Source organism: Pseudomonas sp. Pseusp11 (genome assembly GCF_047304405.1).
In the GTDB taxonomy this organism is placed as follows: domain Bacteria; phylum Pseudomonadota; class Gammaproteobacteria; order Pseudomonadales; family Pseudomonadaceae; genus Aquipseudomonas.
Window position 1 is genome coordinate 1 of the sequence record NZ_JBGLZF010000013.1, and the last position, 57671, is coordinate 57671.

Annotated in this window: 39 protein-coding genes and 2 pseudogenes (1 of these 41 running past the window's edge); 27 read left to right on the plus strand and 14 right to left on the minus strand. The window is 60.3% G+C overall.

Annotation, left to right across the window (positions count from 1 at the left end; genetic code table 11):
• Positions 1 to 400: 400 nt before the first annotated feature.
• Positions 401 to 3340, minus strand: a complete 2940-nt coding sequence (gene glnE, locus ACCC96_RS12740; RefSeq protein ID WP_413696015.1) for a bifunctional [glutamate--ammonia ligase]-adenylyl-L-tyrosine phosphorylase/[glutamate--ammonia-ligase] adenylyltransferase — start codon at positions 3338 to 3340, stop codon at positions 401 to 403.
• A gap of 383 nt (positions 3341 to 3723) precedes the next feature.
• Between glnE and aceE the strand changes: the two genes are divergently transcribed.
• From aceE to msrA, 5 genes are all read left to right on the plus strand, one after another.
• A complete protein-coding gene (gene aceE, locus ACCC96_RS12745) occupies positions 3724 to 6369 on the plus strand; it encodes a pyruvate dehydrogenase (acetyl-transferring), homodimeric type (protein WP_019650741.1) in 2646 nt (881 codons plus the stop codon).
• Between the two features lie 11 nt (positions 6370 to 6380).
• Positions 6381 to 8333 carry a dihydrolipoyllysine-residue acetyltransferase gene (aceF, locus tag ACCC96_RS12750; RefSeq protein ID WP_413696016.1) on the plus strand — a complete coding sequence of 651 codons (1953 nt, stop codon included), beginning with the start codon at positions 6381 to 6383 and terminating at the stop codon, positions 8331 to 8333.
• Between the two features lie 282 nt (positions 8334 to 8615).
• A complete protein-coding gene (locus ACCC96_RS12755; RefSeq protein WP_413696017.1) occupies positions 8616 to 10010 on the plus strand; it encodes an alkaline phosphatase D family protein in 1395 nt (464 codons plus the stop codon).
• Positions 10011 to 10246: 236 nt separating this feature from the next.
• Complete coding sequence (locus ACCC96_RS12760; RefSeq protein WP_019650744.1) at positions 10247 to 12940, plus strand: putative bifunctional diguanylate cyclase/phosphodiesterase; 2694 nt, start codon at positions 10247 to 10249, stop codon at positions 12938 to 12940.
• A 68-nt stretch (positions 12941 to 13008) separates the two neighbouring features.
• Entirely contained in the window at positions 13009 to 13656 is a 648-nt protein-coding gene (gene msrA / locus ACCC96_RS12765; protein WP_018928566.1) for a peptide-methionine (S)-S-oxide reductase MsrA, read from the plus strand.
• 125 nt (positions 13657 to 13781) lie between these two features.
• On the opposite strand, the gene ACCC96_RS12770 is transcribed toward msrA, so the two are convergent.
• The 8 genes from ACCC96_RS12770 to putP all read right to left on the minus strand — a co-directional run bounded on the left by ACCC96_RS12770 (position 13782) and on the right by putP (position 25892).
• Positions 13782 to 14618, minus strand: a complete 837-nt coding sequence (locus ACCC96_RS12770; RefSeq protein WP_204123919.1) for a 23S rRNA (adenine(2030)-N(6))-methyltransferase RlmJ — start codon at positions 14616 to 14618, stop codon at positions 13782 to 13784.
• A 323-nt stretch (positions 14619 to 14941) separates the two neighbouring features.
• The gene (locus tag ACCC96_RS12775) at positions 14942 to 15274 is read right to left on the minus strand and encodes a hypothetical protein (protein ID WP_413696018.1); all 333 of its coding nucleotides are present in this window, start codon (positions 15272 to 15274) and stop codon (positions 14942 to 14944) included.
• A 364-nt stretch (positions 15275 to 15638) separates the two neighbouring features.
• Positions 15639 to 16061: a hypothetical protein gene (locus ACCC96_RS12780; RefSeq protein ID WP_204123920.1), complete on the minus strand. Its 423-nt coding sequence runs from the start codon at positions 16059 to 16061 to the stop codon at positions 15639 to 15641.
• A gap of 126 nt (positions 16062 to 16187) precedes the next feature.
• The gene (locus ACCC96_RS12785) at positions 16188 to 16607 is read right to left on the minus strand and encodes a hypothetical protein (RefSeq protein WP_413696019.1); all 420 of its coding nucleotides are present in this window, start codon (positions 16605 to 16607) and stop codon (positions 16188 to 16190) included.
• Positions 16604 to 21409 (minus strand): RHS repeat-associated core domain-containing protein, encoded by a 4806-nt coding sequence (locus ACCC96_RS12790; RefSeq protein WP_413696020.1) that lies wholly within the window; start codon positions 21407 to 21409, stop codon positions 16604 to 16606. The genes ACCC96_RS12785 and ACCC96_RS12790 overlap by 4 nt, the downstream gene beginning before the upstream one ends.
• Complete coding sequence (locus ACCC96_RS12795; RefSeq protein ID WP_413696021.1) at positions 21409 to 22146, minus strand: DUF4123 domain-containing protein; 738 nt, start codon at positions 22144 to 22146, stop codon at positions 21409 to 21411. The genes ACCC96_RS12790 and ACCC96_RS12795 overlap by 1 nt, the downstream gene beginning before the upstream one ends.
• Entirely contained in the window at positions 22136 to 24154 is a 2019-nt protein-coding gene (locus tag ACCC96_RS12800; protein WP_413696022.1) for a type VI secretion system tip protein VgrG, read from the minus strand. The genes ACCC96_RS12795 and ACCC96_RS12800 overlap by 11 nt, the downstream gene beginning before the upstream one ends.
• A 253-nt stretch (positions 24155 to 24407) precedes the next feature.
• On the minus strand, positions 24408 to 25892 hold the full coding sequence (gene putP, locus ACCC96_RS12805) for a sodium/proline symporter PutP (RefSeq protein WP_258672127.1): 1485 nt from the start codon (positions 25890 to 25892) through the stop codon (positions 24408 to 24410).
• A 461-nt stretch (positions 25893 to 26353) separates the two neighbouring features.
• On the opposite strand from putP, the gene putA reads away from it, so the two are divergent.
• Together putA and ACCC96_RS12815 are read left to right on the plus strand one after the other, a co-directional pair.
• Positions 26354 to 30307, plus strand: a complete 3954-nt coding sequence (gene putA, locus ACCC96_RS12810) for a trifunctional transcriptional regulator/proline dehydrogenase/L-glutamate gamma-semialdehyde dehydrogenase (protein ID WP_413696023.1) — start codon at positions 26354 to 26356, stop codon at positions 30305 to 30307.
• A 144-nt stretch (positions 30308 to 30451) separates the two neighbouring features.
• Positions 30452 to 32254 carry an acyl-CoA dehydrogenase gene (locus ACCC96_RS12815; protein WP_413696024.1) on the plus strand — a complete coding sequence of 601 codons (1803 nt, stop codon included), beginning with the start codon at positions 30452 to 30454 and terminating at the stop codon, positions 32252 to 32254.
• Between the two features lie 143 nt (positions 32255 to 32397).
• Here ACCC96_RS12815 and ACCC96_RS12820 read toward each other — a convergent pair whose 3' ends face one another.
• From ACCC96_RS12820 to ACCC96_RS12835, 4 genes and pseudogenes are all read right to left on the minus strand, one after another.
• Complete coding sequence (locus ACCC96_RS12820) at positions 32398 to 33243, minus strand: methyl-accepting chemotaxis protein (RefSeq protein ID WP_413696060.1); 846 nt, start codon at positions 33241 to 33243, stop codon at positions 32398 to 32400.
• Between the two features lie 18 nt (positions 33244 to 33261).
• Positions 33262 to 34380: pseudogene (locus tag ACCC96_RS12825) on the minus strand (cache domain-containing protein); the annotation flags it as partial.
• Positions 34381 to 34435: 55 nt separating this feature from the next.
• Entirely contained in the window at positions 34436 to 34738 is a 303-nt protein-coding gene (locus tag ACCC96_RS12830; RefSeq protein WP_007936757.1) for a cell division protein ZapA, read from the minus strand.
• A complete protein-coding gene (locus tag ACCC96_RS12835; RefSeq protein WP_253417099.1) occupies positions 34735 to 34965 on the minus strand; it encodes a hypothetical protein in 231 nt (76 codons plus the stop codon). Before ACCC96_RS12835 ends, ACCC96_RS12830 begins: the two co-directional genes overlap by 4 nt.
• 290 nt (positions 34966 to 35255) lie before the next feature.
• On the opposite strand from ACCC96_RS12835, the pseudogene ACCC96_RS12840 reads away from it, so the two are divergent.
• The 6 genes and pseudogenes from ACCC96_RS12840 to trxC form a co-directional block, all read left to right on the plus strand.
• Positions 35256 to 36011, plus strand: a pseudogene (locus ACCC96_RS12840) (MCP four helix bundle domain-containing protein); the annotation flags it as partial.
• Entirely contained in the window at positions 36003 to 36866 is an 864-nt protein-coding gene (locus tag ACCC96_RS12845; RefSeq protein ID WP_370741086.1) for a methyl-accepting chemotaxis protein, read from the plus strand. The pseudogene ACCC96_RS12840 and the gene ACCC96_RS12845, both read left to right, overlap by 9 nt.
• Before the next feature lie 298 nt (positions 36867 to 37164).
• A complete protein-coding gene (locus tag ACCC96_RS12850) occupies positions 37165 to 38907 on the plus strand; it encodes a potassium/proton antiporter (protein WP_007936754.1) in 1743 nt (580 codons plus the stop codon).
• A gap of 34 nt (positions 38908 to 38941) precedes the next feature.
• Positions 38942 to 42292 (plus strand): mechanosensitive channel MscK, encoded by a 3351-nt coding sequence (gene mscK / locus ACCC96_RS12855; RefSeq protein WP_413696025.1) that lies wholly within the window; start codon positions 38942 to 38944, stop codon positions 42290 to 42292.
• Positions 42293 to 42340: 48 nt separating this feature from the next.
• The gene (gene selO, locus ACCC96_RS12860) at positions 42341 to 43804 is read left to right on the plus strand and encodes a protein adenylyltransferase SelO (RefSeq protein ID WP_413696026.1); all 1464 of its coding nucleotides are present in this window, start codon (positions 42341 to 42343) and stop codon (positions 43802 to 43804) included.
• Between the two features lie 174 nt (positions 43805 to 43978).
• A complete protein-coding gene (gene trxC / locus ACCC96_RS12865; RefSeq protein WP_413696027.1) occupies positions 43979 to 44413 on the plus strand; it encodes a thioredoxin TrxC in 435 nt (144 codons plus the stop codon).
• Positions 44414 to 44420: 7 nt separating this feature from the next.
• Here the strand turns inward: trxC and ACCC96_RS12870 are convergent, their stop codons facing one another.
• Positions 44421 to 45191: a ParA family protein gene (locus ACCC96_RS12870; protein ID WP_018928585.1), complete on the minus strand. Its 771-nt coding sequence runs from the start codon at positions 45189 to 45191 to the stop codon at positions 44421 to 44423.
• Between the two features lie 356 nt (positions 45192 to 45547).
• On the opposite strand from ACCC96_RS12870, the gene ACCC96_RS12875 reads away from it, so the two are divergent.
• The 14 genes from ACCC96_RS12875 to ACCC96_RS12940 all read left to right on the plus strand — a co-directional run.
• The gene (locus ACCC96_RS12875; protein WP_413696028.1) at positions 45548 to 46273 is read left to right on the plus strand and encodes a beta-ketoacyl synthase chain length factor; all 726 of its coding nucleotides are present in this window, start codon (positions 45548 to 45550) and stop codon (positions 46271 to 46273) included.
• Complete coding sequence (locus tag ACCC96_RS12880; protein WP_413696029.1) at positions 46249 to 47061, plus strand: lysophospholipid acyltransferase family protein; 813 nt, start codon at positions 46249 to 46251, stop codon at positions 47059 to 47061. Before ACCC96_RS12875 ends, ACCC96_RS12880 begins: the two co-directional genes overlap by 25 nt.
• A complete protein-coding gene (locus tag ACCC96_RS12885) occupies positions 47039 to 47314 on the plus strand; it encodes a phosphopantetheine-binding protein (RefSeq protein WP_018928588.1) in 276 nt (91 codons plus the stop codon). The genes ACCC96_RS12880 and ACCC96_RS12885 overlap by 23 nt, the downstream gene beginning before the upstream one ends.
• 9 nt (positions 47315 to 47323) lie before the next feature.
• Positions 47324 to 47578 (plus strand): acyl carrier protein, encoded by a 255-nt coding sequence (locus tag ACCC96_RS12890; protein ID WP_111453912.1) that lies wholly within the window; start codon positions 47324 to 47326, stop codon positions 47576 to 47578.
• A complete protein-coding gene (locus ACCC96_RS12895) occupies positions 47575 to 48120 on the plus strand; it encodes a hypothetical protein (RefSeq protein ID WP_258672115.1) in 546 nt (181 codons plus the stop codon). Before ACCC96_RS12890 ends, ACCC96_RS12895 begins: the two co-directional genes overlap by 4 nt.
• Entirely contained in the window at positions 48117 to 49799 is a 1683-nt protein-coding gene (locus tag ACCC96_RS12900) for an AMP-binding protein (protein ID WP_413696030.1), read from the plus strand. Before ACCC96_RS12895 ends, ACCC96_RS12900 begins: the two co-directional genes overlap by 4 nt.
• Before the next feature lie 152 nt (positions 49800 to 49951).
• Positions 49952 to 50686: a glycosyltransferase family 2 protein gene (locus tag ACCC96_RS12905; RefSeq protein WP_019650765.1), complete on the plus strand. Its 735-nt coding sequence runs from the start codon at positions 49952 to 49954 to the stop codon at positions 50684 to 50686.
• Positions 50683 to 51630: a glycosyl transferase gene (locus ACCC96_RS12910; RefSeq protein WP_019650766.1), complete on the plus strand. Its 948-nt coding sequence runs from the start codon at positions 50683 to 50685 to the stop codon at positions 51628 to 51630. Before ACCC96_RS12905 ends, ACCC96_RS12910 begins: the two co-directional genes overlap by 4 nt.
• Positions 51611 to 53155, plus strand: coding sequence for an HAL/PAL/TAL family ammonia-lyase (locus ACCC96_RS12915; RefSeq protein WP_019650767.1), 1545 nt, complete (start codon positions 51611 to 51613; stop codon positions 53153 to 53155). The genes ACCC96_RS12910 and ACCC96_RS12915 overlap by 20 nt, the downstream gene beginning before the upstream one ends.
• Complete coding sequence (locus ACCC96_RS12920; protein WP_413696031.1) at positions 53148 to 53573, plus strand: acyl-CoA thioesterase; 426 nt, start codon at positions 53148 to 53150, stop codon at positions 53571 to 53573. Before ACCC96_RS12915 ends, ACCC96_RS12920 begins: the two co-directional genes overlap by 8 nt.
• Positions 53570 to 54172, plus strand: a complete 603-nt coding sequence (locus ACCC96_RS12925; RefSeq protein ID WP_413696032.1) for an outer membrane lipoprotein carrier protein LolA — start codon at positions 53570 to 53572, stop codon at positions 54170 to 54172. The genes ACCC96_RS12920 and ACCC96_RS12925 overlap by 4 nt, the downstream gene beginning before the upstream one ends.
• On the plus strand, positions 54156 to 56495 hold the full coding sequence (locus ACCC96_RS12930) for an MMPL family transporter (RefSeq protein WP_413696033.1): 2340 nt from the start codon (positions 54156 to 54158) through the stop codon (positions 56493 to 56495). Before ACCC96_RS12925 ends, ACCC96_RS12930 begins: the two co-directional genes overlap by 17 nt.
• Positions 56495 to 57652 (plus strand): sodium:proton antiporter, encoded by a 1158-nt coding sequence (locus tag ACCC96_RS12935; protein ID WP_413696034.1) that lies wholly within the window; start codon positions 56495 to 56497, stop codon positions 57650 to 57652. Before ACCC96_RS12930 ends, ACCC96_RS12935 begins: the two co-directional genes overlap by 1 nt.
• Positions 57639 to 57671, plus strand: partial view of an NAD(P)/FAD-dependent oxidoreductase gene (locus ACCC96_RS12940; protein WP_413696035.1) — the 5' end (the start) only. The gene runs 1215 nt beyond the window's last position; the window shows 33 of its 1248 coding nt (coding positions 1-33); it begins with the start codon at positions 57639 to 57641; its stop codon lies beyond the right edge, outside the window. Before ACCC96_RS12935 ends, ACCC96_RS12940 begins: the two co-directional genes overlap by 14 nt.

Here is a 57671-nt window from a genome sequence, read left to right on the forward strand (position 1 = left end):
AACTGTGTCGCCCCCACCCCCTTGACCCCCCCCCACGGGCCCCCACCTATCAAATTTTTTTTGTGTTTACAAAAACCCACCGGGGCCGCCACCCCCCCCCCCGCCTCGAGAATCCAGCACCTGCGGGGTAAGCCGCCAGGTCATTTGGACGAGCCTGTACAGGCTCGTCAGATCAATTTTTGCACATCCAGTGCGTGCAGCTTAGCCAGTAAATCTCTTGGGCTGACTTGTTAATGTGGCGAGGGGGCTTGCCCCCGCTGGAGTGCGGAGCACTCCCAAAATCTTCAACCACTTACACATATTATCGAGTGTAACGCTTTGCGACTGCTGCGCAGTCGAACGGGGGCAAGCCCCCTCGCCACAGCAAGCTCCCTCGCCACAAAAGCCTGCCGCACTCATGTCAGCTTAACCCCAGCTCACGCCAGATCCGCATGACCTGCCGTCGCTCATCCGCGAACTGGTCGCCCGGTATCACACCGGCATCCTTCTGCAAGGCCTCCCGGTGAGCGGCGGAGCGGTAGGCTTTATAAGCCTCACGCAACAGGCTGGCGTCTTCGGCGGGTATCAACCCTTCCTCCTCCAGCCCTTCCAGAATGCGGATATTGTCGGTATAGCGCAGCAATGACGGATGTGTTTCAGACCACGCCAGAGCCGCGTATTGCACCATAAATTCAATATCGACGATACCTCCAGCGTCCTGCTTGAGATCGAACGGCGCCGTGGCCTCGAAGGCATTTGCCGCCGTGCCCGCCGCAGTGCTCTTGCTGCCGAGATTATCGCGCATCTTGGCGCGCATCTCGCTGACCTCCTGGCGCAAGGTCGACAGGTCCCGCGATTTGGCCAATACCGTCGCGCGAACCTTCTCGAATGCCTGGCCGACATCCTGACTGCCCACCAGCACCCGCGCCCGCACCAGCGCCTGGTGCTCCCAAGTCCAGGCCTCGTTTTCCTGATACCGGGCAAACGCCCCCAATGAACTCACCAGCAAACCGGAAGCACCGGACGGTCGCAGGCGCATGTCCACTTCATACAACTGACCGGAGTTGGTCTGAGCCGTCAGCAAGTGAATGATCCGCTGCCCGAGCCGGGTAAAGAACTGCGCGCCGTCGATGGGTTTCGGGCCATCGGTTTCCGCTTGCGGATCCGCGTCATGGATGAACACCAGGTCCAGGTCCGAACTGTGCCCCAATTCCAGACCGCCGACTTTCCCGTAACCGACAATGATGAATCCAGGGTCGCACACGCTGCCGTCGGTGCGCAGCGGTGTACCGTACTTGGCCACCGTCTGGCGCCAGGCCAGGGCCAGCACTTGTTCGAGGATCGCTTCGGCAAGCCAGGTCAGGTAATCGCTGACTTTCATCAACGGCAGGCTACCGGCAATTTCCGAAGCAGCGACACGCAAGCGGTGCGCCAGTTTGAAATGCCGCAGGGCTTCCATTTGTTGTTCGAGGTCGTCTTCGGGAATCCGCGTCAGACGCTCGCGCAACTCGGCCGCCAGTTCCGGCGCCAGCGGCGGCTTAAATAGCCGGCCTTCGTTGAGCAATTCGTCGAGCAACAACGGGAAGCGCGTGATCTGTTCAGCAATCCACGGACTCGCCGCGCACAGTGTCAGCAGACGGCGCAGCGCACCGGGGTTTTCGGTCAGCAGCACCAGATAGGCGGAACGCCGCGCCACCGCTTCAACCAGTGGCAGCACGCGCTCCAGCACCAGATCGGGATTGGCGTGCTCCACGGCCTGGGCCAGCAAGCGCGGAATAAACGCATCGAGACGCTCCCGCCCCAGACGCTGCATGGCACGCAATTGCGGACTGCTGCGCAGACTGGCCAATGCTTTCAGCGCCTTGCCGGCATCGGCGAAACCGCCCTCTTCGAGTTGGCGGCACGCGGCTTCTTCGTCCTGGGCTTCTTCCCACAACGGCAGCCATTCCCCGCCGACCACCACTTCGCTCTCGGTGCCTTGCTCTTCATCGGGATCGGCAATCACCTGACCAAAGTGCCAGGCCACCCGGCCACGCCAGTACATCAGTTGTTCGTGGAATGCCGTCCAGTTGGCAAACCCAAGCATGAAGGCAATGCGCGCCTGATCCTGTGCACCGTCCGGCAACATCTGGGTCTGGCGGTCGGCAATCGCCTGAATCGCGTGCTCGGTGTAACGCAGGAATTCGTAGCCTTCGCGCAGTTCGCCGACCACCGCCGGCGGCAGATAGCCCTGCCCCTCCAGGGTGCTCAGTACTTTTAATAGAGGACGTTGTTGCAGGCTCAGGTCGCGACCACCGTGAATCAGCTGGAAGGCCTGGGCGATAAACTCGACTTCACGGATGCCGCCAGAACCGAGCTTGATGTTGTCGGCCATGCCCTTGCGCCGGACTTCCTGCTGGATCAACTGCTTCATGGTGCGCAGCGCTTCGATGGCCGAGAAGTCCAGGTAACGCCGGTAAACGAACGGCCGCAGCATCTCGAGCAACTGGGCGCCAGCCACTTGATCGCCAGCCACCACCCGCGCCTTGATCATCGCGTAGCGCTCCCAGTCACGGCCCTGATCCTGGTAATACTGTTCCAGCGCATTGAAGCTCAGCACCAGAGCGCCGGACGAACCGTAAGGCCGCAAGCGCATGTCGACGCGGAACACGAAACCGTCGACAGTCATCGGGTCCAGCGCCTTGATCAGACGCTGGCCGAGGCGAATGAAAAATTCCTGGTTATCCAGCGAGCGTTTAACGCCGACGGTTTCGCCACCCTCGGGGTAGGCAAAGATCAGGTCGATGTCCGACGACAGGTTCAGCTCCACCGCGCCGAGCTTGCCCATGCCGAGGATGACCATCTGCTGCGGCTCGCCGCTGCGCCGCCCGGTGGGCACACCGAACTGCTGGCAATGCCGCGAGTACAACCACTGATAGGCCTGATCGATACTGGCATCGGCCATGTCCGAGAGGTCGCGACAGGTCTGCACCAGATCGGCCTGGCGAGTCAGGTCGCGCCAGATGATCCGCACCTGATGACGATTACGCTGGCGGCGCAGGGCACGGCCTAGCTGGTCGTCGGTTTCGGCGGCGCTCACCGCCGTGGCGATCTGTGCGCACAACTCGCCCGGCGCCAAGGCACGGTCCAGTTCGCCGGACTGCACCAGTTCCAGCAACATCAAAGGGTCACGCAGACTCTGTTCAATCACAAAGTCGCTGGCAGCGGCGACGCGAGCAAATTGCGCCCAGCGCTCAGGCGTCCAGGCAGACAGGCCATGGTCATCGGGAAGAACCCCGACCGTCGTACGAAACGACTGCTCGGCGCGGGTGACAAACGACAGGAGCCCATCGGGCAGTTCGGCAAGCGAAGGGAGGCTCATGGTCTATCCTTGATCGGCGTGTGAAGGGCTGCATGTAGTGATTCGTGAAAACACGCTACGTGACTGACTGTCGAACAAAGGTTAGAAATAGCTGAAATTTCTTTATTTTTGGCAGCGATCATCAAGCTTCCACCTTTTTCGATTGGCAAAAGACCAACCTTAACGATTATTCTCACAACGCAGCCGGAGGCCACAAGCCAATCATCTGTAGTTTTACTACTCGTCTATACATTCGAAAGGCTGAAATGCCCGAAGATTTGTAGTAAAACTACACGCCGCCGGAACAACCTATCGGCAATCCAAGAATTTATATCGTCTGCCCACAAGGCCAGTCGCAAACTCAGGCAACCGATTCTGGAAGCCTTTCCGCCCTGGAGCAAGCCATGCAAGACCTCGATCCCGTCGAAACCCAGGAATGGCTGGACGCCCTGGAATCGGTTCTCGACAAAGAAGGCGAAGACCGTGCTCACTATCTGATGACCCGTATGGGCGAACTCGCAACCCGTAGCGGTTCGCAATTGCCTTACGCCATCACCACGCCATACCGCAACACCATTCCCGTTACCCACGAAGCACGCATGCCTGGCGACCTGTTCATGGAACGCCGCATTCGCTCGCTGGTACGCTGGAACGCGATGGCCATGGTGATGCGCACGAACCTGAAAGATTCTGACCTGGGCGGTCACATCTCCAGCTTCGCCTCCAGCGCAACCCTGTACGACATCGGCTTCAACTATTTCTTCCAGGCCCCGACCGACGAACACGGCGGCGACCTGATCTACTTCCAGGGCCACACCTCGCCAGGCGTTTACGCCCGTGCATTCATGGAAGGCCGCATCACCGAAGACCAGATGAACAACTTCCGCCAGGAAGTCGACGGTCAGGGCCTGTCGTCCTACCCTCACCCATGGCTGATGCCTGACTTCTGGCAGTTCCCGACCGTATCCATGGGTCTGGGTCCGATCCAGGCGATCTACCAGGCACGCTTCATGAAGTACCTGGAACACCGTGGTTTCATCCAGCCAGGCAAACAGAAAGTCTGGTGCTTCCTGGGCGACGGCGAGTGCGACGAGCCGGAATCCCTGGGCGCCATCTCCCTGGCCGGCCGCGAAAAGCTGGACAACCTGATCTTCGTCATCAACTGCAACCTGCAGCGCCTCGACGGCCCGGTTCGCGGCAACGGCAAGATCATCCAGGAACTCGAAGGCGTGTTCCGCGGTGCTCAGTGGAACGTGACCAAAGTCATCTGGGGCCGTTTCTGGGACCCACTGCTGGCCAAGGACGTCGACGGCATCCTGCAACGCCGTATGGACGAAGTCATCGACGGCGAGTACCAGAACTACAAAGCCAAAGACGGCGCGTTCGTGCGTGAACACTTCTTCAACACGCCAGAACTCAAGGCGATGGTTGCCGATCTGTCCGACGACGAGATCTGGAAACTCAACCGTGGCGGCCACGACCCGTACAAGGTCTACGCGGCGTACCACGAAGCGGTCAACCACAAGGAACAACCGACTGTCATCCTGGCCAAGACCATCAAAGGTTATGGCACCGGTGCCGGCGAAGCGAAAAACACTGCGCACAACACCAAGAAAGTCGATGTCGACAGCCTGAAGTTGTTCCGCGATCGTTTCGACATTCCGGTCAAGGACGAAGAACTGGAGAACCTGCCGTTCTTCAAACCGGAAGAAGGCAGCGCCGAAGCCCGTTACCTGGCCGAGCGCCGTACCGCACTAGGCGGTTTCGTACCACAGCGTCGCGCCAAGAGCTTCAACATCCCGACTCCTCCACTGGACACCCTCAAGGCGATCCTGGACGGCTCGGGCGACCGTGAAATTTCCACCACCATGGCTTTCGTGCGGATCCTCGCGCAACTGGTCAAGGACAAGGAAATCGGCCCGCGCATCGTACCGATCATCCCGGACGAAGCCCGTACCTTCGGTATGGAAGGCATGTTCCGTCAGTTGGGCATCTACTCCTCCGTCGGCCAGCTCTACGAGCCAGTCGATAAAGACCAGGTGATGTTCTACAAGGAAGACCAGAAGGGCCAGATCCTCGAAGAAGGCATCAACGAAGCGGGCGCCATGAGCTCCTTCATCGCTGCCGGTACTTCGTACTCCAGCCACAACCAGCCGATGCTGCCGTTCTACATCTTCTACTCGATGTTCGGCTTCCAGCGTATCGGTGACCTGGCCTGGGCCGCTGGCGACAGCCGTACCCGTGGCTTCCTGATCGGCGGCACCGCCGGCCGTACCACCCTGAACGGTGAAGGCCTGCAACACGAAGACGGTCACAGCCACCTGCTGGCTGCCACCATCCCGAACTGCCGCACCTACGATCCAACCTACGGCTACGAGCTGGCGGTGATCATTCAGGACGGCATGAAGAAGATGACCGAAGAGCAACAGGACGTCTTCTACTACATCACCGTAATGAACGAGTCCTACCAGCAGCCAGCCATGCCGGCCGGTGCCGAAGAAGGCATCAAGAAAGGCATGTACCTGCTCGAGGAAGACACCCGCGAAGCGGCGCACCACGTTCAGCTGATGGGCTCCGGCACCATCCTGCGTGAAGTCCGTGAAGCGGCGAAGATCCTGCGTGAAGAGTTCAACGTCGGCGCCGACGTATGGAGCGTTACCAGCTTCAACGAACTGCGTCGCGATGGCCTGGCCGTTGAACGCACTAACCGTCTGCACCCTGGCCAGAAGCCTAAGCTGAGCTATGTGGAAGAGTGCCTGAACGGCCGTAAAGGTCCGGTCATTGCCTCTACCGACTACATGAAGCTGTTCGCTGAACAAATTCGTCAGTGGGTCCCGTCCAAGGAATTCAAAGTCCTGGGCACCGATGGTTTCGGCCGCAGTGACAGCCGCAAGAAGCTGCGTCACTTCTTCGAAGTAGACCGTCATTTCGTGGTGTTGGCAGCCCTGGAAGCCTTGGCTGACCGTGGTGACATCGAACCTAAAGTGGTGGCTGAAGCCATCGCCAAGTTCGGCATCAACCCGGAAAAACGCAACCCACTGGACTGCTGAGGAGACACTCTGTGAGCGAACTCATTCGCGTACCTGACATCGGCAGCGGTGAAGGTGAAGTAATTGAACTGTTTGTGAAGGTCGGCGACCGTATCGAAGCCGATCAGAGCATCCTGACGCTGGAATCGGACAAGGCGAGCATGGAAGTGCCTGCGCCTAAGGCCGGCATCATCAAGAGCCTGAAAGTGAAGCTGGGCGATCGCCTGAAAGAAGGCGACGAACTGCTGGAACTGGAAGTCGAAGGTGCCGCTGCGCCAGCCCCTGCGGCTGCCGCTGCGCCAGCTGCCAAAGCTGAAGCCAAACCGGCTGCCGCACCTGCGCCGGCGGCGCCTGCTGCCGCGCCGGCTGCAGCCAGCATTCAGCAAGTGCACGTGCCGGACATCGGTTCGTCGGGCAAGGCCCAGATCATCGAGATCCAGGTCAAGGTCGGCGACACCGTCGAGGCTGATCAGTCGCTGATCACCCTGGAATCCGACAAGGCCAGCATGGAAATCCCTTCGCCCGCCGCTGGCGTGGTCAAGGCCATCAGCGTCAAGCTCAACGACGAAGTCGGCACGGGTGATCTGATTCTGGATCTGGAAGTGGCGGGTGCTGCGGCCCCTGCTGCTGCCGCTCCCGCCCAGGCTGCTGCGCCTGCTGCCGCTGCTCCGGCGCCAGCCGCCTCGGCTCCGGCTGCACCGGTTGCCGACAGCGTTCAGGACATTCACGTCCCGGACATCGGTTCGGCTGGCAAGGCCAAGATCATCGAAGTACTGGTCAAGGCTGGCGACACTGTTGCCGCCGACCAGTCGCTGATCACCCTGGAATCCGACAAGGCGAGCATGGAAATCCCATCGCCTGCCGCTGGCGTGGTGGAAAGCGTTTCCATCAAGCTGGATGACGAAGTCGGTACCGGCGACCTGATCCTGAAGCTGAAAGTCAAAGGCGCGGCACCTGCTGCAGCTCCGGCTGCCGCTGCTGCGCCGAGTGCTCCAGCGCCTGCCGCTGCTGCTCCGGCTGCCGCCGCTCCTGCTGCCCCGGCTGCTGCTCCTGCCAAGCCTGGCGCGAAAGTTCACGCCGGCCCTGCCGTACGTCAACTGGCCCGCGAGTTCGGCGTCGAGCTGAGCGCTGTCGGCGCCAGCGGTCCGCACGGTCGCATCCTGAAGGAAGACGTTCAGGTTTACGTCAAGGCCATGATGCAGAAGGCCAAGGAAGCTCCGGCCGCTGCAGCTGGTGCAACCGGCGGCGCGGGCATCCCGCCGATTCCGGTCGTCGACTTCAGCCGCTTCGGCGAAATCGAAGAAGTGCCGATGACCCGCCTGATGCAGGTCGGCGCTGCCAACCTGCACCGCAGCTGGTTGAACGTGCCGCACGTGACGCAATTCGACTCGGCGGATATCACCGAGCTGGAAGCGTTCCGTAACGCCCAGAAAGCCGTTGCAGAGAAGGCCGGCGTCAAGCTGACCATCCTGCCGCTGCTGCTCAAGTCCTGCGCACACCTGCTCAAGGAACTGCCGGATTTCAACAGCTCGCTGGCACCAAGCGGCAAAGCGATCATCCGCAAGAAATACGTGAACATCGGCTTCGCCGTCGACACCCCGGATGGCCTGCTGGTACCGGTCATCAAGAACGTCGACCAGAAGAGCCTCCTGCAACTGGCCGCCGAAGCTGCTTCCCTGGCTGAAAAAGCCCGGACCAAGAAGCTTTCGTCGGACGAGATGCAAGGCGCCTGCTTCACCATTTCCAGCCTCGGCCACATTGGCGGCACCGGCTTCACGCCGATCGTCAACGCGCCGGAAGTGGCGATCCTCGGTGTTTCCAAGGCAACCATCCAGCCAGTCTGGGACGGCAAAGCCTTCCAGCCGAAACTGATGCTGCCGCTGTCGCTGTCCTACGATCACCGCGTGATCAACGGCGCCGCTGCTGCACGCTTCACCAAGCGTCTGAGCGACCTGCTGGCGGACATCCGCACCATCCTGCTGTAACACCGACTGGCCCTCCCCTGGCGGAGGGCCAATCGCGTTCCACGTTTTCCGAGCGCCACGCTCGTACCTCAACCCCGTCGATTTGGCGGGGCTTTTTTTTGCCTGAAAAAAGCCCCCATTCGCACTTTATTCCTACATTCACGGCTTACGCCACCTACAACCCCAGTCCACTTCCGCCCGATATTTTTTTCCAGCCAATAACTAGGCTTAGTTGGGAGATTTCTTATAGAAACCTCGACGACTTAATCTGCTTAGTTAGCATTACCTCGAATGGATTCGAACATGTTCAAACCAACTGTCGGCCCAATTATCGGCCACACCACAACTAACCATGCGCGTATTTTCTTGCGCGGTGATCTACAGAACGATGCCTTGGTATTTGCGGGCATCCGTTATCGACGCACCGGTGAGCAATATTGGTCCAAAGGCGTATTTGCAAAACTGACCGTCTTGCGCGACATGTCCGATGTGATTGCACTCAACGATCTGGCCACCGACACCGACTATGAGTACCAGGCAGGCTGGTTCAGCCCCATGAGCCCGGTGCATACCGTGGAGACGGTTCAGGAACTGCCGCTGCAATGGCCACGGGAGATTTACCGCTTTCGCACGCAGTCCAGCAAAACCACCCAGCCCCGGGCCTATATCGTCGGTTCGTGTCGTTACCTGCGAATGACCGCCGGCATTGCGTCAGCCCCACAGTTGGGCGACCGGATTTTTGCCTCGATCAACAGCCTGGCGGACAGCGCCGAACCGCCCATCAGCGCCATGCTGATGACTGGCGACCAGATTTACGTCGACGACTTGAACGTCGTGGCCCCCGACCGGGAATACCAGGACATTCTCAAAAAATACCGCACAGCCTTTTCCCAGCCTCATATTTCCAAGTTAATGTCGGGCATGCCGACTTATATGATCCTCGACGACCATGAAATAGAAGACAACTGGCCCGCCAATAAAAGTAACGCCGATGATTACTTATACAAAAATGCCATTGCAGCATATGAGTTATATCAAGCCAGTCACAGCCCCACGCATGAACTGCTGGCCAATGGGCAAGTAAGCAAAAGACTGGAGCAGTATTGGTATCAGTTCTCCGAGGGTGATATCGGGTGGTTTGTCACCGATAGCCGGACGCGACGCAATCTGTCGGCCAACGACCGGCGTATCCTTGACGAAGAACAGGAACAGGCGCTGCTCAAATGGCTGATCAATAGCCCGGCCCGGGTCAAATTCGTGGTCACCAGCGTCATGTTCTATCCCGACCGCAAACTAAACGGCGATGACGCCTGGAAAGCCTTCCCGGAGCAACGCCTACGGCTGCTGGAGACGATTCGTACACGCGGTATCAAGAACGTCCTGTTCATTTCCGGCGATGTCCACGGCTCCCTCACCAGTCGCCTGATCCACAGCGAGAACCCGGATTTCGAAGTCCACACCATCGTGTCTTCACCGCTGTGCAACAGCAAGCTGCTGCCGTATGCCAAGGCATCGACTTTCATCCTCGATCAAGCCCTGGCCCGAACAGCGGCGGGCGACTATCGGCATGAACTGACCAGCGAGGTGATCAGCCAGGACAATTTTGCCCATCTGGTCGTCGAGGCCGAACAGGTTCGCGTCAATTATCACGATCGGGATGGCAAGCCATTGCAGTCGATCAGCATCAAATTGCGTTGACCCTTGGAAAAGATCGCAGCCTTGCAGGAGCCGCCGAAGGCTGCGATCTCTTGATTCACAGCATTACTTTTCGGCGCCTCGTTGAAGAATTCTCCACGTCTGCCGACATATTCTTATAGCACTTGGCCTTCATGTCTCTTGTCAGTCGGTGTCGCAATGATGCAACCTTGCCGCAGGCAACAGTAAAGAGGGCGAGAGCCCGGCGCGATCAGCATATTCGAAGCGAGTTTCCCTCAATGAAAAGCCAACCCGATGCCGCCAGCCGTATGGTGGCCGAGGTAGTGACGCAGTTGCCTGTGCCCTCGCGGCTCGGCATGCTGCGTTTCGAACGGCTGAATGAACCAAGCTGGGCGCTGCTGTTTCTCGATCCCAATTGCGAACGACAGTTCGGCCTGCCGGCGGTGGAGCTTTGTGCTCTGGTCGGCTCGCCCTACGCCAGCCTGATGGAACCCGAAGCGCGCTATCAACTGCATGACACGATCCAGCAGCAACTCACCGAAAGCCCGCATTACCTGATCCGCTACACCTTGCACACCGCCGCAGGCGTTCTGAGCCTGCTGGAACTGGGCGAAGCCTACAAACAACACAATCGACACCTGTTGCGCGGCTACCTGATGGTGGTGGACGGCCTGTTCGACGGCGAACCGTTGCTGCCGGCGCTGGATCTGGAAACCCAGAACTCACGCCTGCAAATCGCCCTGGAACTCAATCAACGTGCCCAGCAGGAACAACTGCAGCACCTGGACCGAGTGCGCGCCCAGCAAGACCTGATCCTGCTGCTGACCCGCCAGCGCTACAGCACCAACAATTCCTTGCAAGAAGCTGCCGAACTGATCACCCGTAGCGCCTGCGACATCTACGAAATCGACTGCGCCAGCCTGTGGAACCTCGATGGCTCGCTACTGACGCCGATCTCGGCCTATCACCGCGCCACCCGGGGTCGCCAACTACCGGCGCCGATCGACGCCAGTGGTTTTCCCGATTACCTCGACGCCTTGCACACTGGCCGCGCCATCGACGCCCACAACGCCATGCGCGACCCACGCACCCGGGAAATCGCCGAGCACCTGCGCCCGCGCGACGTCAACGCCATGCTCGACGCCAGCATCCGCGTCGATGGCCAGGTGGTCGGCGTGCTCTGCCTGGAACAGATCGGGGCGACCCGCGCCTGGCAGTCGGATGAAATAGCCTTTGCCGGCGAACTGGCGGATCAATTCGCCCAAGTCATCAACAACCACAACCGCCGCACCGCCACCAGCGCCCTGCACCTGTTCCAGCGTGCAGTGGAGCAAAGCGCCAACGCCTTTCTGCTGGTCAACTGCGACGGCGTGGTGGAGTACGTCAACCCAAGCTTTACCGCGATCACCCAGTACACAACCGAGGAAGTCCACGGCCAGCGGCTGTCGGAACTGCCGGCGCTGGAAAACCTCAGCGAGCTGCTGTTCGACGCTCCGTCGGCGCTGGCCAAGAGCAACAGCTGGCAGGGCGAGTTCAAGAGCCGGCGTAAAAACCTCGAACCCTACTGGGGCCAGTTGTCGATTTCCAAGGTCTACGGCGACAACCGCGAACTGACCCATTACATCGGCATCTACGAAGACATCACCCATACCAAGCTCGCCCAGCAACGAATCGAGCGCCTGGCTTACACCGATAACCTGACCAACCTCGGCAACCGTCCGGCATTCATCCGCAACCTCGACGAGCGCTTCGCCCGAGACAGCGATACGCCAATCAGCCTGCTGCTGGTGGACATCGACAACTTCAAGCGGATCAACGACAGCCTCGGCCACCAGACCGGCGACAAACTGCTGATCAGCCTGGCCCGGCGCCTGCGCAACAGCCTGAGTTCGAGCGGCAGTCTGGCGCGTTTTGCCAGTAACGAATTCGCGGTACTGCTGGACGACACTGACCTCTCGGCGGGCCAGCAGGTTGCCAATCAATTGCTGGCAACCCTCGACAAACCGATGTTCGTCGACAACCAGTTGATCAGCGTCACCGGCTCCGTGGGCCTGGCCTGCGCGCCGCTGCACGGCCGCGACCCACAGACGCTGATGCGCAACGCCGGCCTGGCGCTGCACAAGGCCAAGGCCAACGGTAAACACCAGGTGCAAGTGTTCACCGAAGCGCTGAATGCCGAGGCCAGCTACAAACTGTTCGTCGAAAACAACCTGCGCCGCGCCCTGACCCAGAACGAGCTGGACGTGTTCTACCAGCCCAAGCTGTGCCTGCGCAGCGGTCGCTTGCTGGGCATGGAAGCGCTGCTGCGCTGGAACCATCCGGAAAAAGGCATGATCCGCCCGGACCAATTCATCAGCGTGGCCGAAGAAACCGGCCTGATCATCCCGATCGGCAAATGGATCGCCCGCCAGGCCTGCCGCATGAGCAAAGACCTGACCGCCGCTGGCCTGGGCAACCTGCAAGTGGCGATCAACCTGTCGCCCAAGCAGTTCTCCGACCCGGACCTGGTGGCGTCCATCGCCAACATCCTCAAGGAAGAAGCGCTGCCGGCGAACCTGCTGGAGCTGGAGCTGACCGAAGGCCTGCTGCTGGAAGCCACCGAAGACACGCACTTGCAGCTCGATCAGCTCAAGCGTCTGGGCCTGACCCTGGCGATGGACGACTTCGGCACCGGTTACTCGTCGCTCAGCTACTTGAAAAAATTCCCGATCGACATCATCAAGATCGATCGAAGCTTCATCCACGAAATCCCGGACAACCAGGACGACATGGAAATCACCTCCGCCGTGATCGCCATGGCCCACAACCTGAAACTCAAGGTCGTGGCTGAAGGCATCGAGACTGCCGAGCAACTGGCCTTCCTGCGCCGCCACCGCTGCGACGTCGGCCAGGGCTACCTGTTCGACCGACCGATCCCGGGCTCCGAGCTGATCGAAAAGCTCAAACGCTACCCACGCGGCCCAATCGCCTGACAGCGACGTAACACTCGGGCAAACTGGCAGTCTGTATTTACATCTCAACCTGACTGAGAGGACTGATCATGGTTCTGCGCTCGGAAATTCTGGTGAACAAAAACGTGCTCCCGACTAAAGAACAAGCTCTGCCTGGCCGCGAAACCCCGATCAAGGTTCCGGAGAAACACTTCGTCAACGGCAACCCGCTGCTGGGTCCGTTTCCGGGCAACGTAGAATTCGCAATCTTCGGCCTGGGTTGCTTCTGGGGCGCGGAACGCAAATTCTGGCAGCGCGAAGGCGTGTTCAGCACCTCGGTCGGTTACGCCGGCGGCTTCACGCCGAACCCGACCTACGAAGAAGTCTGCTCGGGCCTGACCGGGCACACCGAAGTGGTGCTCGTGGTGTATGAGCCGGAAAAAGTCAGCTATGAACAGCTGCTGAAAATGTTCTGGGAACTGCACAACCCGACCCAGGGCATGCGCCAGGGCAACGACATCGGCACCCAGTACCGCTCGGTGATCTACTGCACCAAACCGGAACAACTGGAAGCGGCGAAGAACAGCGCGAAAGTGTTCCAGGCAGAATTGACCAAGGCTGGCAAAGGCATCATCACCACCGAAATCGACGAAGCCCCGACGTTCTACTACGCCGAGGCGTATCACCAGCAGTACCTGGCCAAGAATCCTGAGGGGTATTGCGGGATTGGCGGTACTGGCGTGACGTGCCCGATCTAAACCCCAAAAAGCAAAAGATCGCAGCCTCGTTTCACTCGACAGCTCCTACAGAGAAATGCATTCCGTTGTAGGAGCTGTCGAGTGAAACGAGGCTGCGATCTTTTGATCTTGCTTGTCGATTGACCCTATTCGGCAATCAACCAATCCATCTGCCAGCCACCCTGGGTCTGCCCCAACTTCTTGGACAACCACGGCAGCAACTCACGCAATTCCTCTTCCAGCCCCCACGGCGGATTGGCAATCGCCAACCCCGAACCGTTCAGGCTGTTCGGCGTATCCAGCGGATGCACCAGCAACTCCACCCGCAACAACTTAGGCGCACCCGTGCCGGCCAAGTCCTGATAGAAGCGCCGCAACGCCCGCTGATCCTTCACCGGATACCAGATCGCCGCCACCGTCTGGCGCATCCGGCCAATCGCCTCCTTCAACGACGCGGCACAACGCTGCATCTCATCAAGCTGTTCGAACGGCGGATCGATCAACATCACCGCCCGCTTCTCCGGCACCGGCAACAGCGCACGCGGCACATGCCAGCCTTCGCCCAGGTGAACCTTCACCCGACGATCGCCCTTCATGTTGTCCTTGAGCAACACACCGTCTTCCGGGTGCTTCTCATTGAGCAACACGCGATCCTGCGGCCGGGTCAAACGCCGCGCCAACTCCGGCGACCCCGGGTAATAGCGCAACTGGCCATCCGGGTTCATCTCGTGCAACACCTTCATGTAATCGGCGGTCAGCGCCGGCAAATCCGGCTGATCCCACAACCGCGCGATGCCTTCCAGGTACTCACCGGTACGACTGGCCTGATCGCCCTGAAGGTCATACAGACCGATGCCGGCGTGAGTGTCGAGATAAGCAAACGGCTGCTCCTTGCGCGACATCAAGGCGATGAGGCGAGTCAAAGTCAGGTGTTTGAACACATCGGCGTGATTGCCGGCATGGAAGGCGTGACGATAATTCATGGCTGCTCCTGCGAAGGCCGGGAAGTTTACCCTGTACGGCGCAGGACGTCAGGGGTTCGCGGCTGAGCGGGCAAGTACAACCCCAATACCGCGCCAATCCATAAACCCTGTGGCGAGGGGGCTTGCCCCCGTTGGGCTGCAAAGCAGCCCCAAAATATCCAGACCACCCCATAACCTGTGGCGAGGGAGCTTGCTCCCGCTCGACTGCGAAGCAGTCGCCAAACCAAACCACTCGGTACAGCTGACAAAACGGGATTGCAGGTTTTGGGGCTGCTACGCAGCCCAACGGGAGCAAGCTCCCTCGCCACAAAAGCCACTCGACGTTATTCCGAAGGCCGCGCCCGCAACCGCCGCCCCACCACATCCAGCACATCCAGCACATCACACCCATCACGCAATGAAATGGCACAGAGCAAAGCAAAATCACTAAGAATGAAGGATTCGCACTCGACCGAACCTCGCATGGACATGTTCTCAAGCACCTGAGTAACTGCGCGAATTCGATAGCTGGCAGTGTCGGTCAAGATATCGAGCGGCGCGTGGGTATCGACGAACAGGGTGGGCATGTCGGTGCAGTTGCCGGTTAGGGCCATGAAGCGGCTTTTTGGGTGGGGGATTGGTTTTTCGTAGGGTGGATCGGGTGTAAATGTTTTCATTTGAATTGCTCCAAGGAAGAAATGGAGCTGCCTTAGGCCTTCCTACAGGCTAGGGTGGCAGCTATGCACGGGGTAGGAATATCGAGACCCTTAGAGCAAAACTCGACCACGCCGAAGCGTGCCCGCGCATAGCCGCCGCAACTGATCTTACGGACGCACGTTAACGGCCGCAAACCAAGCATCGACGCCAATGTAGCTCTAACGGTTTCGAAGGGTTCCTACACCCTGCCACTGAATTTTCAGTGACCACCAGAGACTATCGATGGAGCTCATTTCACACCAGTTCATGGAAACCGCTAGGACTTGAAGGAAACTTCCGACGACCTTGCCCAGAAATTTCGCAGGATGTACGACGTCCATGCAATTAACCAACAGCCGTCCAAGTGGATTGATCTTCGAGACTGGCTTTTTGAAGGTCGTCTTTCCACTCAACAGTTGCCAAGCGAAAAATGTCTTCAAAAAATGCCCTGGTATCTTTCATCTCATCCCACCCATCAGGAAATGATGAATACGCCTCAGGGTCATACTTCAGCAGTGATTGGAAATCATAATTTTTGTCCTGAAGAGCTTCCTCCAGACATTTGTAAAGTAAAAATCTCTGCCTATATGATCGCTTTCTAGGGAGGCAGTATTTGAGAATTAGCTCCTCCCTGTCCGTCGGATCATTAGGATCGAACCTCTCTAACTCCTCACCAAGAGTCTCTTCACGATCATAAATATCAAAACACCCCAAAAAATATGAAGGTGTCGGTATATATGGCTGCTGAGTATCAGGATCAATAAACATAATCTCCCTCACTTGATCGGGTATAACGTAAATGGAACGCCTAGACCATAAAGGGGACGGATTTATTTATTACTCTTGAGAATGCCGACACCTGGGACTCCAGACTGACAGACACCACCTTTTCCATCACCAACTGGCCCGATCTTCAAGACTCGCTAAAAGAAGATCTTCCTTCCAGGTCTCCTGAGCCAAAAAATAGATATCTTGAAAAAATCCACGGGGATCTTCCAATGCATACCACTCACCACGCGGCCAACTGCCTGCATCTTTTTCATCTATATCAAACAAACTCCGAAAATCATAAGACGCATCGCTTAGCTTTTCCGCTAGAAAATCCAGCAGCACGAACTTATGTCGATAGGACAGATAACCTAGATTCAAGCTGTATCTTTTGATCAGCTCCGCTCTATCAAAGCGATCATTAGGATTAAATACTTCCAGTTCCGCACCCCGAGTTTCCTCGCGATCATAAACATCAAAGACGCCAATAAACCACATCAAATCGGGTTGAAATTCTTCATTTAAAAACGGATCTCGCAACATCATTTTCTCTCCGAAGGAAAAGCAGTAAAAGGCCGCAGCACATTATCTTTATCGAATTTAACTTCAAACCAATTCAGATCTTCATTTAGTGTTGGGTTACGAGCATCTTTCTTGTTCGGTTTATAACCACGCCCGGCCCCAGGAAGTTCCATCCTTACGATCGGATTTTTATTCTGGTCCTTCCCTGTATGCGGGCTCAAACCTAACACTTCCCTTGTCATAGCTTTATTCAATGCCCCCAAATGCATACGCCAGTTTCTGAATTGAGAGCTCAAGTTCCCTCTGGCGCCTTTCGGAACCTCACCGGTATGAGGATCGGCCCCATTAACTGCTCGTTGATTGAGCGCTTGGTCAGATATTTCTGAGCTGTGTTTTTTGACTGTGTGCATATCATATTTTGCTTCCATTTCTTCAACACGCCGCTTCGCATTCGCCTCAGTCAGCTCATCAATCCGCGCCCGCCGCTGCTCACCCGTCAGCTTCGGAAGTTGCGGCTCCCCCTCATCAACCCTAACGCCAGTCGTATCATCCGGCGCCCCACACCCAGGCTTATTCGGCGGCGGGCAATTCCCGCTTAACCCCAACGGATCAACCCAGCCCGTCGGGTTCGGCGTGTACTGGTACTGGTTCAGCCCACCCGCCAACTTGATCGGATCCGGCGTCAGATACCGACCAATTTCCGGATCATAGTACCGATGCCGGTTGTAGTGCAGACCACTCTCGGCGTCGAAATACTGCCCCTGGAAACGCAGTGGTTGCTCGAGCTGCTCGCCTCCACCGAGTGCCTGATGCGTGAGCTTGCCGTAGGCGTTGTACTTCGCCGACCAGACAATCTCGCCACCGAAATCCGTCAGTTCCTGCGGTGTGCCCAGGTGATCGAGCTGGTAGTAGAACGGGCAGGCCTTTGTCGGGCCTTTGCCGTCGAGCATGGCCAGCGGGCGGAAGCTGCCCGGCTCGTAGACGTAGCTGCGGTAGTGCTCTTTGCTGCTTTCAGCGACCACTTGGTCGCCCTGCCAGAAGAACTCGGTGGTATTGCCGTCGACGGTTTTGGCGATGCGACGGCCAAAAGCGTCGTAGCGATAACTCGCGCAACTTCCATCCGGCAACGTGACGCCGACCAGCCGATGCTGGCAGTCATAGCGGTACTCGGTGACCAGTTTCTGCCCGGTGCCGCGACGCTCGCGGACCAGGTTGCCAAAGGCGTCATAGTCGTAATGACGGTCGCCTTGCATCAACAGGCGATTACCCAGCACCTTCGCGAGGCCGGGGCGGTCCTGCATCAGCAAGTTGCCCGCCGGGTCATGAGCAAAACTTTCCGGCGGCTCGTCGCGGGTGTGGCGAACGCGGGTCAGGCGGTTGAGTGCGTCGTAGTAATAGCTGCGCTGGCCGTGACGGCTGTCGGCGATGGTCGCCAGGTTGCCGTTCACCGCGTAGCTGTAGTGGCGCAGGTACAGCGGTTTGGTTGGCTGGTTGATTGCGTGGGCTTGCAACCGGCCTTGTTCGTCGTAGTGGTACTGGCTGGTGAGCTGACCTTGTTGGCGTTGTTGTTCGCGGCCGAAGACGAATTGGTGGCTGGTGAGGCGTGCGCCGTTGAGGTCGATGGCCGTCAGCGCACCGCCCTTGGCGTGGTGGTAGTCGAGTTTGCTGCCGTCCGGCAGACGCAGGCGGTTGAGCTGGCCGCAGGCGTCATAGCCATAACGCAGGGTGCCCCAACCCTGATGCTCGGTGATCAGGCGGTCCTGCTGGTCGTACTCGAACTCCAGCGGGTGATCGTGGCCGTCATCGACACCGAGCAGCCGGCCCAGCGAGTCGTAGCGGTATTTAACCTGGATGCCGTCGGGCAAGGTTTTGACCAGCAAGCGCCCGGCCGAATCCCGCTCGTAAGCCGTCACCCGCTGCGAGCCGTCATCACCGAACTCGGTTTTCTCCAGCAGGTGCCCATTGAGATCGTAGGCGTACGCGGTGCGGCGACCGTCGAAGCCGGTTTCCTGGCGGATCAATCCGCTGGGCGTGTAGTCCAGCTGATATTTTTCGCCGGATTCGTTCTCGATTTCCGTCAGCAGCAGCTGCGCATTGTCATAGCGGTACTTGATCTGGGTGCCGTCGGGATTGATCCGGCGGCTGACCAGATGCAGGTCGTCGGCGTACTCGTAACGGGTGATGCGGCCCAGCTCATCGCGTTCGGCGATGATCTTGCCGTAGGCGTTGTAGCTGAACCCGCGCACGGCTCCAGTGGGCAGCGTCGTCTGAATCAGTCGGCCGACCGCATCCCATTGGTACTGGGTGAGCGCACCGTGTTCGTCCTGACGGGTAATCTGCCGCCCCAGCGCATCGTAGGAAAACCGCCGCTGACCACCGTCCGACAAGGTCTCTTCGAGCAGCTGTCCCAAGGCATTCCAGACGAACACATGCCGGCTGGTGTCCGGATAGCGGATCGACAGCAGCCGACCCTGAGGGTCGTAGTGGTAATGGGTGACCTGCCCGTCGGGATCGGTCGCCTCGGTGACATCGCCCTGAGGATTGCGCTGGTATTTCCACACCGCCTGACCGCGACAGCGCGCATGCAGGAAACCGTTGCGATACTCATAGGACGTCGGTTCGTCTTGCGGCGGAATCAGCGCCACCAACCGTCCGACTTCGTCATAACGGTATTCGGTGACAGCTCCCTGCGGATCCTGCTCGGCGATCAACCGGCCCTGCTTGTCGTAGGCCTTGAGCTGTTCGCCGCCATCCAGCCCGACCCGGCGCACCAGCCGCGCCCGGTCGTCGTGGACGTAAACCTCTTCACTGCCGTCGATGTTCAGGACCGTGACGCTGCCCGCATCATCCCAGACGTAGCGCGCATCCATCTGCGCAAACGACGCCCAGTGCCGGACGCAGCGGGCCGCCTTACCGGACCGTTCCCACTCCCAGAAGAAACTCGCGCCACCGGCCAGTTGCCGCTGCAAAATGACGTGGTTGTCGTCGTAGTCGTAACGCTCGCTTTCGCCGGCGGCGTTGCTCGCTTCGATCAGTTGGTCGCGTTCGTCGTAGTGATAACTGACCAAGGTTTGTTCGGTGTGCCACGCCTCGGCCAGGGTCTGGGCCGGGCGAAAACTTTGGTAGTCGACAGCGATCAGGTGGGCGCGGTCATAACGCAACAGCAAGGCACGACCGGCACCGTTGTCGAGGCGCTGGATGCGTTCCTGACGGTCGCGGGTGATGCGCAGGCGGTTATCGTAGGCGTCGCTGATCGCTGTCAGCCGACCGAGGTGAAAGTGGTAGAACCGCGTGTCGTCGCCGGCCTGGGCGAGGATCAGTTCCTCGGGGTCATCACCGAGATAAATCGCCGCACGCGACAGGCTGTTGTGGATCGCCGGGCGTTCGCTGCTCGGCAGCGGGAACGTGGTGCGGCGGTTTTCGTGGTCGATCCACATGACCTGGTCGCCGTCGATTTCCAGCCGATGGGTGAGCGAATGACTCCAGCCAAAACCGAGGCCGACATCGATCTCGGCGGCGCTGGTGCGATAGAGCCGGGTGAAGTCGAACGGCAGGATGCCGTCCAGCGCACCGTCGGTGAGGGTCAGCAGTTCTTCGCCGGTGACCATCGACACCGGGCATTTGTTGGTCGCGGTTTTGTCGACTGAGTCGGCGCTGTCGCCGTTGGGGTTTTTCGCCTGATCCGGGGAGTCGTCGTGGTGTCCGTTTTGCTTGAGCGTGGTGTTGCGTTTGGCATCCCAGCGCAGTTGCATCCGGCCTTTTTTCAGCCCCGCCGCAACACCGCGTGCGGCGACCGCTTTGTACTGGTCGACGTACTTCATGAAGGTGCTGAGGATATTGAATGTCGCCTCAACGAAGCGCATCGCGAGACTGGCCAGCCCCATCCCGTATTTGAGCCCGCGAGCCGTTAAATAGGCTTTGGCAGCGGGTATGCCGACACCTGTGAAAGCCAGTACCGAGGCAATCAGAATATCGATCAGCACCGAGACAATGACTTGGCTGGCCGCCTCTGCTGCGTTGCCAGCGATCTCGCTGGGCGGGAGCATTTCCAGCCAGAGACTCGCAGTACGCAACAATAAACACAGCGCCGCTTCGTCACTGGCCAGCAGCTGGATTTTTTGCATCACTTGCGGTGATTTTTCCGCCAGCTCACGCAGTTGATCGGCACCGCTGCCCAACCGCTCCGCGAACCGGCCGGGGTCCTTGAGGATGTCCGAGAGCAGGCCGAGGCTGTCCCACACGCCCATGACCGCCGCCCAACTGCCCGCCAGCATGCCGTTACCCGCGGCCGCAAAAGTCGATTGCGACCACTGCGGTTTGAAACCTTCCCACTCACTGCGTAGCCAGCCCTCCAAGTCGCTGGTCAGGCCTTTGTAAGAATCAAAAAGATCGTTGATTTTCGAGGGTGCAACTTCACCCTGGACATGAACGCGATAGAACTTGCCGGGTGTGCCTGTGAACTGCCCTTTACCATGTTCATCGAGCGTGACTGGCGTGCTTTCGCCGCCATCAACGGCAATCACATCGACCTGAATGTTCCCCAACGGAATGTCATAAACCGATTCGAACTTGCTCTCGATCTGCAGAATTCCACTAGCCGGACACTGCGCAAGACCCGAGATAAAATCATCGTCGCCACTGCTCACTGCAGTCATGGTGTCGCCGAGTTTTATCAGCCGCTCCATGTCCAACAGCGAAGGCATGTCCATCGCCCGGCTGACCCTGTCCGCATTCCGGCTCAAGAAGCCGCCAAGTTGCTGGCGATACAAACTCAAGGTGTCTTTAAAACCGTCGAGCTCCTGCTCGATCCGTACGATCTGATCCATCAGTCCAGCTCCGTCATCAGGTAATCCACCAAGGCTGATTTCGGCGCTTGAGGCAGGTCTGGCATCTCAAGAAAGCTCGCGACTTTGTGCCGCAACACGCTTTCGGAGAACGCCTCATAAAGATCAGGGCGGTCTTCGCTCAACCACTTCAGCAGGTTGTTGATATGCGTTGTCGCGGACTCGGTGGCGAGGTGGTTGAGCAGCAACTCGGAAACCTCCCACCACGGAAAAACCCTGGCGGTTTTCAGCGCACTCCCACCGACGTCCAACGCTTGGCCATTGATCAGGCAGCGCCCGATCACCGGCATCAGTTGCGCGGCGTTGACCTCGGCAGACTGCAGAATCGGCAGCAAATAGCGCCCATCCCAATAGCGGAAAAACACCGCGTTGCCGTTGGGCATCAGAACTTGTGTAAGGCTGCGCAAATGCTCGACCAACGACTCTTGAGTGGCAGAAGAAACCGCCAACCACCCCCAATCGCAGGACTCAGTGGCAGCGACCCACTGCAGAAACTCACTGTCAGTGGCGGCGATTCCGACATAGGGCATCACCGCTTCCCACTCGGCGTAGGCAGTGCCGGCCCAGATCGGGCTCGGCGCTTGTGCAGTGATCGAGCGTTGCCAGGTTTTGAACGGTTCAGCGGCACTGGCGCTGCTGAAAATCGCGAACAGTTGCTCCGACGGTTGCAGTGGCTGGTGCTCCAGCCAGGCGCGAGGCGACAGGACATCAGGCGGCACAGACACCGTCCTTGCAGCGCTCGCACTCTTCGCAGAACGGCGCGTCGCTTTGCAGGCTGAGAATCTGCGCGGCACTGAGCAGCGCCGCCGGGGCTGCTGCGAGTTTCAACGGCACATCCGGCAAACTCGGCGCAGAAGCCATGGCCGCCATCGGTGCGCCACCGACCTGAATCGGCACGCTGCTGAAAATCCCGCCGGGACCGATGTTGATCCACTGTCCGCCCGCCTGAATGGTCGCGCTGGCGCCGCCGTCGATGACCACTTGCTGGCCGGCGCTGACGTGGAACTGCTGACTGGCGTTGAGGGCCTGACTGGTCACGCGAATGTGCCGGTCGCCAACCACCACCAAGTGATCGTCCCGCCGCACTTCGGTCTGGCGCTGACCGTGGGTGATGCGTTTTTCGTCGGACTTCAACTCATGGCGGGCGGTGCCGGTGACGACGATGCTGCGCTGGTTATCGACCTGCACCTGTTGATCGTTCAGCACGTGCTGAGTCCAGTTTCGCTGGGCGCGCAGGTAGATTTCCTCGGCACCTTTGCGATCCTCGATGCGCAACTCGTTGTAACCGCCGCCACCGGGACTGCTTTGGCTGCGGAAAATACTGCGGGTCTTGTCCGCCGGCAGATCGAGAGGCACAGGCGTCGCGGCGTTGGGCAGGCACCCCATCACCAGCGGTTTGTCGGCATCGGCATCGATAAACCCCACCAGCACTTCCATGCCGACGCGCGGAATCATCACGCTGCCGTAACGGTCGTGAGCCCAGCCAGTGGCGACGCGTAGCCAGCAACTGGAGTGTTCGTTGAGCTGACCGTCACGGTCCCAGGCAAGCTGAACCTTGACCCGACCGTACTCGTCGCAATGGATTTCGCTGTCAGCCGGGCCGGTGACCACGGCGGGTTGATAGCCGAGCATCCGTGGTTTTTCTGGCCCCAGTGGAGGGCGAAAAGAAACGTCCCACGGCGTCGCCAGAAACGTATTGCGATAGCCCTGGAAATCATCCGGGCTGTCGCTGGTGGCCGACTCTTCCAGCACTTGCGGCTGACGGCCACGGTGTTCGATTTCGGTGATCAACCACAGGTCATTCCACGCCTGACGCGGGTGTTCGGCCAGGTGTAGGAAATGCCCGCTGACCAAAGCGGATTCATCGCCGCGACCTTCGGCCTGACGGTAATCCGCGCTGTGCCGCTCCAGCGCTCGTTGAGCCAGGTGCTTGCCGTGTTCGCGATCGGTGAATTGGCCGGGGAAGTGGTAGTCCTCCAGCACCGGTCGCTGCTCGCTGTCGAGGCGGCTCTCGAGTTGCAATCGCGGTTTCTGGAAGTCGTAGTCACGACGGGTGACTGCGGTGGTCCGGGTTTCCAGCCGTACATTGAAACGCTTGATCGCCGGCGCATCCGCAGCCATCCCGCTGCCAGGCAGGTACAGCGTCGGTTCGGGCAGACGAGGGAAAACCGTCTGGTCATCGCCGAACACCAGAAGATGCCCGTCGGGGCTGTGCTGAAAGTGGTAGTGAATGCCGACCTCGGCACACAGGCGCTGGATGAAGGCCAGATCGCTTTCAGCGTATTGCACGCAGTACTCGCGCTTGCGGTAGCTGCTGCCGAGTCGGAACTCGAAGGCATCGCGCTGGATGCCGTGGTCTTTGAGAATTTGCGCAACGATCTCCGGCACGCTTTTGTGCTGGAAAATCCGCTGGTTAATGCGTCGGTCGAGATACGCCAGACGCGGTACGAGACTGATCTGGTAACCCGTCAGACGGTGCCCGGAATCGCTCTGGCCGACACGAAAAATCTGACCATGAATACCGGAGCCTTGCGCATCGAAACTCAGAAACGCCTGACGATGCAGCAGGCTTTCGAGCTCTATGTCGGGCCGCTCGCTGACCAGTTCCAGGTCAAAACGGTAGGGTTGGCTGATGGCTTCCTTGCCCGTGAACTCAAGCACCTTGAGCTCATTCTGGACGCCGTCGAGGGTCAACGTGAAACGCGGTTGATTGGCAGGCGCGAACATCCGATGTGTCTCTGCAGAATGAAGGCGGGCGATTCTGCATGAGCGACAAGGGGTGTTGATGGAGGGACAAGGAAATCAGATTTACCCTGCTTTTTTAGGGATTTTTCCTTCAAAAAACTGGATAAAGCACTACAGACATTCCTGTCAGAAGCACCACCGAACAAATGTGGGAGCGCAAAAAAACGGCCCGCCTCCAAAAGGAAGCGGGCCGTTTTCATGTTCGGCGAAAGGTCAGAGCATCAGCTCATCCCCCTCATTGGTTCAGGCGGAAATCCTTTTCGGCCGCGGCGAAGCGCGAAAGCATGCCGCTGGTCGGTGCGCCCATTTTGCTGACGATGTAGATCGCCAGGCTGGCGAAGATGAAACCAGGGATGATTTCGTACAGGCCCAGCAGTTCGAAGTGTTTCCAGACGATCACAGTGATCGCGCCGACCAGGATGCCGGCCAGTGCGCCGTTGCGGGTCATGTTTTTCCAGATCACGGAGATCAGGACAACTGGACCGAACGCAGCACCGAAACCTGCCCAGGCGTAGCTGACCAGACCCAGTACGCGATTATTCGGGTTAGCCGCCAGAGCGATAGCGATCAGCGCAACCAGCAGCACCATGGCACGGCCGACCCAGACCAGCTCAACCTGGGAAGCACTTTTACGCAGGAAAGTTTTGTAGAAGTCTTCGGTCAGGGCACTCGAGCACACCAGCAGTTGGCAGCTCAGAGTACTCATCACTGCCGCCAGAATGGCCGACAGCAGCACACCGGCAACCCACGGGTTGAACAGGATTTTCGCCAGTTCGATGAACACACGTTCGTGGTTTTCGCTCACTGGCATGGCCACGGCAGGGTGTGCCGAGAAGTAAGCGATGCCGAAGAATCCTACAGCGACGGTGCCGCCCAGGCACAGGATCATCCAGGTCATGGAGATGCGACGAGCGTTGGCGATCGACTTGACCGAATCCGCCGCCATGAAACGCGCCAGGATGTGCGGCTGGCCGAAGTAGCCCAGGCCCCAGCCCATCAGCGAAATCACGCCGATGAAGGTGGTGTTTTTCAGCATGTCGAAGTTGCTTGGGTCTTGCGCTTCAATGGCCAGGAACGTGGTGTCGATGCCGCCAGTGGCCAGCAGCACGATGATCGGCGTCAGCAACAGGGCGAAGATCATCAGCGTGGCTTGTACGGTATCGGTCCAGCTCACCGCCAGGAAACCACCGACGAAGGTGTAGGCAATCGTCGCCGCAGCACCGGCCCACAGCGCTGTCTCGTAGGACATGCCGAAGGTGCTTTCGAACAGACGGGCGCCAGCGACGATGCCGGAAGCGCAGTAGATGGTGAAGAACACCAGGATCACCACCGCGGAGATGATCCGCAGCAGGCCGCTTTTATCTTCGAAACGGCTGGAGAAGTAGTCCGGCAGGGTCAGCGCATCGCCGTTGTGCTCGGTCTGCACACGCAGACGGCCGGCGACGAACAGCCAGTTCAGGTAAGCACCGACGATCAGGCCGATGGCGATCCAGCTTTCGGAAAGACCGGACATGTAGATAGCGCCCGGCAGGCCCATCAACAACCAGCCACTCATGTCGGAAGCACCGGCAGAGAGTGCGGTCACGACGCTGCCCAGGCTACGGCCGCCCAGAATGTAGTCAGAAAGGTTGTTGGTGGAGCGATAGGCCATGAAGCCGATCAGCACCATTGCTGCGATGTAGATCACGAACGTGATCAGGGTTGGATTGCTTACGCTCATTGAGTTACGCCCTGGCATTGTTTTTATGTAGCAGCGGCTGGTGAACCGCTCGCAAACGATGACGTTTGACAGACGATTCGGGGGCCCGCGCATTTATGACTGATGTTTCCCCAGGAAAGCCATCAGCCGGTGCACCGACCGTTTCGACCGGTTGCACCTTGGCCGCGAATGCTATTCAACAAAGCAAATAAGGTGCAACCAGTTTCGTTCGAATAAGTTGCACCTAGTCGGTTTTTCTTGAGAAAGGTCTGTTTTTGCTCCCTTTTAGGGCGTTTTTCAGGTTGCACTAGAAGTAAAAGCACCAAGCAGGCACAGGACTTGTGTACCAGAATTTATTTCCTGACGAGCTGCCTATTATTCCGACAAAAAAAGGGTTGCACCCGGTTGCACCTCGACCAACGCACAGCTAATCTTGCCGTCAGCTGATGCCACGCGGTCGTGGCAAACATGAGGATAAAAATATGGCTACCACCACCCTTGGGGTCAAACTTGACGACCCGACCCGCGAACGCCTCAAGGCCGCCGCGACCTCGATTGATCGCACGCCGCACTGGCTGATCAAGCAGGCAATTTTCAATTACCTGGAAAAACTCGAGGGTGGTGCAACCCTGTCCGAGCTGAACGGTTTGAACGGCAAGGAAGTTGACGAGGTGGGCGAGGTCCACGTCGATCACGCGCACCAATGCTTCCTGGAATTCGCTGAAAGCATCCTGCCGCAATCGGTGCTACGCGCCTCGATCACTGCCGCTTACCGTCGCCCGGAACCTGAAGTGGTGCCGATGCTGATCGAGCAGGCGCGCCTGCCGGCACCGATGTGCGACGCCACCAACAAGCTCGCCGCCTCGATTGCCGAGAAACTGCGCAACCAGAAGAGCGCCGGCGGCCGTGCCGGGATTGTTCAGGGCCTGCTGCAGGAATTTTCCCTGTCGTCCCAAGAAGGCGTAGCGCTGATGTGCCTGGCCGAAGCGCTGCTGCGCATCCCGGACAAAGGCACTCGCGATGCCTTGATCCGCGACAAGATCAGCACCGGCAACTGGCAGCCACACCTGGGCAACAGCCCGTCGCTGTTCGTCAACGCCGCCACCTGGGGCCTGTTGCTGACCGGCAAACTGGTCGCCACCCACAATGAAGCCGGACTGACCTCCTCCCTGAGCCGCATCATCGGCAAGAGCGGCGAGCCGATGATCCGCAAGGGCGTCGACATGGCCATGCGCCTGATGGGCGAGCAGTTCGTCACCGGCGAAACGATCGCCGAAGCCCTGGCCAACGCCAGCAAATTCGAAGCCAAAGGCTTCCGCTATTCCTACGACATGCTGGGTGAAGCAGCCCTCACCGAACATGACGCCCAGAAGTACCTGGCCTCGTACGAACAAGCCATCCATGCGATCGGCAAAGCCTCTCACGGCCGTGGGATTTACGAAGGCCCGGGCATTTCGATCAAGCTGTCCGCCTTGCACCCGCGCTACAGCCGAGCGCAGTACGAGCGCGTGATGGACGAGCTGTACCCGCGCCTGCTGTCGCTGACCCTGCTGGCCAAGCAATACGACATCGGCCTGAACATCGACGCCGAAGAAGCCGACCGCCTCGAGTTGTCGCTGGATCTGCTGGAGCGCCTGTGCTTCGAGCCGCAACTGACCGGCTGGAACGGTATCGGTTTCGTGATCCAGGCTTACCAGAAGCGCTGCCCTTACGTGATCGACTACGTGATCGACCTGGCGCGCCGCAGCCGTCATCGCCTGATGATCCGCCTGGTGAAAGGCGCTTACTGGGACAGCGAAATCAAACGCGCCCAGGTCGAAGGCCTGGAAGGCTATCCGGTCTACACCCGCAAGGTGTACACCGACGTTTCCTACATCGCCTGCGCGCGCAAACTGCTGTCGGTGCCGGAAGTCATCTACCCACAGTTCGCCACGCACAACGCCCACACCCTGTCGGCTATCTATCACATTGCCGGTCAGAACTATTACCCCGGTCAGTACGAGTTCCAGTGCCTGCACGGCATGGGCGAACCGCTGTACGAACAGGTTGTAGGCAAAGTTTCCGAAGGCAAGCTGAACCGTCCGTGCCGCGTGTACGCACCGGTCGGCACCCACGAAACATTGCTGGCGTACCTGGTGCGTCGTCTGCTGGAAAACGGCGCGAACACCTCATTCGTTAACCGCATTGCCGACCAGTCGATCTCGATTCAGGAACTGGTGGCCGATCCAGTGGCCAGCATCGAGCAGATGGCCACGCTGGAAGGCGGCTTCGGCCTGCCGCACCCGCGCATCCCGCTGCCACGTGACCTGTACGGTGCCGAGCGCGCCAACTCCAGCGGCATCGACATGGCCAACGAACATCGTTTGGCATCCCTGTCCTGCGCGCTGCTGGCCACCGCGCACAACAACTGGAAAGCCGCGCCGATGCTCGGTTGCGCCTCCAGCACTGAAAGCCCTGCGCCAGTCCTGAACCCGTCCGATCTGCGTGACGTGGTGGGCCATGTGCAGGAAGCCACCGTCGAAGACGTCGACAACGCGATCCAGTGCGCCTTGAATGCTGCGCCGATCTGGCAGGCCACGCCGCCAGCCGAACGCGCCGCAATCCTGGAACGTGCCGCCGATTTGATGGAAGGCGAGATCCAGCCGCTGATGGGCCTGTTGGCTCGTGAAGCCGGCAAGACCTTCGCCAACGCCATCGCCGAAGTGCGTGAAGCCGTGGACTTCCTGCGTTATTACGCGGTGCAGGCACGCAACGATTTCACCAACGACGCCCACCGCCCATTGGGCCCGGTGGTGTGCATCAGCCCGTGGAACTTCCCGCTGGCAATCTTCAGTGGCCAAGTGGCTGCTGCTTTGGCCGCCGGTAACCCGGTACTGGCCAAGCCTGCCGAGCAAACCCCGCTGGTCGCTGCTCAAGCCGTGCGCCTGCTGCTCGAAGCCGGGATTCCGGAAGGCGTGCTGCAACTGCTGCCGGGCCGTGGCGAAACCGTCGGTGCCCGCCTGGTCGGCGACGATCGGGTCAAAGGCGTGATGTTCACCGGTTCCACCGAAGTCGCGCGCCTGCTGCAACGCAACATCGCCGGTCGTCTGGATGCCCAGGGCCGTCCGATCCCGCTGATCGCCGAAACCGGCGGCCAGAACGCGATGATCGTCGACTCCTCGGCACTGACCGAACAAGTGGTCATCGACGTGGTGTCGTCGGCGTTCGACAGCGCCGGTCAACGCTGCTCGGCACTGCGGGTGCTGTGCTTGCAGGAAGATTCCGCTGACCGTGTCATCGAAATGCTCAAGGGCGCCATGGCGGAATGCCGTCTCGGTAACCCGGAGCGCCTGTCCGTGGACATTGGCCCGGTGATCGACGCCGAAGCAAAGGCCGGCATCGAGAAGCACATCCAGGCCATGCGCGACAAAGGTCGCAACGTGTACCAGGTGGCGATCGCCAACAGCGAAGAAGTCAAACGCGGCACCTTCGTCATGCCGACCCTGATCGAACTGGAAAGCTTCGACGAGCTGCAACGGGAGATCTTCGGCCCGGTGCTGCACGTAGTGCGCTACAAGCGCAAAGACATCGACCAACTGATCGGCCAGATCAACGCATCCGGCTACGGCCTGACCCTCGGCGTGCACACTCGCATCGACGAAACCATCGCCAAGGTGATCGACAACGTCAACGCCGGTAACGTCTACGTCAACCGCAACATCGTCGGTGCCGTGGTCGGCGTGCAACCGTTCGGCGGCGAAGGCCTGTCGGGGACCGGTCCGAAAGCCGGTGGTCCGCTGTACCTGTACCGTCTGCTGTCGACGCGTCCTACCGATGCGATCGAACAATCCTTCGCTCGCGGCGACGCTATCGCAGCGCCGGACGTGCGTCTGCGTGACGCCATGAGCAAACCGCTGACCGCGCTGCAAGCCTGGGCCGACAGCAACAAGCTCACGGACCTGAGCGCCCTGTGCGTGCAGTTCGCGGCGCAATCGCAGAGCGGGATCACCCGCGTGCTGGCCGGCCCGACCGGCGAGCGCAACAGCTACGCCATCCTCCCGCGCGAACACGTGCTGTGCCTGGCGGACGTCGAAGGCGATCTGTTGACTCAACTGGCGGCGGTATTGGCCGTCGGTGGTTCGGCGGTGTGGCCGGACGCTGAACCGGGCAAGGCCTTGTTCGCACGTCTGCCGAAGGAAATTCAGGCGCGGATCAAGCGGGTTGCCGACTGGACCAAAGACGAAGTGGTGGTTGATGCAGTTCTGCATCATGGCCATTCCGATCAGCTGCGCGCGGTATGCCAGCAAGTGGCCAAGCGGGCGGGTGCGATTGTCGGGGTTCATGGTTTGTCGCAGGGCGAGACCAACATTGCGCTGGAGCGTCTGGTGATCGAGCGGGCATTGAGCGTGAACACCGCTGCGGCGGGTGGTAATGCCAGTTTGATGACCATTGGGTAAACCGTAATAAAGCCGGGCATCTGCAATGGGTGTCCGGTTTTTTGAAGCAAGATCTTTTGCTTCTCCATCACCAGGATCAATCATCCTGTTCAGGCTCTATTCCCACGCCTAGACTCGGTCCATCCCAATTAAAGGTAGGCCGCCATGTCCGAGACGTTGCTCAGTTCCCGCAATCTGGCTTTCGAGCTGTATGAAGTCCTTGATGCCGAGGGCCTGACCCAACGTGAGCGTTTCGCCGAGCACAATCGCGAGACCTTCGATGCCGCCATCGGCACTGCCCGCAACATCGCCGAGAAGTTCTTCGCCCCGCACAACCGCAAGGGCGATGAGAACGAGCCACGCTATGAGGACGGTCAGGCGATTCTGATTCCGGAAGTGAAACCGGCGGTGGACGCCTTCCTCGAAGCCGGTTTCCTCAACGCCGCGCGCAGTTTCGATGCCGGCGGCATGCAACTTCCTACGCTATTGTCCCAGGCTTGCTTCGCGCACTTTCAATCGGCCAACGCGGCGTCGACCTCCTACCCGTTCCTGACCATGGGCGCAGCCAACCTGATCGAGAGCTTCGGCGCCGATGAGCAGAAGCAACGCTTTCTGCAACCGATGATCGACGGTCGCTTCTTCGGCACCATGGCACTGACCGAGCCGCACGCCGGCTCGTCACTGTCGGATATTCGTACCCGCGCCGAGCCGGCGTCCGACGGTACCTATCGACTCAAGGGCAACAAGATCTTCATCTCCGGCGGCGATCACCCGCTGTCGGAAAACATCGTGCACATGGTGTTGGCCAAGTTGCCGGACGCACCGGCCGGGGTGAAAGGTATTTCGCTGTTTATCGTGCCCAAGTTTTTGGTCAACGATGACGGCAGTCTCGGCAAGCGCAACGATGTGCTGCTGGCCGGGCTGTTCCACAAGATGGGCTGGCGTGGCACCACCTCCACTGCGCTGAACTTCGGCGATAACGGCGAGTGCGTCGGCTATCTGGTGGGCAAGCCGCACCATGGCTTGAGCTACATGTTCCAGATGATGAACGAGGCGCGGATCGGCGTCGGTATGGGCGCGGTGATGCTGGGTTACGCCGGCTATCTGTATTCCCTGGAATACGCCCGCGAGCGTCCGCAAGGTCGGGTGCCGGATAGCAAGGATCCGACCACCGCACCGGTTGCGATCATTCAGCACGCCGACGTCAAACGCATGCTGCTGACCCAGAAAGCCTATGTCGAAGGTGCGTTCGACCTCGGGCTGTATGCAGCGCGGCTGTTCGACGACACCACGACGCTTGAGGGCGAAGCCGAGCGCAAACAGGCCCATGAGCTATTGGATTTGCTGACACCGATCGTCAAATCCTGGCCGTCGGAGTTTTGCCTGAAGGCCAACGAACTGGCGATCCAGATTCTCGGCGGTCACGGCTACACCCGTGAATACCCGGTGGAGCAGTATTACCGCGACAACCGCCTGAACCCGATCCATGAAGGCACCCACGGCATTCAGTCGCTGGACTTGCTGGGGCGCAAACTGGCGCAGAACGGTGGCGCAGGGCTCAAGCAATTGATCCGCCTGATCGCCGACACCGCCGAGCGGGCACAGGCGCATGAGTCGCTGACTCCATTGCGTGAACCGCTGGAAAAACTGGTGGCTCGCCTGCAAACCGTGACCATCGGCCTGCTGACCGATCTGGCCCAGGGCAAGGTCAACAGCAGCCTGGCGAACTCGGCGTTGTACCTGAAAGTGTTCGGTCATACGGTGATCGGCTGGCGCTGGCTGGAACAGGCGATTCGCGCCGAGGAAGGGTTGGCCAAAGGGAACGCGGCGGATGTGAGCTTCTATAAAGGCAAGCTACAGGCGGCGCGGTATTTCCTGACGTGGGAAGTGCCGGGTTGCCACCATGAACTGGCAATTCTTGAGGCGCGGGATGATGTGTGCCTAAGCATGCAGGATGAGTGGTTCTGATCGGACATGGATTTGTGTAACGGCCACAAAAAAGATCGCAGCCTGCGGCAGCTCCTACAGAATCGGTGTTTATCCGCGATATTTCGGTGAACATCGATCCCTGTAGGAGCTGCCGCAGGCTGCGATCTTTTGATCTTGATCTTTTAGCTCAGCCGAAACCCACCCATCTGCCGCGCCAAATCATCGGCCAAACGCTGCAACGTCTGACAGTCTTCACGACAAGCCCTGACCTCCCCCGCCGTGGCCCGTGCCAAATCGGAAATCCCCTGCACGTTGCGGTTGATCTCTTCCGTCACCGCCGATTGCTCTTCCGTCGCTGTCGCCACCTGATGGTTCATGTCGCTAATGCGCTCGACCTGCCCGGTAATCGCCGTCAACGACGCCCCGGTGCGTTGGCTCGACTCAACCCCCGTGCCAGTCGCCGCTTGCCCGGCGTGCATTGAAGACACCGCATTTTCCGCCCCCTGCTTGAGGCTGCCGATCATTTGCTGAATTTCGTCGGTGGACGACTGAGTCCGCCGCGCCAGGGTCCGCACTTCATCGGCCACCACCGCAAAGCCGCGGCCCATGTCCCCGGCCCGCGCCGCTTCGATGGCCGCGTTGAGCGCCAGCAAGTTGGTCTGCTCGGAAATCCCGCGAATCACCGCCAGCACTTGATCGATGGACGCCACCTGATGAGCCAACTCGCCCACTGCTCCGGCGGCGACACCAATTTCGTCGGACATGCTTTCTATATGCCTGATCGACCCGCCCACCACTTCCCGCGCCTGCAGCGCTTCATCCCGCGCTGTTTGCGAAGCAACCGCCGCGTTGCCGGCGTTCTGCGCGATTTCCTGCACGGTCAGGCCCATCTCGTGAACGGCGGTGGCGACCATGTCGGTCATTTCCTGCTGACGTCCGGAACGCTCAGCGGTGTTGTCCACCACCCGCGCCACCTGACCGACCGCCGTGCGCAAATGTTCACTGGTGGTCAGCACTTCGCCGATCATCTCGCGCTGACTTTCCAGGAACCGATTGAAACCGCGAGCGAGATCACCCAGCTCATCGGCGCGACTGGAATCTAACCTGTGGGTCAAATCTCCACCACCGCTACCGATGGCAACCAATGCCGCTGTTACCTGACGAATCGGTCGCACCAATCCACGAGCCAGCAACACCACCAATAAAAGACAAACCAACGCCACCGCCAGACCAATGCCGCCGCTCATCCACATCGCCCGGCGAGCCTCGGCGTAGATCTGCGACTGCGGCACTTCGGCCACCAGCGTCCAGCCCAGATCACGCAGCGGCAGGCTCAAGGCCAGAAACTCTTCGCCATCGCGGGCAAAACTGCTGCTGCCAGACGCGGTGGAGGTCATCACCGCTTGCGCCGCCGAGGTGCCGATCTGTTCGACCAGCGTACGTTTGCCGCTGAACTGTGCCTCGGGATGAACCTGGATCAAACCGTCGGAGCGCACGAGATAGACCTTGCCGCACTCACCAAAGTTGAAGTTGTGGATCAGCTCCGACAGCTCTTTCATGCTCAGGCCCAGCCCGGCCACACCCACGACTTTGCCGGCCTGCTCGACCTTGAGGTCGATGAACAGCGCCAACTCGCCGGTGGCGGTGTCATTGTCGATATTGAGGGTTCGCGGCTGATTGCCGTCGAGGAACGAATAGAACCAGGCGTCATTGGGATTGGAGCGGCTGAGCGTGCGGTCCAGGCCCTTTTCGGTGAAGTAATGGTTTGAAGTGGCACCGATGATCAGCGCGGTAAAGGCCTTGTGCTCGGCACGGATGCCTTCCAGATAACTGACGAAACCGGCGGTCTGGGTGCCGTTTTCACCCCCGGCCAGCCAGTCACGCACCATGCTGTTACTGGCGATGTCCTTGGCGGCGGTGAGGGGTTGGACGAGGATGCGCTCGATGTCGTTGCGCATCGCTTCGATGCTCGACGGCAGCGCTTGTTCGACCAGATAGCGCTGGGCGAGGCGGTTGACCACGAGGGTATAAATGCCAACCACGATCAGAATACTGACCAGCAGGGCGGTGCCCATGCTCAGGATCAACTGCCATTGAATACTGCGTCGCCAGAACTGCATGGAGCACCCCCAAAGAATAAAGGGCTGAAACACTGCAACAGCCATGCCGATTGTATACAACTAGATCGACAATTTATTCTTTGGTTGTGCGCAAAGCCGCTCAGGCCTGGTTGATCGTCTTGGCGATCACTTCAACCGTGGCGCTGACTTGCTCTTGGTAACGGTCGAGTTCCTGCTGGTGACGCTTTTGCATTTCGATCTGCTGCGAGCACAGATTCATCGCCGCCAGCACCAGCAAGCGGTCACCGATCAGCGCCGGGTATTTCTTTTTGGTCTCGGCCAGAGCGGCCTTCAACATTAAAGCGGCGTCCAGCAGGGTCTGCTCTTCCCCGGCCGGCGCCTTGATTGAATAGTCTTCACCCAGAATCGAGACGACTTTTACCCCTGCGGCGCCGTAACTCATGCGCTGACAGGGCCGGCGCTGACGCGCTCAACCAAGGCCTGGATGCGTGCAACGGTGGCGCCTTGTTTCTCTTCCTGTTCCATCAGGCTCAGTTGCAGGCTTTCGTTTTCATCCTTGACCTGGGCCAGCTCCGCACTCAGGGATTGATTGGTGCCGAGCAACGCCTGGTTCTGTTGCACCAGGTCGCTGACCAGTTGTTCCAATTGGCTTAGGGATGCTTCTAACATTTTGATTTTCCGGGCATTTTCAAAGGGCGCGTACGATAAAGAAAAGTCACTGTGGAAGCCAGGGTTATGCAGGCGCAAGGCCTTGATTTTCCTGGCGGTCGACCTTCCTCGCGAACTTTAAAGACTGTGATTGGCGGTTCTGGTTCCTGCACTTCGTCGTCGCGGCCCTTCTGCGACAAATACGCGCAGCGACTCAAGACTTTAGTCGTATGACCGATAAGTCATCCATACAACAGTCTCAGCCTCGCACGGAGGCGCTTTTTTCGGTGAACACCATGTCCCTAAGAAATATGAATATCGCACCGCGGGCGTTCCTCGGTTTCACCCTGATTGGCGCCATGATGCTGATCCTGGGTGTGTTCGCCCTGAACCAGATGAGCAAGATTCGCGGCGCCGCCGAGGAGATCACCTCGAACAGCGTACCGAGCATCAAGAGCCTCGACGAATTCACCCAGCTGACCCTGCGCCTGCGTGTGTTGGCCTATCGTCTGCTTGTGAATCGTGAGCCGGACGTCCAGCAGAAAACCATCGAGCTGATGGAAACCCGTAACCAGCAGATCCGAGCGGCTCAGGCGAGCTATGAAAAGTTGATCGCCAGCCCGCAGGAACGTGCAGCCTATGATCAGTATGTGCAGTTGCTCGGTCAGTACCGCCAGATCGAAGACCGGATGAAAAGTCTGTCGCGCAACAATCAGGTCGACGAAATGCGCACGCTGGTCAACACCGATGTGCTGAACAACTCGGAAGCCATCAACACCGTGCTCAACCGCTTGCTGGAGATCAACACCCAGCAGACCGTCGACACCAACCAGCAAGCCGCCGACCAGTACTCGTCGGCCTTCAACCTGGTGATGACCCTGTTGGTGATCGCCACCGGCCTGACCCTGCTGTTCGCCTGGCTACTGACCAACAGCATCACCAAGCCGATCGCCAATGCCCTGAGCGCCGCCGAAGAAATCGCCGAAGGCAATCTGACGCGCCCGATCACGGTCGATGGTGAAGACGAAGCCGGTCGTCTATTGGCCGCCATGGCGAAGATGCAGGACAAACTGCGCGACACCCTGCAACGGATTTCCGGTTCGGCCACGCAACTGGCGTCCGCTGCGGAAGAACTGAACAGTGTCACCGACGAAAGCGCCCGTGGCCTGACCCAGCAGAACAACGAAATCGAGCAGGCCGCCACCGCCGTCAATGAAATGACCAGCGCCGTGGAAGAAGTCGCGCGCAATGCCGTGAGCACTTCCGAAGCCTCGAAAAACGCCACCACTTCGGCGGGCGACGGTCGTGACCTGGTACAGGAGACCGTCAGCGCAATTGAACGCATGAGCGCTGACGTGCAGAGCACCGCTACCCTGATCGGCGATCTGGCTAACGAGTCGCGAGACATCGGCAAAGTGCTGGACGTGATTCGCGGCCTGGCTGACCAGACCAACCTGTTGGCGTTGAACGCTGCCATCGAAGCGGCCCGTGCCGGTGAAGCCGGTCGTGGTTTTGCGGTGGTTGCCGATGAAGTGCGGGCCCTGGCCCATCGCACCCAGCAGTCGACCAGCGAAATCGAACGCATGATCGGCAGCATTCAGAGCGGTACCGAACACGCCGTGGATTCGATGCGTAACAGCACCGAGCGTGCCGAGTCGACCTTGAACATCGCGCGCGGTGCCGGCCTGTCGCTGGACACCATCAACAGCGCCATCGTCGAAATCAACGAGCGCAACCTGGTGATCGCCAGCGCGGCCGAAGAACAGGCGCAAGTGGCCCGTGAAGTGGACCGCAATCTGGTGAACATTCGTGACCTGTCGGTGCAATCGGCTACCGGTGCCAACCAGACGAGTGCGGCCAGCAACGAACTGTCGCGCCTGGCGCTGGACCTGAACAACATGGTTGGGCGGTTTAGCCTGTAACGCTCCCCCTGTGGCGAGGGGGCTTGCCCCCGCTCGGCTGCGAAGCAGTCGCAAATTGACCCGCGCATTGAACCTGGCGCACCACAGCGCCGGTTTGGGGTCGCTACGCGACCCAGCGGGAGCAAGCTCCCTCGCCACAGTAAGCCCCTCACCACAGTGATCTCACCCAACTCAAACGGATGTGAATGATCGCCGTCAAAAGCTTTTTGACAGCATCACATTTCAACAGGTTAGAATCGCTGGCACGCGGACTGCATGGTCAGTTTGCGCCCGCCTTTACGCTTCCGGAGTACTGCCTTTGAATGCGACGACCATCAACAGCCTGTTCTTGATCGGCGCGTTGCTGGTAGGTGCGAGCATTCTGGTGAGCTCACTTTCATCGCGCCTCGGGATCCCGATTCTGGTGATCATCCTCGCGGTGGGCATGTCGGCCGGTGTCGACGGCGCCGGCATCATTTTCGATAACTACCCCACGGCCTATCTGGTCGGCAACCTCGCCCTGGCAGTGATCCTGCTCGACGGCGGCTTGCGCACCCGGGTGGCGAGTTTTCGCGTGGCATTGTGGCCGGCGCTGTCGCTGGCCACGGTCGGGGTGTTGATCACCACCGGGCTGACCGGCATGGCGGCAGCGTGGTTGTTCGACCTGAACCTGATTCAGGGCCTGCTGATCGGCGCCATCGTCGGCTCCACCGACGCCGCGGCCGTGTTCTCGCTGCTGGGCGGCAAAGGCCTGAACGAACGGGTGACCGCGAGCCTGGAGATCGAATCCGGCAGCAACGACCCGATGGCGGTGTTCCTCACCGTCACCCTGATCGACATGCTCGCCAGCGGCCAGACCGGCCTGCATTGGAGCCTGCTCGGGCACTTGCTGCGTGAATTCGGTATCGGTGCCGTCATCGGCCTCGCCGGCGGTGGGCTGATGCTGCAACTGGTCAACCGCATCCATCTGGCCACCGGCCTTTATCCAATTCTGGTGATTGCTGGCGGCCTGGTGGTGTTTGCCCTGACCAACGCCCTGCACGGCAGCGGCTTTCTGGCGGTATACCTGTGCGGCCTGGTGATCGGCAACCGCCCGGTGCGCAGCCGCCACGGTATTTTGCATATGCTCGACGGCATGGCCTGGCTGGCCCAGATCGGCATGTTCCTGGTGCTGGGGCTGCTGGTCACGCCCCATGACCTGTTGCCGATTGCTTTGCCGGCACTGGGCCTGGCGCTGTGGATGATTCTGTTTGCCCGTCCGCTGTCGGTGCTGGCTGGCCTGCTGCCTTTCAAGGCGTTCCATGGACGCGAGAAGGCATTCATTTCCTGGGTTGGCCTGCGCGGCGCCGTACCGATCATTCTGGCGGTGTTCCCGCTGATGGCGGGCCTGCCCAATGCTCAACTGTATTTCAATCTGGCGTTCTTTATCGTGCTGGTGTCGCTGTTGGTGCAGGGCACAAGCCTGCCGTGGGTCGCCAAGCTTTTGAAAGTGACCGTCCCGCCGGAGCCCCTGCCGATCTCCCGTTCGGCGCTGGAAGTGCATGTCACCAGCGAGTGGGAGCTGTTCGTTTATCGCCTCGGTGCCGAAAAATGGTGCATCGGCTCTCCCCTTCGCGAGCTGAAAATGCCCGAAGGCACCCGTATCGCAGCCCTGTTTCGTGGCCAGCAACTGCTCCATCCGTCGGGTAGTACGGTGCTCGAAGTCGATGATTTGCTCTGCGTGATCGGCCATGAACACAACCTTCCAGCCCTCGGAAAACTCTTCAGCCAGGCACCGCAACGGGGGCTGGATTTGCGTTTCTTCGGCGACTTCGTACTCGAAGGAGACGCCCAGCTGGGCGCGGTTGCTGCCCTGTATGGATTGAAAGTCGAGGGCATCGATCCAAACATGTCCCTGGGCCACTTCATTGCCCAGAAAGTGGGCGGTGCTCCAGTCGTCGGTGACCAGGTGGAGTGGAACAACACCCTCTGGACCGTCGCGGTCATGGAAGGGAACAAGATTGGTAAAGTGGGCGTCAGATTCCCCGAAGGAAGTCGCCCCGGCCCCGGCCTGTTCCTCTAAACTCCACACTTCGTCTCGTTTTTGATCGGTCTCTATGTCAACTCTGCGCACCTTTTTCATCATGGCCCTGCTGGGCTTGAGTCTTTCCATCAACACGCTGCAAGCCGCCGAGCCGCCATCCAGCGAAGCCGTGCAGGCGAGCCTGGACAAGATCGCCGACCGCAAACTGCCGGAGGCCGATCAGAAAGCCCTGCAAGCGGTCCTGCAGAGCACGCTCACCCAGCTCAACAACCGGCGTGATTACGACCAGAAGCTGATCGATCTCAAGCAGCAATTGACCAACGCTCCAAGGCAGAACATCGAGAACCAGCGCGAGCTGACCCGCCTCAAGGCCACCAGAGTGGTGCCGGTGGGGCAACGCTATACCAAAGAGACGATTCAGCAGCTCGAACAACTGCTGACCGAACGCTCCACTCAGCAAAGCGATTTGCAGAAAGCCCTGGCCGAAGCGAACAGCCTGATCATTACCGCCCAGACCCGCCCCGAGCGTGCCCAGGCCGAGATCTCCTCCAGCCAGACGCGCATCCAGCAGATCAACAACATCCTCAAGCTCGGCAAGGACAGCGGCAAGACCCTGACCGCCGAGCAACGCGATCAGCTCAACGCCGAGCTTGCGGCACTGAACGCCTTGATTCCGTTGCGTCGCCAGGAACTGGCCGGCAACAGCCTGTTGCAGGACCTGGGCAACAGCCAGCACGACTTGCTGTCGGAAAAATCCGATCGCCTGGATCAGGAGATCCAGGACCTGCAAACCCTGATCAACCAGAAACGCCTGGCCCAGTCGCAAGAGACCGTGACCCAGCAGTCCATCGAGGCGCAGAAGGCCGGTGGCAGTAGCCTGCTGGCCACCGAAAGCGCGGCCAACCTGAAGCTCTCCGACTACCTGCTCAAAAGCACCGACCGCCTCAACGAAGTCACTCAACAGAACCTGCAGACCAAGCAGCAACTGGACAGCGTGACCCAGAGCGACTCGGCGCTGGACGAACAGATCAACGTGCTCAAGGGCAGCCTGCTGCTCTCCAAGATTCTCTACAAACAGAAACAGGCCCTGCCGCGTCTAAGGCTCGACCGCGATCTGGCCGACCAGATTGCCGACATTCGCCTGTATCAGTTCGAAGTCAGCCAGCAACGGGAACTGCTCAGCAACCCGATCACCTACGTCGATAACCTGCTGGCGACTCAACCACCCGAGCAAGTCACCCCGCAACTGCGCAAGAGTTTGCTGGACCTGGCCAACACCCGTGCGGACCTGTTGGAGCGCTTGAATCGCGAACTGAGCGCGGTGCTCAACGAATCCATCACGCTGCAACTCAACCAGAAACAACTGCTCAGCACCGCGCAAAGTCTGCGGGCTACGCTGGACGAGCAGATGTTCTGGATTCCCAGCAACAAGCCGCTGGATCTTGAGTGGATGCACGGCGTGCCGGAACGCCTGCAACGCCAGGTCACGACCCTGCCGTGGGCTTCGAGCCTGAGCGAATTGGCCGATGGCCTGACGCAGCGGCCGCTGCTGTTCCTGCCGCTGGCCCTGCTGATCGGCGCGCTGCTGTGGCGCCGCAAAAATCTCTATGCCCGCCTGAGCAAAGTTCATCAGGACATCGGCCACTTCAAGCGCGACAGCCAGTGGCACACCCCGCAAGCGATTCTGATCAATATCCTGCTGGCGATGCCGGTTTCCCTGGGTCTGGCCTTGTGCGGCCTGGCCTTGCAGATCGACGCCCGCGGGCAGAACGCCAATATGGGCGCGGCACTGCTGCAGATGGCCCAGGCCTGGCTGGTGTTCTACACCGCCTACCGCATCCTCGCGCCGGGTGGCGTGGCCGAACTGCATTTCCGCTGGGAAAAGCCCCAGGTCGAATTCCTTCAAGGCTGGATTCGCCGGCTCGGGCTGGTGGTGATGGCCCTGGTGACGGTGGTGGCGGTCGCCGAGCTGCAACCGGCGGTGCTGGCCGATGACGTGCTTGGCATGCCGGTGGTGCTGACTTGCTACGCCTTGATGGCCTGGCTGCTCAGCCGCCTGCTGGTCAGCAGCCCAACCCATGAAAACGCCTCGCTGTTCCGCAAGGCCGTGGGAATCATGTTCACTGTCCTGCCGATCGCGTTGTTCGTCGCCGTGTGCTTCGGCTACTACTACACCGCGCTGAAACTCAGCGACCGGTTGATCAACACCCTGTACCTGCTGATGTTCTGGCTGGTGATCGAAGCCACCTTCGTGCGCGGCCTCAGCGTTGCGGCACGCCGCCTGGCCTATCAGCGCGCCCTGGCCAAACGCCAGGCCGCGAAAGAGGCTGGCGACGGCGAAGCGGTGATCGAAGAGCCGACCCTGGACATCGAGAAGGTTAACGAGCAGTCCCTGCGACTGATCCGCCTGGCCCTGCTCGGCGGTTTCATCGCGGCACTGTACTGGGTCTGGTCGGACCTGATCTCGGTGTTCTCGTACCTGGACAACATCACCCTCTACGAATACACCAGCGGCACCGGCGCCAACATGAGCATGGTGCCGATCAGCATCGGCGACATGCTTGGCGCGCTGATCATCATCGGCATCACCTTCGCGCTGGCGCGCAACTTGCCGGGTCTGCTGGAAGTGTTTGTGCTGTCCAAGCTCAACCTGGCCCAAGGCAGTTCCTACGCCACGACCACGTTGCTGTCCTATGTGATCGCCGGTGTCGGTTTCGTCTCGACCCTGTCCACGCTCGGCGTGAGCTGGGACAAGTTGCAATGGCTGGTGGCAGCGCTGTCGGTGGGTCTCGGTTTCGGGATGCAGGAAATCTTCGCCAACTTCATCTCCGGCATCATGATCCTGTTCGAACGCCCGGTGCGGATCGGCGACACCATCACCATCGGCAACCTGTCGGGCACGGTGAGCAAGATCCGCATCCGTGCCACGACCATCACCGACTTCGATCGCAAGGACATCATCGTCCCGAACAAGACGTTCATCACCGGGCAACTGATCAACTGGTCGCTGACCGACACCATCACCCGGGTGACCCTCAAGCTCGGCGTCGACTACGGCTCGGACCTGGACCTGGTGAAAGAACTGTTGCTCAAGGCAGCCCGCAATAACCCGCGCGTGCTGAAGGACCCGGAACCCCAGGTGTACTTCCTGAATTTCGGCGAAAGCACCCTCGACCACGAGTTGCGCATGCATGTGCGTGACCTCGGTGACCGTAACCCGGTGCTCGATGAGGTCAACCGCTTCATCAACCGCGAGTTCAAGAAGCAGCACATCAACATCTCGTTCCGGCAGATGGAGGTCTATCTCAAGAACCTTCAGGGCCAGGAATACAAAATGGTCCCGGTTGAGCCGGAAACCAAAACCGTTGTTCCGGCACCCACCAGCAAACCGCGGCAAGAGCCACCGCCTGTCGAACTCGACTAAGCGCGCTATCCCTAGCAGAATGCTCGGACATTCTGCTGGAGATGGCCGTTGAAAGCCCTCGACGAACTGACCTTCGACAATCGCTTCGCCCGCCTGGGCGATGCGTTCTCAACCCACGTACTGCCTGAGCCCATTGCGGCTCCGCGACTGGTGGTCGCCAGCCCCGCCGCCATGGCGCTGCTGGACCTGGACCCGGCCGAGGCCGAAACGCCAGTGTTCGCCGAGCTGTTCGGCGGCCACAAGCTGTGGGCCGAAGCCGAGCCGCGGGCGATGGTCTACTCCGGACATCAATTCGGCTCCTATAACCCGCAGTTGGGCGACGGTCGCGGCCTGTTGCTGGGCGAGGTCTATAACGAAGCCGGCGAGCATTGGGACCTGCACCTCAAGGGTGCCGGTCAGACGCCTTACTCACGCATGGGCGATGGACGGGCAGTGCTGCGCTCCTCGATCCGCGAGTTCCTTGCCTCCGAAGCCCTGCATGCCCTGAACATTCCCACCACGCGCGCACTGTGCGTGATCGGCTCCGACACGCCGGTCTGGCGCGAGAAACAGGAGCGCGCGGCCATGGTCCTGCGCCTGTCGCCGAGCCATGTGCGTTTCGGGCACTTCGAATTTTTCTACTACACCAAGCGCCCCGAGCAGCAGAAAGAACTCGGCGAGCACGTGCTGGCCATGCACTTCCCGCACTGCCTGGAGCAGCCGGACCCGTACCTGGCGATGTTCCGCGAAATTGTCGAGCGTAATGCCGAACTGATCGCCAAATGGCAGGCCTATGGGTTCTGCCACGGCGTGATGAACACCGACAACATGTCGATCCTCGGCATCACCTTCGACTTCGGCCCGTTCGCCTTCCTCGACGACTTCGACGCCCACTTCATCTGCAACCACTCCGATGACCAGGGCCGCTACTCCTTCAGCAACCAGGTACCGATTGGCCAGTGGAACCTCAGCGCCCTCGCCCAGGCCCTGACACCGTTCATCAGCGTCGAAGCCCTGCGCGAAACCCTCGGCCTGTACCTGCCACTGTTCCAGGCCCACTACCTGGACCTGATGCGCCGCCGCCTCGGCCTTACTACCGCCGAAGACGACGACCAGAAACTGCTGGAGCAGCTGCTGCAACTGATGCAGAACAGCGGCGTCGATTACAGCCTGTTCTTCCGCCGCCTGGGCGATGAGGCACCGGAGCTGGCTGTCGCCCGGTTGCGCGATGACTTTGTCGACATCAAGGGTTTCGATGCGTGGGGCGAGCTCTACGCCGCCCGGGTTGCCCGTGAAGGCATGATTGATCAGGAGCAGCGCCGCAAACGAATGCATGCGGTCAATCCGCTGTACATCCTGCGCAATTATCTGGCGCAAAAAGCCATCGATGCGGCGGAAAGCGGCGACTATTCAGAAGTTCGTCGCTTGCACGCGGTATTGAGCAATCCGTTCGAGGAGCAGCCTGGAATGGAGAGCTACGCCGAGCGGCCACCGGAATGGGGCAAACATCTGGAGATCAGTTGTTCGTCGTGAGACTGAACAACACTGAATATTCAGACGGGTGCTCGCCGGCGCTTTTGGTCATAGGCTTCGATAGGGTCGCCTATGATCTCCACCAGGTTATTGCGTACAAACTTGCGCCTTGATAAACATCATTTCCGACTCCAGATCAGTTCCATAGATTGCCTACTCATCCGGAACCCGATCATGACCGACCCACTCCTCATCCCCTGCCCCCACTGCAACGGCCTGAACCGCATCCCCGCCGAACGCCTCAACGATCATCCAAAATGCGGCCGCTGCAAGGCTGATGTCCTGCTGAGCAAGCCGTTCGAACTGAAGCAAGGCGATTACGCCAGTCAGATCAAGGGTGACCTGCCGTTGCTGGTGGACGTGTGGGCGGATTGGTGCGGGCCGTGCAAATCGTTTGCGCCGGTGTTCGAGCAAGCGGCGGGGCAATTGGCGGGCAAGTGTCGGTTGGCCAAGCTGGACAGCGAGGCGAATCAACAGTTGTCGGCGCAGCTGGGGATTCGCTCGATCCCGAGCCTGATTCTGTTCAAGAACGGCCGGGAAGTGGCTCGCCAAAGCGGGGCCTTCCCGTTACCGCAGTTGATGAGCTGGTTGCGCAGCCAGGGGATCTGATTGCCTTTCAGGCATTTTCCAACAGGTTGTGCAGTTCGACGAATTGCTGGGTCAGCTTGTGCCGCGGGTCGAGGTGGATCAGCGGCGTGTTGGCCTGATGGGATTCGCGCATGCGCACCGAACTCGCCAGGTACACCGGCAGCACCGGCAGCCCTTCGGCGATCAGTTCGTCGAGGATTTGCTGGGGCAGGCTGGCGCGGGCCTGGAACTGGTTGACGACAATGCCTTCGACTTCCAGCCCTTCATTGTGGTCGTCCTTCAACTCTTCGATTTCCGCCAACAGCCCATACAGCGCTTGGCGCGAGAAGCTGTCGCAGTCGAAGGGGATCAGCACACGATCAGCGGCGATCAAGGCCGAGACAGCATAGAAATTCAGCGCTGGCGGGGTGTCGAGGTAGATCCGGTCGTAATCACCGTCCAGCTCCTCGAGCAATTTACGCAGCTTGTTGATCTTGTGTTTGGCCTCAAGCTTGGGCTGCAAGTCTGCCAGCTCGGCGGTGGCAGTGATGACGTGAAGGTTGTCGAACGGAGTTTCGTAGATGTCGACCTGACCTTTCTTCGAGAACGGCCCGGAGGACAGGGTCTGCTTGAAGAAGTCGGCGATACCCATCGGGATATCCTCACCGGTGAGCCCCGTCAGGTATTGAGTGGAGTTGGCCTGGGCATCGAGATCCACCAATAACGTGCGATAGCCTTCGCTGGCGCTGACCGCCGCCAGATTGCAGGCAATGCTTGATTTGCCCACGCCACCTTTCTGATTGAACACCACGCGCCGCATGTCTAAACCTCCGTGTATCAAAGAATGACCGAGTGTAGTAGTCCACATCGCTGCTTAGCTACCTCGCCAGCATCTAGACTACACAGTCATAGGCAAATCTCTGGCCGGAAAAGCTGCCAACTCGTCCATTGATAGCCGACAGTGCCGACAGACATGTCCGCCGCATTGTGGATAATGGCCAAATGACAGCTTTTCGCGAACCAGACGGTACATTTCGTTGCGCAAAATGTAACCAGCATTTGCTACACGCCCGCAGCACCGGGATAATGCGCGCCACTCGGCGTTAAGCGCCACGTCAGGTCAGCCGCGGTTCTTGCGACTCACCGCGTTAAAGGAAGCCCGCAGGGGCGGGATGAATGTCTGTGATCAACTTCAACATCGCCCAATGGCGCGCTTGGGCCCCTGGGCTTGAAAGCGTGGATGATTGGCAGGCCTGGAGCCGACAACCGGTCGTCCTCGAGCCCAGCGATGCCGCCCCGGATGTGTCGTTTCTGCCGGCCATGCAGCGTCGGAGACTCAGCCGTCTGGCGCGGATGGCGTTCAGTGTCGGCTGGCCCTTGGCCGATGGTCATCCGAATTTACCGTTGGTCTTTATTTCTCGCCACGGCGAAACCCCGCGCACCTTCGAAATTCTCAGCGATCTGGCGACCGACCAACCGTTATCGCCCACCCAGTTCAGCCTCTCGGTGCACAACGCGGTCATCGGCCTGTGGTCGATCATGCGTGGCGAAACCAGCGAAATGACCGCCCTCGCCGCCGCTGGCGATGGCCTTGAACACGGCATGCTAGAGGCCGCGGCGCTGCTTGAGGAAGGCGCGCCCGCAGTACTGCTGATCGTCACCGAAGAGCAACCGCCCGCCGCCTACTCGGCCTGGATCGATGATGTGCCATTCCCTTACGCAGTCGGCCTGTTGATCACCCCCGGCAATCAGTGGCAACTGTCGCTGAACAGCGCCCCGCACACGTTGTCCAAAGCCCGCTGGCCCCATGCCCTGAATCTGTTGCATACGCTGCTCGGCCAGCAGACTACCTGCCAACATGTCTGGAAAAATCGTGTATGGACCTGGCAACGCAACCCGTAACCGATAAAAACCGCGACGCCTACTACTGGCGCCTGCTGGCCACCGCCGCAAGCTTTACCCTGTTCGGGTTGAGCAGCCTGTGCCTGCGACTGGTGGTGTTCCCGCTGTTGAACTGCCTGCCAGGAGACGCTCAGGTCCATCGTCAGCGCGCGCGACATACGGTCAGTCGGTGTTTCTGGTTTTTCATTCGGTTCATGGCACGCAGTGGCGTGCTGACCTATGACATTCAGGGGGCGGAAAAGCTCGGGCACCCAGGCCAGATGATCGTCGCCAACCACCCCTCGCTGATCGATGTGGTGTTTTTGATCGGCCTGGTGCGCCACGCCAATTGCGTGGTCAAGAAAAGCCTCTGGGAAAACCCGTTCACTCGCGGTCCGCTACGCTGTACCGAATACATCAGCAACGATGGCAGCATGGACATGCTCGACGCCGCTGCCGACGCGCTGAAAAGCGGTCAGACCCTGATCATCTTTCCCGAGGGCACCCGGACCCGACCCGGCCAACCGCCGGCCTTTCATCGGGGGGCGGCGGCAATCGCGCTGCGCGGTGCGAGAATCCTCACCCCGGTGATTATCAAGGTCAACCCGACCACATTGACCAAGGCCGAACCCTGGTATCGGATCCCCAAACGCCGCGTGCACTTCAGTTTTCGCGTCGGGGCCGATATAGACCCGCAGGCCTTCGCTACGCAAGGCCCTGCACCCCAGGCCTCGCGCAAGCTCAACGACTATTTGCACTCTTACTTTATCAAGGAGCTCGCCGAAGATGAGCGATCAGAACACCGTTAGCCTGATGCAGGAAATCAAAGAGCTGATCATCGAAGCCCTGGGCCTCGAAGACATCAGCGTCGACGACATCGGCGACAACCAGACGCTGTTCGGCGAAGGCCTGGGCCTGGACTCGGTAGACGCACTGGAACTCGGCCTGGCGATCCAGAAAAAGTACGGTATCAAAATCGATGCCGACGCCAAGGACACCCGTAATCACTTCAGCAACGTGGCGAGCCTTGCGGCGTTCGTCACTGCAAAACAGGCAGCTTGAGACCGGACCATGCAAACTCGTGACGATATTTTCAACACCCTGCGCGATGCTCTGGTCGAACTCTTCGAGCTGGACCCCGAGCGCATCAACCTGGAATCCAACCTGTACCAGGATCTGGAAATCGACAGCATCGATGCGGTCGACCTGATCGATCACATCAAACGCCAGACCGGCAAGAAAATCGCCGCCGAAGAATTCAAATCGGTGCGTACCGTCAGCGACGTGGTCGAGGCGGTCTACCGTCTGGTTCAGCCCGCCGCATGAGCCGACTGATCGGCCTTGGCCTGCTGCTCGCAGGCCTGCTGTACCCCTTTGCGGTGTATTTCGGCATGGAGCATTTTGCCCCGTGGCAGTTCGGTCTGCTGCTGGGCAGCCTGTGGCTGGCGCGAGCACTGACCGGCGAACGGCGCCCCGGCAGCCTGTGGATGTCCACGGTCGCCATCGCGTTCTGCCTGCTGCTGGCAGCGTTCGACAGCCCGGTGCTGCTGCGCTGGTACCCAGTGCTGATCAGCGCGTTCATGCTGGTGCTGTTCGGTCTTAGCCTGAAATACGGCCCGCCGATGGTCGAACGCCTGGCCCGCCTGCGAGAACCGGAATTACCGCCCAGGGCCATTCGCTACACCCGCCAGGTGACCATTGCCTGGAGCGTGTTTTTTCTTTGCAACGGTTTGTGCGCCGCCGCCCTGACCCTTTGGGCGCCGCTGAGCTGGTGGATGTTGTACACCGGCCTGATCTCCTATGGATTGATCGGCCTGATGTTTGCCATTGAATGGCTGATACGACAACGGGTACGAGGCCACCCATGAATTGGATAAAACTTGAGCAACTGCTGCTCAAGGCTCAGCCGGAGCGTGCCGTGACGGCGGAGCCGGCGTTGAATCACGCGCAATTGTGCGACCGGGCCCTGAGCCTGGCTGCCGGCCTGCAAGCCCAGGGTGTGCAGCGCATCGCCGTGCACCTTGAAGACGCCGCCGACCTGGCCATTGCCCTGCTCGGCGCCTGGCGTGCCGGGGTCAGCGTACTGCTGCCCGCCGACCTGCAAGCGCAGACGCGCCAGCGCTGGTCGACCGAGGTCGATCTGTGGCTGACCGATCAGGCCGACGATGCACACCTGAGCGATTATCGGCATCCGCCGCTGCCAGCCCACCCGCTGGACCTGGATCGTTGTCAGCTGAGCCTGTGCACCTCCGGCTCCAGCGGCGAACCCAAGCGCATCGATAAAACCCTGCGCCAACTGGCCAATGAAGTCGAAGCGCTGGAGCAATTGTGGGGCGCAGATCTGGGCGAAGCCTGCATCATCGGCAGCGTCGCCACCCAGCACATCTACGGCTTGCTGTTTCGGGTGTTGTGGCCGCTGTGCGCCGGGCGTTCGTTCGTGCGCAAGCAACTGGCTTTCCCGGAAGACTTGCAACGCGCCAGCCGCGAACACCCGGCCTTCGCCTGGGTTGCCAGCCCGGCATTGCTCAAGCGCATGGGCGACAACCTCGACTGGCCAGCGCTGAGCGCAGTGCGCCGAGTGTTCTCCTCCGGTGGCGCGTTACCCGCCGAAGCCTCGCAAAGCCTTTACGAACGCCTGCAACAATGGCCGACCGAGATCCTCGGCAGCTCGGAAACCGGTGGCATCGCCTGGCGTCAGGGTCAGGCTCTCTGGCAGCCCTTCGCCGGCGTGGAGCTGAGCCAGGACAGCGATGGCGCCCTGCTTATCGCATCGCCATACCTGCCGGCAGGTCATATCGAACACACCGCCGATGCCGCGCGCATCGCCGCCGACGGCCGTTTCGAGCTGTTGGGGCGACTGGACCGGATCGTCAAACTGGAAGAAAAACGTATCTCGCTACCCATGCTCGAACACGCGCTGATGGCGCACGCCTGGGTCGCCGAAGCGCGCCTGGGAGTGGTTCAGGAAAACCGCGCCTCATTGGGGGCGCTGCTGGTGCTCAGCGAGCGAGGTATGCACGCGTTGCGCAATCAGGGACGACGCAGCCTCACGCAAGCGTTGCGTCAGCATCTGAGCCAGCACTGTGAAACGCTGGCCCTGCCACGACGCTGGCGCCTGTTGCGGCAGTTGCCGCTGAACGCGCAGGGCAAACTGCCCCAGGCTGAGGTTGAAGCCTTGCTGCTGGCGCCCCGCCCAAAGGCGCCGCAAGTGCTGGAGCAGGTCGAAGCCGATGGTGAGTGGAGCCTGCAACTGGCCGTCCCGCCGGACCTGGCGTATTTCAGCGGACACTTTCCCCGGGCCCCGGTATTGCCCGGCGTGGTGCAAGTGGAGTGGGCAATGAGCCTGGGCCAGCAATTGATGGACCTGCCGGCAAAGTTCGCCGGCATGGAAGTGCTGAAATTCCAGCAACTGGTACGCCCTGGCGATGAAATCCAGTTGCACCTGCGCTTCGACCCGGCGCGCGGCAAATTGTATTTCGCCTATCGCAACGAAACCGCCACCTGCTCCAGCGGGCGGATTTTGCTGGAGGCTACCAGCGATGCATAACCTGTGGCGAGGGAGCTTGCTCCCGCTGGGCTGCGAAGCGGCCCCAAAACCATCCGGCGCAGATTTAATGGCGAGCGCTTCGCGCTCGAACGGGAGCAAGCTCCCTCGCCACAGTCAGTCTCTGCACAACCAGGGTTCTGTGGAGGTTTCAGATGCATAACCCCTGCGCCGTAATCCCGGTCTACAACCACGAAACCGCAATCACTGCCGTGGTCGATGCGCTGCTTGCCTGTGACCTGCCATGCATTCTGGTGGACGATGCCAGCAGCCCCGCCTGCGCCAAGGTACTCGACCAACTGGCGCAGCGCGACCGGGTTTATCTGATCCGGCTCACCGTCAATCAGGGCAAGGGCGGCGCAGTGATGACCGGTCTGCGGGAAGCTTCGCGCCTGGGTTTCAGCCATGCCCTGCAGGTAGACGCCGACGGCCAGCACGACCTGCAAGACGTCAAAGTCTTCATCGAATACTCACGCAACCATCCTGGGGCGGTGATCTGTGGCTATCCGCAATACGACGCCAGCGTGCCGAAAGGTCGTTTGTACGCGCGCTACCTGACTCACGTCATGGTCTGGATCAACACCCTGTCGCTGCAGATTCGCGACTCGATGTGCGGCTTCCGTGTCTATCCATTACCGCCAACCCTGGCACTGATCGACTCGGCCAGAATCGGCAAGCGCATGGACTTCGACTCCGACATCCTGGTGCGCCTGGCCTGGCGCAATCTGCCGATGCAATGGCTGAAAACCAGGGTCCATTACCCGCTGGATGGCGTTTCACATTTCCGTCTGTTCTACGACAACGTACTGATTACGAGCATGCACACCCGGCTGTTCTTCGGCATGTTGCTGCGGGCACCGGTGATCCTCTGGCGACGGTGGCGAGCATGAGCGACAACGTAGACAAACAGCACTGGGCCGATCGCCAGGAGCGTGGCAGTTTCTGGCTGATGAAGTTCACCGCATTCTGCGCAAAGGTCCTGGGCCGACGCCTGCTGAGCCCACTGCTGTACGGCATCGTGCTGTACTTTTTCCTGTTCGGACGCAGCGCCCGCCAAAGCGCCTGGCAATACCAGCAGCGGCTCGCCGACTGGAGCGGGCGCAGCGAATTGCGTCCGACCCATTGGCGGGTGTTCGGCCAGTTCATGGCCTTCGCCGATTCCATGCTCGACAAACTCGACGTGTGGAACGGCAAGCTGAGCATCGAGCAGATCGAAATCATCGACCCGGCGCTGCTGCGCAATAAACTGCGCGGCACGCGCGGGCAGATGCTGGTGGGCACGCATCTGGGCAATCTCGAGGTTTGCCGGGCACTGGCCGAGATCGGCGAGAAAGTCACCATGAACGTGCTGGTGCACACCAAGCACGCCGAGCAGTTCAACCGCCTGCTGGGCGAAGCCGGGGCAACCAATCTGCGGCTGATCCAGGTCAGCGAGCTCGACCCGGTGATCATGCTGCAACTGCATGAGCGCCTGGAGCGCGGCGAGTGGCTGGCAATTGCCGGCGACCGCGTACCGCTGCATGGCGGGCGTAGCGTGACAGTGGACTTTCTCGGTCATCAGGCAGCCTTCCCTCAGGGCCCTTGGCTATTGGCCGGTCTGCTGAAATGCCCGGTCAATCTGCTGCTGTGCCTGAAGAAACCCACGGGCGACTATCGACTGACCCTCGAACCGTTCACCGAGGCGGTGGTATGGAAACGCAGCGAGCGCGAACAGGTCATTCATCAGTGGGCCTCCCGCTACGCCGAACGTCTGGGTCACTATTGCCTCGAAGCGCCCCAACAATGGTTCAACTTTTACCCTTTCTGGAAGACCGATGACGACGCCAACGCTTGAGCCGGTAACCTTCGGCGAACTCCCTTTGTGCATCGAAGACGTGCTGGCCCTGGCTAACCGTCAGGTGCCAACGCAGTTGCAGGGCGACCCCGAGTTTCGCCAGCGCATTGCCAAGGGCCCGCAGTTCCTTGACTCCCTGCTGGACAAGGAAGGTGTGATCTATGGCGTGACCACCGGTTATGGCGATTCCTGCGTGGTGGCGGTGCCGCTGCATCACGTCGAGGCGTTGCCCCGTCATCTGTACACGTTCCACGGCTGCGGCCTGGGCAAACTGCTCGACGCCCAGGCCACCCGCGCGGTGCTGGCGGCGCGTTTGCAGTCGCTGTGCCAGGGCGTGTCCGGGGTACGCGTGGAGTTGCTGGAGCGCCTGCAAGCGTTCCTCGAACACGACATCCTGCCGCTGATTCCGGAAGAAGGTTCAGTGGGCGCCAGCGGTGATCTGACGCCGCTGTCCTACGTCGCCGCAACCTTGTCCGGCGAGCGCGAAGTGATGTTCCGCGGCGAACGCCGACAAGCTGCCGATGTGCACCGCGAACTGGGTTGGCAGCCGCTGGTATTGCGCCCCAAAGAAGCCCTGGCGTTGATGAACGGCACCGCCGTGATGACCGGCCTTGCGTGCCTGGCTTATGCCCGTGCCGATTACCTGCTGCAACTGGCCACGCGCATCACCGCGCTGAACGTGGTCGCTTTGCAGGGCAACCCGGAGCACTTCGACGAGCGCCTGTTCGCCGCCAAACCCCATCCAGGGCAGATGCAAGTTGCCGCGTGGTTGCGCAAGGATCTGGCGATCGACGCGCCGACCGCGCCGCTGCATCGCCTGCAAGACCGTTACTCCCTGCGTTGCGCGCCACACGTGCTCGGTGTGCTGGCCGACAGCCTGAACTGGCTGCGCTCGTTCATCGAGATCGAACTCAACAGCGCCAATGACAACCCGATCATCGACGCCGAGGCCGAACGCGTACTGCACGGCGGGCACTTCTACGGCGGCCACATCGCGTTCGCCATGGACAGCCTGAAAAACCTGGTGGCCAACGTCGCCGACTTGCTCGACCGTCAACTCGCGCTGCTGGTGGACGAACGTTACAACCATGGCTTGCCGAGCAACCTGTCCGGCGCCACCGCCGACCGTGCGATGCTCAATCACGGCTTCAAGGCCGTGCAGATCGGCACCAGCGCCTGGACCGCCGAAGCCCTGAAAAACACCATGCCGGCCAGCGTCTTCTCGCGCTCCACCGAGTGCCACAACCAGGACAAGGTCAGCATGGGCACCATCGCCGCCCGCGACGCCATCCGCGTGCTGGAGCTGACCGAACAGGTCGCCGCCGCCACGCTGCTGGCGGCCAATCAAGGCGTCTGGCTGCGCGGCCAGGCTGAAGACGCGCGCCCACTGCCACCGGCCTTGGCCGCGATGCACGAAGAATTGGCCAAAGACTTCCCCCCGGTCATCGAAGACCGTGCCCTGGAAGGCGAATTGCGCCTGTGCCTGCAACGCATCGCCGAGCAACACTGGAGGCTACATGCGTAGCAAGGGAGTGCTTCACACCGATACGGAAATCCTCGTCCCGTTCTTTGACGTCGACACCATGAACGTGGTCTGGCACGGCCATTACGTCAAATACCTGGAAGTCGCCCGCTGTGCGCTGCTGGACAGGATCGGCCACAACTACGACGCCATGGTTGCGTCGGGTTACGCATGGCCTGTGATCGATTTGCAGTTGCGCTATGTGCGCGGCGCCGTGTTCGGCCAGAAGCTGAATGTGCGCGCCAGCCTGGTGGAATGGGAGAATCGCCTGAAGATCAATTATCTGATCAGCGATCTTGCAACTGGCGAACGTTTGACCCGCGCTGTTTCAGTGCAGGTCGCCGTCGACATGAGCAGCCGCGAAATGCAGCTGGCTTTACCCAAGGTGTTTACCGACGCGGTTGAAAGGGTGCTGCCATGAATTCGCTTTTCAAATGCCTTGGCGCTTTAGCGTTGCTCGGGCTTTCATCGTTGGCCCAGGCCTTCGATCTGCAGCAACTGAGCGATCAACTGGCCAAACCCGATGTGATCCACGGCAACTTCATCCAGGAAAAACACCTGCGTGCCCTGCCCCAGCCGCTGACCAGCAAGGGCACCTTCGTTCTGGCGAAAAATCACGGCTTGCTCTGGCTGCTGAAAACCCCGCTGCAACAGGACTACCGCATCAGCCCCCAGGGCATTGCCCGGCGGGACGCCAGCGGTTGGCAAATGCTGCCGAGCAAGAGTGCCGGCGCCGAACAGAACCGTTTGTTCCTCGCCGTGCTGCAAGGCGACAGCAGTGGCCTGCAACGGGATTTCGAGCTGTCGCTGAGTGGTGATGCGCAGAACTGGAAACTGACCCTGACCCCGCGTTCGATGCTGCTCAAACAGGTGTTCAATCAGATCAACATTGACGGCGGCGAACTGGTACACAACATCGAGCTGCTCGAAACCCAGGGTGACCGAACCCTGTTGCGCATGCAGGACAGCACCAGCGCCCAACCTTTGAGCGATGCGGAGCAACATGACTTTGCCGAGTGAACGGATGCTGCCGCGGCTGTTCCTGGTCCTGCTGCTGGCGGTGCTCGCACTCGCCGGTTGGCAGTGGCGCGACGGCACTCCGCTGTCGGCCAACCTGATGGAACTGGTGCCAGGCACCGCGCCGGACGCGCTGGAGCTGCGCGCCGAACAACGCATGCAAGAACCGTTGAACCGGGAAATGCTGGTACTGGTCGGCCATAAAGACCGTCAGCAAGCCATCGCCATGGCGCAAAAACTCGGTGAACAGTGGCAAGCCAGCGGCGTGTTCGAAAAGGTCCAGTGGAACCTGCAAGCCGACTTGCCAGCGCTGCGCACGCAATTGCTGCAAGGCCGACTGGCGATGCTGTCCGCCGCCGACCGCCAGCAACTCATCGAGCACCCCGACGCTTTTATCCAGCAACGGGTGCAAGCCCTGTTCGACCCGTTTACCGGCTTCAGCCTGGTGCCGAGCCAGGACGACTGGCTCGGCCTGACCGGGCGCATCCAGAACAGCCAGCCACAGCGCGGCTCGGTGCAATTGGACATTGGCAGCGGCGCGCTGGTCGCCGATGCCGACGGCAAGAGCTGGGTGATGCTGCGGGCGCGAACCGTCGGCAACGCATTCGACATGAACCTGCCGCTGCAAGTGGCCGACCTGCTCCAGCACAGTCGCGAAGAAGCCGCCCAGGCGGATGTACAATTGCTCGCCGCCAGCGGCCTGCTGTATGCCGCCAGCGGTCAACGGCAAGCCGCACGCGAGATTACCTGGGTCGGCGGCGGCGCCACGATGGGGATTCTGTTGCTGCTGTTGCTGGCCTTCCGGCGTTGGCGGGTGGTGCTGGCGTTCGTCCCGGTGCTGGTGGGCATGCTGTTCGGCGCGGTGGCCTGCGTGGCGCTGTTCGGTCACATGCATGTGATGACGCTGGTGCTCGGTTCAAGCCTGATCGGCGTGGCAGTGGATTACCCGCTGCATTACCTGTCCAAAAGCTGGAGCCTGAAACCCTGGCACAGTTGGCCGGCGTTGCGCCTGACCCTGCCGGGGCTGACGCTGAGCCTGATCACCAGTGGCATCGGCTACCTGGCCCTGGCCTGGACGCCGTTCCCGGCCCTGACCCAGATTGCCGTGTTCTCCGCCGCCGGCCTGCTCGGCGCTTATCTGTCGGCGGTGTGTCTGCTGCCGGCGCTGCTCAAGGGCGTGCAACTGCGTCCGGCGCAATGGCCGATGCGCATTGCCGAGTCTTTGCTGGCGCTGCGTGAATCGCTGCTCAAATACGTACGCACGCCGGTGCTGCTGGCGCTGCTGATCGCCTTCTGTGTCGGCGGTCTGTTGCAGCTGCAGACCAAAAACGACATTCGCCAATGGATCGGCGCACCGCAACAACTGACGGACGAGGCGCAGACCATTGCGCGCGTCACCGGCCATCAACCCACCAGCCAGTTCTTCCTGGTGCGCGCGGCCAATCAGCAGGAGTTGCTCGAACGCCTGACGGCACTGAGCGAGCGTCTGGATCAGTTGGTCAATCTGGAAAAACTCCAGGGCTACCTGTCGCTCAACCAGCTGGTCAGTACGCCGAGCGAACAGCGTAAAGTGCGTGATGCACTGGGCAAGCTGCCGCAATTCTGGCAACCGTTGCTCGACCTTGGCGTGCCTGCTGACGCGCTGCAAGCCGAGCTGGTGAAGTTACAGGCGCTGCCCACCGAAGACATCGACGCGGCGCTGGCCGGCCCATTGGCCGAGCCCTATCGCACCCTGTGGCTGGGGCCGACCGATAACGGCGTGGCCGCGATGGTCAGCCTGCAAGGCTTGAACAACCCCGCGCTGTTGCGGGTCCAGGCGCTGGACTTGCCGGGTGTGCAACTGGTCGACCGCCTCGGCGAACTGAACAAGGTGTTCGCCGCAACTCAAATCAGCGCCGCTGAATTGAAACTCGCCTCCTGCGTGTTGATCGTGCTGGTGCTGATCCTGCCCTTCGGTCTCGGCGGCGCGCTGCGAATCGTCTCTCTGCCACTGCTGGCAGCCCTGTGCAGCCTGGCAAGCCTCGGCTGGCTGGGTCAGCCGCTGACGCTGTTCAGCCTGTTCGGCCTGCTGCTGGTGACAGCCATCAGCGTCGACTACGCGATCCTCATGCGCGAACAGATCGGCGGCGCCGCGGCGAGCCTGTTGGGCACCATGCTGGCAGCCGCAACCACATGGTTGTCGTTTGGTCTGCTGGCGGTGTCCAGCACACCGGCGGTGAGCAACTTCGGCCTGTCGGTGAGCCTCGGCCTGGCATACAGCTTCATCCTGGCGCCGTGGGCCGGACGCCAAGTCCACACCGCACCGGTTGCGGAGCCAACAGCTTGATGGTCGCGGCGTTCTGGGTAATGGCCTTGGTGTTGTTCGCCGTGGCCACCCGTGTCGGTCGACGTTTCGGTCTGATTCCGATCGTCAGCCAGTTGTTGCTGGCAACCTTCGGCCTGCCGCTGCTGATGTATTTCTGGATCGAACCGGGCTGGCAACTGAGCGGTGCCGAACTGATCTCGCCGGATTGGCTGAAGAACCTCTACAGCCTGAGCTTTGCCTTGCTGCTGGGGCACATTCTCAGCGACGTGATCGACCTGCGACTGGATCGCCAGAGCCTGAAAATCGCCCTGCCGAGTTTCTGCATTCCGTTTGCCTGCGGGTTGGCGACAGCGGTCTGGTTGCTGCCGCCGCAGCCGTGGATCAGTTCGCTGGCGGTCGGTCTGCTGTTCGCCATTACCGCGATTCCGGTGTTGTACTTGTACCTGCGACACATCAACTACCCGCCCGCCGCCACCCGGCGCCTGGTGCAGACCGCGATCCTGATCGACCTGACCTGCTGGACCCTGTTCGCGTTCGCCCAGGGCAGCCTGCACCTGAGCAGCCTGCTGCTGCCGCTGGCCGGCGCCTGCCTGCCGTTGCTGCTGCGACTGCTCGGCTTGCGCCAACCGTTGCTGCACAGCGGCTGCTTCTTCGCGCTGCTGGTGGTCGCCGAACACTTCAAGCTCAATGCGCTGATTTTCGGCATCGGTTACCTGCTGTGCATGGCCGCGCTCAAGGTGTCGCTGGTACTGCCATTGCCAACGGCGTGGATGAGCGGTTTGCAGACCTGGGTCGCCATCCCGCTGATCCTCACGTTCGGCATCGTGCAGATCAACGTGCACAACGCCATCGACAGCCTCGGCGCGGTACAACTGTCCGCGCTTGTGCTGTTGCCGATCGCCAGCAAATTGTTGGGCAACTGGCTGGGCCTTGGCTGGGCCGGCGTCTCGTTTGAAGGTGCCAGCCGCTGGCGGGAAAGCCTTTTACTGAATATCCGCGGCTTGAGCGAAATCGTCTTTCTCAACCTGCTGCTGCAACAACAACTCATCAGCCCCGAGCTGTATTTCGCGCTGATGTTGATGGGCCTGGTCGCAACCCTGCTGCCGGCACTCGCCGGCATGCACCGAATCCCTTTGAACATCGCCGCCCCGGCAAGGAGCACCCGTGCCAACAGTTGAAATGGAACGTCGTCAGGTG

Excerpts from the sequence above, each read along its gene's own strand:
- glnE (WP_413696015.1), bottom strand. The coding sequence starts at position 3,340 with ATGAGCCTCCCTTCGCTTGCCGAACTGCCCGATGGGCTCCTGTCGTTT.
- aceE (WP_019650741.1), top strand. The coding sequence starts at position 3,724 with ATGCAAGACCTCGATCCCGTCGAAACCCAGGAATGGCTGGACGCCCTG.
- ACCC96_RS12755 (WP_413696017.1), top strand. The coding sequence starts at position 8,616 with ATGTTCAAACCAACTGTCGGCCCAATTATCGGCCACACCACAACTAAC.
- ACCC96_RS12760 (WP_019650744.1), top strand. The coding sequence starts at position 10,247 with ATGAAAAGCCAACCCGATGCCGCCAGCCGTATGGTGGCCGAGGTAGTG.
- msrA (WP_018928566.1), top strand. The coding sequence starts at position 13,009 with ATGGTTCTGCGCTCGGAAATTCTGGTGAACAAAAACGTGCTCCCGACT.
- ACCC96_RS12770 (WP_204123919.1), bottom strand. The coding sequence starts at position 14,618 with ATGAATTATCGTCACGCCTTCCATGCCGGCAATCACGCCGATGTGTTC.
- ACCC96_RS12775 (WP_413696018.1), bottom strand. The coding sequence starts at position 15,274 with ATGAAAACATTTACACCCGATCCACCCTACGAAAAACCAATCCCCCAC.
- ACCC96_RS12780 (WP_204123920.1), bottom strand. The coding sequence starts at position 16,061 with ATGTTTATTGATCCTGATACTCAGCAGCCATATATACCGACACCTTCA.
- ACCC96_RS12785 (WP_413696019.1), bottom strand. The coding sequence starts at position 16,607 with ATGATGTTGCGAGATCCGTTTTTAAATGAAGAATTTCAACCCGATTTG.
- ACCC96_RS12790 (WP_413696020.1), bottom strand. The coding sequence starts at position 21,409 with ATGGATCAGATCGTACGGATCGAGCAGGAGCTCGACGGTTTTAAAGAC.
- ACCC96_RS12800 (WP_413696022.1), bottom strand. The coding sequence starts at position 24,154 with ATGTTCGCGCCTGCCAATCAACCGCGTTTCACGTTGACCCTCGACGGC.
- putP (WP_258672127.1), bottom strand. The coding sequence starts at position 25,892 with ATGAGCGTAAGCAATCCAACCCTGATCACGTTCGTGATCTACATCGCA.
- putA (WP_413696023.1), top strand. The coding sequence starts at position 26,354 with ATGGCTACCACCACCCTTGGGGTCAAACTTGACGACCCGACCCGCGAA.
- ACCC96_RS12815 (WP_413696024.1), top strand. The coding sequence starts at position 30,452 with ATGTCCGAGACGTTGCTCAGTTCCCGCAATCTGGCTTTCGAGCTGTAT.
- ACCC96_RS12820 (WP_413696060.1), bottom strand. The coding sequence starts at position 33,243 with ATGATCGGCGAAGTGCTGACCACCAGTGAACATTTGCGCACGGCGGTC.
- ACCC96_RS12830 (WP_007936757.1), bottom strand. The coding sequence starts at position 34,738 with ATGAGTTACGGCGCCGCAGGGGTAAAAGTCGTCTCGATTCTGGGTGAA.
- ACCC96_RS12835 (WP_253417099.1), bottom strand. The coding sequence starts at position 34,965 with ATGTTAGAAGCATCCCTAAGCCAATTGGAACAACTGGTCAGCGACCTG.
- ACCC96_RS12845 (WP_370741086.1), top strand. The coding sequence starts at position 36,003 with ATGCAGGACAAACTGCGCGACACCCTGCAACGGATTTCCGGTTCGGCC.
- mscK (WP_413696025.1), top strand. The coding sequence starts at position 38,942 with ATGTCAACTCTGCGCACCTTTTTCATCATGGCCCTGCTGGGCTTGAGT.
- trxC (WP_413696027.1), top strand. The coding sequence starts at position 43,979 with ATGACCGACCCACTCCTCATCCCCTGCCCCCACTGCAACGGCCTGAAC.
- ACCC96_RS12870 (WP_018928585.1), bottom strand. The coding sequence starts at position 45,191 with ATGCGGCGCGTGGTGTTCAATCAGAAAGGTGGCGTGGGCAAATCAAGC.
- ACCC96_RS12875 (WP_413696028.1), top strand. The coding sequence starts at position 45,548 with ATGTCTGTGATCAACTTCAACATCGCCCAATGGCGCGCTTGGGCCCCT.
- ACCC96_RS12880 (WP_413696029.1), top strand. The coding sequence starts at position 46,249 with ATGGACCTGGCAACGCAACCCGTAACCGATAAAAACCGCGACGCCTAC.
- ACCC96_RS12885 (WP_018928588.1), top strand. The coding sequence starts at position 47,039 with ATGAGCGATCAGAACACCGTTAGCCTGATGCAGGAAATCAAAGAGCTG.
- ACCC96_RS12890 (WP_111453912.1), top strand. The coding sequence starts at position 47,324 with ATGCAAACTCGTGACGATATTTTCAACACCCTGCGCGATGCTCTGGTC.
- ACCC96_RS12895 (WP_258672115.1), top strand. The coding sequence starts at position 47,575 with ATGAGCCGACTGATCGGCCTTGGCCTGCTGCTCGCAGGCCTGCTGTAC.
- ACCC96_RS12900 (WP_413696030.1), top strand. The coding sequence starts at position 48,117 with ATGAATTGGATAAAACTTGAGCAACTGCTGCTCAAGGCTCAGCCGGAG.
- ACCC96_RS12905 (WP_019650765.1), top strand. The coding sequence starts at position 49,952 with ATGCATAACCCCTGCGCCGTAATCCCGGTCTACAACCACGAAACCGCA.
- ACCC96_RS12910 (WP_019650766.1), top strand. The coding sequence starts at position 50,683 with ATGAGCGACAACGTAGACAAACAGCACTGGGCCGATCGCCAGGAGCGT.
- ACCC96_RS12915 (WP_019650767.1), top strand. The coding sequence starts at position 51,611 with ATGACGACGCCAACGCTTGAGCCGGTAACCTTCGGCGAACTCCCTTTG.
- ACCC96_RS12920 (WP_413696031.1), top strand. The coding sequence starts at position 53,148 with ATGCGTAGCAAGGGAGTGCTTCACACCGATACGGAAATCCTCGTCCCG.
- ACCC96_RS12925 (WP_413696032.1), top strand. The coding sequence starts at position 53,570 with ATGAATTCGCTTTTCAAATGCCTTGGCGCTTTAGCGTTGCTCGGGCTT.
- ACCC96_RS12930 (WP_413696033.1), top strand. The coding sequence starts at position 54,156 with ATGACTTTGCCGAGTGAACGGATGCTGCCGCGGCTGTTCCTGGTCCTG.
- ACCC96_RS12935 (WP_413696034.1), top strand. The coding sequence starts at position 56,495 with ATGGTCGCGGCGTTCTGGGTAATGGCCTTGGTGTTGTTCGCCGTGGCC.